59 protein-coding genes and 1 other annotated feature (2 of these 60 cut by a window edge) are annotated in these 54906 nt (G+C 65.7%); of the genes, 30 read left to right on the top strand and 29 right to left on the bottom strand.

Annotated elements, in window-relative coordinates; translation table 11 throughout:
• Window positions 1-1187, top strand: partial view of an acetyl-CoA hydrolase/transferase family protein gene (locus C2R25_RS19430; protein WP_103730758.1) — the 3' portion only. The gene continues 82 nt to the left of window position 1, outside the view; only the last 1187 of its 1269 coding nucleotides appear in the window; its start codon lies off the left edge, out of view; its stop codon occupies window positions 1185-1187.
• Between the two features lies 1 nt (window position 1188).
• A complete protein-coding gene (locus C2R25_RS19425) occupies window positions 1189-1956 on the top strand; it encodes an enoyl-CoA hydratase/isomerase family protein (protein WP_103730757.1) in 768 nt (255 codons plus the stop codon).
• A 9-nt stretch (window positions 1957-1965) separates the two neighbouring features.
• Here the strand turns inward: C2R25_RS19425 and C2R25_RS19420 are convergent, their stop codons facing one another.
• Window positions 1966-2526, bottom strand: a complete 561-nt coding sequence (locus tag C2R25_RS19420) for a thiamine phosphate synthase (RefSeq protein ID WP_103730756.1) — start codon at window positions 2524-2526, stop codon at window positions 1966-1968.
• Here C2R25_RS19420 and C2R25_RS19415 point away from each other — a divergent pair.
• Window positions 2525-3184 carry a YggS family pyridoxal phosphate-dependent enzyme gene (locus C2R25_RS19415; protein WP_103730755.1) on the top strand — a complete coding sequence of 220 codons (660 nt, stop codon included), beginning with the start codon at window positions 2525-2527 and terminating at the stop codon, window positions 3182-3184. The genes C2R25_RS19420 and C2R25_RS19415 overlap by 2 nt on opposite strands.
• A 76-nt stretch (window positions 3185-3260) precedes the next feature.
• Here C2R25_RS19415 and pyk read toward each other — a convergent pair whose 3' ends face one another.
• Complete coding sequence (gene pyk / locus C2R25_RS19410) at window positions 3261-4733, bottom strand: pyruvate kinase (RefSeq protein ID WP_103730787.1); 1473 nt, start codon at window positions 4731-4733, stop codon at window positions 3261-3263.
• A 101-nt stretch (window positions 4734-4834) separates the two neighbouring features.
• Between pyk and C2R25_RS19405 the strand changes: the two genes are divergently transcribed.
• A complete protein-coding gene (locus C2R25_RS19405) occupies window positions 4835-5146 on the top strand; it encodes a DUF1244 domain-containing protein (RefSeq protein WP_103730754.1) in 312 nt (103 codons plus the stop codon).
• Between the two features lie 30 nt (window positions 5147-5176).
• Here C2R25_RS19405 and sugE read toward each other — a convergent pair whose 3' ends face one another.
• Window positions 5177-5491 (bottom strand): quaternary ammonium compound efflux SMR transporter SugE, encoded by a 315-nt coding sequence (gene sugE / locus C2R25_RS19400; protein ID WP_103730753.1) that lies wholly within the window; start codon window positions 5489-5491, stop codon window positions 5177-5179.
• Window positions 5492-5730: 239 nt separating this feature from the next.
• Between sugE and C2R25_RS19395 the strand changes: the two genes are divergently transcribed.
• Window positions 5731-5967 (top strand): DUF2312 domain-containing protein, encoded by a 237-nt coding sequence (locus C2R25_RS19395; RefSeq protein WP_103730752.1) that lies wholly within the window; start codon window positions 5731-5733, stop codon window positions 5965-5967.
• Window positions 5968-6010: 43 nt separating this feature from the next.
• On the opposite strand, the gene C2R25_RS19390 is transcribed toward C2R25_RS19395, so the two are convergent.
• Window positions 6011-6733: a type II CAAX prenyl endopeptidase Rce1 family protein gene (locus tag C2R25_RS19390; RefSeq protein WP_103730751.1), complete on the bottom strand. Its 723-nt coding sequence runs from the start codon at window positions 6731-6733 to the stop codon at window positions 6011-6013.
• Window positions 6734-6921: 188 nt separating this feature from the next.
• Between C2R25_RS19390 and C2R25_RS19385 the strand changes: the two genes are divergently transcribed.
• Both C2R25_RS19385 and ruvC read left to right on the top strand, forming a co-directional pair.
• Window positions 6922-7665: a YebC/PmpR family DNA-binding transcriptional regulator gene (locus C2R25_RS19385; RefSeq protein ID WP_103730750.1), complete on the top strand. Its 744-nt coding sequence runs from the start codon at window positions 6922-6924 to the stop codon at window positions 7663-7665.
• Window positions 7666-7721: 56 nt separating this feature from the next.
• A complete protein-coding gene (gene ruvC, locus C2R25_RS19380; protein ID WP_103730749.1) occupies window positions 7722-8198 on the top strand; it encodes a crossover junction endodeoxyribonuclease RuvC in 477 nt (158 codons plus the stop codon).
• Between the two features lie 16 nt (window positions 8199-8214).
• Here the strand turns inward: ruvC and C2R25_RS19375 are convergent, their stop codons facing one another.
• Window positions 8215-9738, bottom strand: coding sequence for a hypothetical protein (locus C2R25_RS19375; protein ID WP_233204153.1), 1524 nt, complete (start codon window positions 9736-9738; stop codon window positions 8215-8217).
• Window positions 9739-9813: 75 nt separating this feature from the next.
• Between C2R25_RS19375 and ruvA the strand changes: the two genes are divergently transcribed.
• Both ruvA and ruvB read left to right on the top strand, forming a co-directional pair.
• Window positions 9814-10419: a Holliday junction branch migration protein RuvA gene (ruvA, locus tag C2R25_RS19370; protein ID WP_103730748.1), complete on the top strand. Its 606-nt coding sequence runs from the start codon at window positions 9814-9816 to the stop codon at window positions 10417-10419.
• A gap of 12 nt (window positions 10420-10431) precedes the next feature.
• Complete coding sequence (ruvB, locus tag C2R25_RS19365) at window positions 10432-11463, top strand: Holliday junction branch migration DNA helicase RuvB (protein WP_103730747.1); 1032 nt, start codon at window positions 10432-10434, stop codon at window positions 11461-11463.
• A 535-nt stretch (window positions 11464-11998) separates the two neighbouring features.
• Here ruvB and C2R25_RS20760 read toward each other — a convergent pair.
• The 5 genes from C2R25_RS20760 to C2R25_RS19340 all read right to left on the bottom strand — a co-directional run bounded on the left by C2R25_RS20760 (window position 11999) and on the right by C2R25_RS19340 (window position 17001).
• On the bottom strand, window positions 11999-12607 hold the full coding sequence (locus C2R25_RS20760) for a hypothetical protein (protein ID WP_199183880.1): 609 nt from the start codon (window positions 12605-12607) through the stop codon (window positions 11999-12001).
• A gap of 67 nt (window positions 12608-12674) precedes the next feature.
• A complete protein-coding gene (locus C2R25_RS19355) occupies window positions 12675-13910 on the bottom strand; it encodes a DUF1214 domain-containing protein (RefSeq protein WP_103730746.1) in 1236 nt (411 codons plus the stop codon).
• Between the two features lie 2 nt (window positions 13911-13912).
• The gene (locus C2R25_RS19350) at window positions 13913-14710 is read right to left on the bottom strand and encodes a sugar phosphate isomerase/epimerase (RefSeq protein WP_103730745.1); all 798 of its coding nucleotides are present in this window, start codon (window positions 14708-14710) and stop codon (window positions 13913-13915) included.
• 2 nt (window positions 14711-14712) lie between these two features.
• A complete protein-coding gene (locus tag C2R25_RS19345) occupies window positions 14713-15879 on the bottom strand; it encodes a sulfotransferase (protein WP_103730744.1) in 1167 nt (388 codons plus the stop codon).
• A gap of 3 nt (window positions 15880-15882) precedes the next feature.
• Window positions 15883-17001, bottom strand: a complete 1119-nt coding sequence (locus tag C2R25_RS19340) for an LLM class flavin-dependent oxidoreductase (RefSeq protein ID WP_103730743.1) — start codon at window positions 16999-17001, stop codon at window positions 15883-15885.
• 127 nt (window positions 17002-17128) lie between these two features.
• Here C2R25_RS19340 and C2R25_RS19335 point away from each other — a divergent pair, with 127 nt between their 5' ends.
• From C2R25_RS19335 to C2R25_RS19325, 3 genes are all read left to right on the top strand, one after another.
• Window positions 17129-18229, top strand: a complete 1101-nt coding sequence (locus C2R25_RS19335; RefSeq protein ID WP_103730742.1) for a chemotaxis protein CheY — start codon at window positions 17129-17131, stop codon at window positions 18227-18229.
• Between the two features lie 147 nt (window positions 18230-18376).
• Window positions 18377-19129 (top strand): SDR family oxidoreductase, encoded by a 753-nt coding sequence (locus C2R25_RS19330; RefSeq protein WP_346770670.1) that lies wholly within the window; start codon window positions 18377-18379, stop codon window positions 19127-19129.
• A gap of 28 nt (window positions 19130-19157) precedes the next feature.
• Window positions 19158-19967 carry an SDR family NAD(P)-dependent oxidoreductase gene (locus C2R25_RS19325; RefSeq protein ID WP_103730740.1) on the top strand — a complete coding sequence of 270 codons (810 nt, stop codon included), beginning with the start codon at window positions 19158-19160 and terminating at the stop codon, window positions 19965-19967.
• Here C2R25_RS19325 and C2R25_RS19320 read toward each other — a convergent pair.
• Window positions 19964-20488 (bottom strand): VOC family protein, encoded by a 525-nt coding sequence (locus C2R25_RS19320; RefSeq protein ID WP_103730739.1) that lies wholly within the window; start codon window positions 20486-20488, stop codon window positions 19964-19966. The two genes, C2R25_RS19325 and C2R25_RS19320, sit on opposite strands and share 4 nt — an antisense overlap.
• Window positions 20485-21636, bottom strand: a complete 1152-nt coding sequence (locus C2R25_RS19315) for a sulfotransferase (RefSeq protein ID WP_103730738.1) — start codon at window positions 21634-21636, stop codon at window positions 20485-20487. Before C2R25_RS19315 ends, C2R25_RS19320 begins: the two co-directional genes overlap by 4 nt.
• Before the next feature lie 61 nt (window positions 21637-21697).
• On the opposite strand from C2R25_RS19315, the gene C2R25_RS19310 reads away from it, so the two are divergent.
• Together C2R25_RS19310 and C2R25_RS19305 are read left to right on the top strand one after the other, a co-directional pair.
• The gene (locus C2R25_RS19310; protein WP_233204149.1) at window positions 21698-22573 is read left to right on the top strand and encodes an SDR family oxidoreductase; all 876 of its coding nucleotides are present in this window, start codon (window positions 21698-21700) and stop codon (window positions 22571-22573) included.
• A complete protein-coding gene (locus C2R25_RS19305) occupies window positions 22566-22988 on the top strand; it encodes a nuclear transport factor 2 family protein (protein WP_103730736.1) in 423 nt (140 codons plus the stop codon). The genes C2R25_RS19310 and C2R25_RS19305 overlap by 8 nt, the downstream gene beginning before the upstream one ends.
• Here C2R25_RS19305 and C2R25_RS19300 read toward each other — a convergent pair.
• Window positions 22979-24055 (bottom strand): aldo/keto reductase, encoded by a 1077-nt coding sequence (locus C2R25_RS19300; protein WP_103730735.1) that lies wholly within the window; start codon window positions 24053-24055, stop codon window positions 22979-22981. The genes C2R25_RS19305 and C2R25_RS19300 overlap by 10 nt on opposite strands.
• A 132-nt stretch (window positions 24056-24187) precedes the next feature.
• Here C2R25_RS19300 and C2R25_RS19295 point away from each other — a divergent pair, with 132 nt between their 5' ends.
• The 3 genes from C2R25_RS19295 to C2R25_RS19285 all read left to right on the top strand — a co-directional run bounded on the left by C2R25_RS19295 (window position 24188) and on the right by C2R25_RS19285 (window position 26878).
• Window positions 24188-25336 carry a pyridoxal phosphate-dependent aminotransferase gene (locus C2R25_RS19295; protein ID WP_103730734.1) on the top strand — a complete coding sequence of 383 codons (1149 nt, stop codon included), beginning with the start codon at window positions 24188-24190 and terminating at the stop codon, window positions 25334-25336.
• An 81-nt stretch (window positions 25337-25417) separates the two neighbouring features.
• Window positions 25418-26134 carry an alpha/beta fold hydrolase gene (locus C2R25_RS19290; RefSeq protein WP_103730733.1) on the top strand — a complete coding sequence of 239 codons (717 nt, stop codon included), beginning with the start codon at window positions 25418-25420 and terminating at the stop codon, window positions 26132-26134.
• A gap of 285 nt (window positions 26135-26419) precedes the next feature.
• Complete coding sequence (locus C2R25_RS19285; protein WP_233204148.1) at window positions 26420-26878, top strand: hypothetical protein; 459 nt, start codon at window positions 26420-26422, stop codon at window positions 26876-26878.
• A 22-nt stretch (window positions 26879-26900) separates the two neighbouring features.
• On the opposite strand, the gene C2R25_RS19280 is transcribed toward C2R25_RS19285, so the two are convergent.
• The 6 genes from C2R25_RS19280 to C2R25_RS19255 form a co-directional block, all read right to left on the bottom strand.
• Window positions 26901-27503 carry a response regulator transcription factor gene (locus tag C2R25_RS19280; protein ID WP_103730732.1) on the bottom strand — a complete coding sequence of 201 codons (603 nt, stop codon included), beginning with the start codon at window positions 27501-27503 and terminating at the stop codon, window positions 26901-26903.
• A gap of 206 nt (window positions 27504-27709) precedes the next feature.
• The gene (locus tag C2R25_RS19275; RefSeq protein WP_158250723.1) at window positions 27710-27964 is read right to left on the bottom strand and encodes a nuclear transport factor 2 family protein; all 255 of its coding nucleotides are present in this window, start codon (window positions 27962-27964) and stop codon (window positions 27710-27712) included.
• Window positions 27943-28101: a nuclear transport factor 2 family protein gene (locus tag C2R25_RS20590; protein WP_158250722.1), complete on the bottom strand. Its 159-nt coding sequence runs from the start codon at window positions 28099-28101 to the stop codon at window positions 27943-27945. The genes C2R25_RS19275 and C2R25_RS20590 overlap by 22 nt, the downstream gene beginning before the upstream one ends.
• Window positions 28098-28508 (bottom strand): nuclear transport factor 2 family protein, encoded by a 411-nt coding sequence (locus C2R25_RS19265; RefSeq protein ID WP_103730730.1) that lies wholly within the window; start codon window positions 28506-28508, stop codon window positions 28098-28100. Before C2R25_RS19265 ends, C2R25_RS20590 begins: the two co-directional genes overlap by 4 nt.
• 144 nt (window positions 28509-28652) lie before the next feature.
• The gene (locus C2R25_RS19260; RefSeq protein ID WP_103730729.1) at window positions 28653-30404 is read right to left on the bottom strand and encodes a bifunctional UDP-sugar hydrolase/5'-nucleotidase; all 1752 of its coding nucleotides are present in this window, start codon (window positions 30402-30404) and stop codon (window positions 28653-28655) included.
• 56 nt (window positions 30405-30460) lie between these two features.
• Complete coding sequence (locus tag C2R25_RS19255; protein WP_103730728.1) at window positions 30461-30862, bottom strand: metallopeptidase family protein; 402 nt, start codon at window positions 30860-30862, stop codon at window positions 30461-30463.
• Window positions 30863-30989: 127 nt separating this feature from the next.
• Between C2R25_RS19255 and nagZ the strand changes: the two genes are divergently transcribed.
• The 6 genes from nagZ to tatC all read left to right on the top strand — a co-directional run bounded on the left by nagZ (window position 30990) and on the right by tatC (window position 35071).
• A complete protein-coding gene (gene nagZ / locus C2R25_RS19250; protein ID WP_103730727.1) occupies window positions 30990-32000 on the top strand; it encodes a beta-N-acetylhexosaminidase in 1011 nt (336 codons plus the stop codon).
• 47 nt (window positions 32001-32047) lie between these two features.
• Window positions 32048-32812 (top strand): ScpA family protein, encoded by a 765-nt coding sequence (locus C2R25_RS19245; protein ID WP_103730726.1) that lies wholly within the window; start codon window positions 32048-32050, stop codon window positions 32810-32812.
• A gap of 1 nt (window position 32813) precedes the next feature.
• Window positions 32814-33443 carry an SMC-Scp complex subunit ScpB gene (scpB, locus tag C2R25_RS19240; protein WP_103730725.1) on the top strand — a complete coding sequence of 210 codons (630 nt, stop codon included), beginning with the start codon at window positions 32814-32816 and terminating at the stop codon, window positions 33441-33443.
• A 112-nt stretch (window positions 33444-33555) separates the two neighbouring features.
• Window positions 33556-33807, top strand: a complete 252-nt coding sequence (locus C2R25_RS19235; RefSeq protein WP_103730724.1) for a twin-arginine translocase TatA/TatE family subunit — start codon at window positions 33556-33558, stop codon at window positions 33805-33807.
• A 20-nt stretch (window positions 33808-33827) separates the two neighbouring features.
• Entirely contained in the window at window positions 33828-34220 is a 393-nt protein-coding gene (tatB, locus tag C2R25_RS19230; protein WP_103730723.1) for a Sec-independent protein translocase protein TatB, read from the top strand.
• A gap of 20 nt (window positions 34221-34240) precedes the next feature.
• Window positions 34241-35071, top strand: a complete 831-nt coding sequence (gene tatC, locus C2R25_RS19225; RefSeq protein WP_103730722.1) for a twin-arginine translocase subunit TatC — start codon at window positions 34241-34243, stop codon at window positions 35069-35071.
• A gap of 60 nt (window positions 35072-35131) precedes the next feature.
• Here tatC and C2R25_RS19220 read toward each other — a convergent pair whose 3' ends face one another.
• Both C2R25_RS19220 and C2R25_RS19215 read right to left on the bottom strand, forming a co-directional pair.
• Window positions 35132-36835, bottom strand: coding sequence for an amidohydrolase (locus C2R25_RS19220; protein WP_199183879.1), 1704 nt, complete (start codon window positions 36833-36835; stop codon window positions 35132-35134).
• A complete protein-coding gene (locus tag C2R25_RS19215) occupies window positions 36832-37752 on the bottom strand; it encodes an NAD(P)-dependent oxidoreductase (RefSeq protein WP_103730721.1) in 921 nt (306 codons plus the stop codon). The genes C2R25_RS19220 and C2R25_RS19215 overlap by 4 nt, the downstream gene beginning before the upstream one ends.
• 161 nt (window positions 37753-37913) lie before the next feature.
• Between C2R25_RS19215 and C2R25_RS19210 the strand changes: the two genes are divergently transcribed.
• From C2R25_RS19210 to C2R25_RS19190, 4 genes are all read left to right on the top strand, one after another.
• Complete coding sequence (locus tag C2R25_RS19210; protein ID WP_103730720.1) at window positions 37914-39170, top strand: threonine ammonia-lyase; 1257 nt, start codon at window positions 37914-37916, stop codon at window positions 39168-39170.
• A gap of 210 nt (window positions 39171-39380) precedes the next feature.
• Complete coding sequence (locus tag C2R25_RS19205; protein WP_103730719.1) at window positions 39381-40214, top strand: arginyltransferase; 834 nt, start codon at window positions 39381-39383, stop codon at window positions 40212-40214.
• A gap of 304 nt (window positions 40215-40518) precedes the next feature.
• Window positions 40519-41016, top strand: a complete 498-nt coding sequence (locus tag C2R25_RS19200) for a GNAT family N-acetyltransferase (protein WP_103730718.1) — start codon at window positions 40519-40521, stop codon at window positions 41014-41016.
• A gap of 1027 nt (window positions 41017-42043) precedes the next feature.
• Window positions 42044-42100, top strand: a sequence feature (sul1 is cis-regulatory element that is thought to sense ions involved in sulfur or methionine metabolism; They are found in Alphaproteobacteria).
• Window positions 42101-42173: 73 nt separating this feature from the next.
• On the top strand, window positions 42174-43664 hold the full coding sequence (locus tag C2R25_RS19190) for a SulP family inorganic anion transporter (RefSeq protein WP_103730716.1): 1491 nt from the start codon (window positions 42174-42176) through the stop codon (window positions 43662-43664).
• A 48-nt stretch (window positions 43665-43712) separates the two neighbouring features.
• Here C2R25_RS19190 and C2R25_RS19185 read toward each other — a convergent pair whose 3' ends face one another.
• The 6 genes from C2R25_RS19185 to C2R25_RS19160 all read right to left on the bottom strand — a co-directional run bounded on the left by C2R25_RS19185 (window position 43713) and on the right by C2R25_RS19160 (window position 49542).
• Window positions 43713-44297, bottom strand: coding sequence for a lysozyme (locus C2R25_RS19185; RefSeq protein ID WP_103730715.1), 585 nt, complete (start codon window positions 44295-44297; stop codon window positions 43713-43715).
• A 231-nt stretch (window positions 44298-44528) separates the two neighbouring features.
• Window positions 44529-45938: a type I glutamate--ammonia ligase gene (glnA, locus tag C2R25_RS19180; protein WP_103730714.1), complete on the bottom strand. Its 1410-nt coding sequence runs from the start codon at window positions 45936-45938 to the stop codon at window positions 44529-44531.
• Between the two features lie 115 nt (window positions 45939-46053).
• The gene (locus tag C2R25_RS19175; RefSeq protein WP_021233466.1) at window positions 46054-46392 is read right to left on the bottom strand and encodes a P-II family nitrogen regulator; all 339 of its coding nucleotides are present in this window, start codon (window positions 46390-46392) and stop codon (window positions 46054-46056) included.
• A gap of 390 nt (window positions 46393-46782) precedes the next feature.
• Complete coding sequence (gene argC, locus C2R25_RS19170) at window positions 46783-47706, bottom strand: N-acetyl-gamma-glutamyl-phosphate reductase (protein ID WP_103730713.1); 924 nt, start codon at window positions 47704-47706, stop codon at window positions 46783-46785.
• A complete protein-coding gene (locus C2R25_RS19165; RefSeq protein ID WP_369825724.1) occupies window positions 47703-48065 on the bottom strand; it encodes an SH3 domain-containing protein in 363 nt (120 codons plus the stop codon). Before C2R25_RS19165 ends, argC begins: the two co-directional genes overlap by 4 nt.
• A gap of 94 nt (window positions 48066-48159) precedes the next feature.
• Window positions 48160-49542 carry a M17 family metallopeptidase gene (locus C2R25_RS19160; protein ID WP_103730712.1) on the bottom strand — a complete coding sequence of 461 codons (1383 nt, stop codon included), beginning with the start codon at window positions 49540-49542 and terminating at the stop codon, window positions 48160-48162.
• A 49-nt stretch (window positions 49543-49591) separates the two neighbouring features.
• Here C2R25_RS19160 and C2R25_RS19155 point away from each other — a divergent pair, with 49 nt between their 5' ends.
• The 3 genes from C2R25_RS19155 (at window position 49592) to C2R25_RS19145 (ending at window position 52434) form a co-directional block, all read left to right on the top strand.
• Entirely contained in the window at window positions 49592-50434 is an 843-nt protein-coding gene (locus C2R25_RS19155) for a DUF4163 domain-containing protein (protein ID WP_103730711.1), read from the top strand.
• A 38-nt stretch (window positions 50435-50472) separates the two neighbouring features.
• Window positions 50473-51303: a type I methionyl aminopeptidase gene (map, locus tag C2R25_RS19150; protein ID WP_103730710.1), complete on the top strand. Its 831-nt coding sequence runs from the start codon at window positions 50473-50475 to the stop codon at window positions 51301-51303.
• A gap of 93 nt (window positions 51304-51396) precedes the next feature.
• Window positions 51397-52434, top strand: a complete 1038-nt coding sequence (locus C2R25_RS19145) for a hypothetical protein (RefSeq protein ID WP_103730709.1) — start codon at window positions 51397-51399, stop codon at window positions 52432-52434.
• 48 nt (window positions 52435-52482) lie between these two features.
• Here the strand turns inward: C2R25_RS19145 and C2R25_RS19140 are convergent, their stop codons facing one another.
• Window positions 52483-54612 carry a TonB-dependent siderophore receptor gene (locus C2R25_RS19140; RefSeq protein ID WP_103730708.1) on the bottom strand — a complete coding sequence of 710 codons (2130 nt, stop codon included), beginning with the start codon at window positions 54610-54612 and terminating at the stop codon, window positions 52483-52485.
• A gap of 167 nt (window positions 54613-54779) precedes the next feature.
• Window positions 54780-54906, bottom strand: partial view of an adenosylmethionine--8-amino-7-oxononanoate transaminase gene (locus C2R25_RS19135; RefSeq protein ID WP_103730707.1) — the 3' portion only. 1151 nt of this gene lie beyond the right edge of the window; only the last 127 of its 1278 coding nucleotides appear in the window; its start codon lies beyond the right edge, outside the window; its stop codon occupies window positions 54780-54782.

Here is a 54906-nt window from a genome sequence, read left to right as displayed (position 1 = left end):
GAGAGCCGACCGCGCTGGTGGAGGCGCTTGTCGCGCAGGGAGCCGGGATCGGAGGGCTTCACGCCTTTATCGCCACCAGCTTCTCCGGTCTCTTCACGCCCGGAACAGCCTCTGCCTTCCGCCTGTCCTCCATGGGCGCGATCGGAGCCCTGCGGGCCATGACCAAGGCCAACGCGCTTGACGTGATCCCGGTGCATGTCAGCCAGGTCGCGCCGTTGATCACGGCCGGTGTCCTTCCCTGTGACGTCGCGATGATCCAGGTGAGCCCCGCCGACAGCGCCGGCAATTACTCCTGCGGGCTCATCTCGGACTATGTGCGCGCCGCAGTGGACAAGGCGCGCGTCGTCATCGCCGAAGTCAATGACCAGGTTCCTTGCGTTGCAGGCGAGATGATTCCCGCCAGCGCCATCGACGTCGCTGTGGAGGTATCGCGCCCTCCCGTCGAGGTGGCCCCCGCGACGATCGGCCCCGCCGACGAGGCGATTGCCCGGCTTTGCGCCGGGTTCATCGAAGACGGATCGGTGATCCAGACCGGGGTTGGCGCGGTGCCGGACGCCATCCTGCGCCTGCTGCACGACCGCCGTGACCTGGGCGTGCACTCGGGGATGTTAGGCGACGGTCTGGTGGACCTGGCGGAGGCCGGCGTGCTCACCAACGCGCGCAAGGAGATTGACCGCGGCATCTCCATCAACGGCGCGCTGATCGGGACACGGCGCTTGTACGATTGGGCGAACGGCAACCCCGCCATCCGCATGACGCCGACGAGCTACACGCACGATGCGGGCGTGCTCGGGCAATTGTCGCGCCTCGTCACCATCAACTCGGCGCTCGAGGTGGACCTCACCGGGCAGGTCAACGCCGAGCAGTCCGGCTCGGCGTACCTGGGCGGAACGGGCGGGCAGGTGGACTTCGTCCGCGCGGGCGCACGTTCACCGGGCGGCGCCTCGCTCATGGTGCTGTCCGCGACCGCGAAGGGCGGAACGATCAGCAAGATCGTGCCGTCGCTTTCCGGCCCGGTCACCAGCGCGCGCAGCGAGGTCGATGTCGTGGTTACGGAGTTCGGAGCCGCACAGCTCAAGGGGCAGGCCCTCGCCGAGCGCGCCCGGCGCCTCGTCGCCATCGCGCATCCGGACTTTCGAGAGGAGCTGGACCGGACCGCTTTCGAAATCGCCAGGAGAGGGTTCTGACATGCAAGACGCGGTCCTGTTCGACGCGCGTGAGGATGGCATCGCCGTCATCACCATCAACCGCCCCGACCAGCGCAACGCTCTCACCCGCGAAGTGCGGGAGGGTCTGCGCGAGGCGTGGGCGCGCTTCGAAGGCGACGATGGCTTGCGGATCGCGATCCTTACCGGAAGTGGCGAAAGGGCGTTCTGTGCGGGCGGCGATCTGAAGGAGATGGTCGAAACCGGCATGGCCGTTCCTCCGCGCGATATGTACGCGCTCCCGTACGACACCATGGAACTGTCGAAGCCGACCATTGCGGCGGTGAACGGCGTGGCCTTCGCGGGCGGCTGGATGATCGCGCAGGCTTGTGATCTGTGCGTCGCATCGACCACAGCCAAGTTCGCGATCACCGAGGTCAAGGTGGGGCGCGGCAGTCCCTGGGCGGCGCCGCTCATTCACATGATCCCGCAGCGCATCTTCATGGAAATCGTGCTGACCGGAAAGCCGATCAACGCCGAGCGCGCTTACGAGATCGGGTTGGTGAACCGGCTTGCCGAACCGGGTGCGGTCCTCGACGAGGCGATTACGCTGGCGCAGGACGTTCTGGAAGGCGCGCCGCTTTCGGTGAAGGCTGCACGCGAGACGGTGATGCTCTCGACTGAGATGGGCCGCAGCGCTGCCCTTGCCGCAGCCCGTGCGGCGCATGAACACGCCTACAACTCGCACGACGCGCAGGAGGGGCCGCGCGCCTTTGCGGAGAAGCGCAGGCCCGTGTGGCAGGGCCGCTGAACCAGAGGTTCAGGAAAGCCCGTCGATCGCGGCCCAGCGGCTGATGTTGTAGCCGCGCGCCTTGCGGCGGGTCATGCCGCCAAGCGCGATAGGCTTCGCCCTCGCCCGGGCGGCCAGCAAGCGCAGTCGCACCGGCCCCAGCGTCGGTGCGCCGGGGTGCGAGGCGGTCGGGAACGCAGGTGAGATCAAGACGGCGTCCACGCCGGCGCGGTGGGCCTCTCCGAGTTCTCGGAGCGAGTGAACCGTTGCCAGCCGCAGCAGGTTCGGCGCCGAGCCGAGCCGGGCCGGCGACGCGTAGGCGCCATCGGCTTTCCAGCGCCGGGCCTGAGATGTGTCACCGGCGAGGATCACGGCATGGCCATGACGCCGGGCGGTTCGACATAGGCGAAGGTAGCGCGCGCGGCGTCGGTCTGCCGGAAGGTGATAGTGGCGGAAGATGAAGCCCGACCCGCGCGGCAGACGGCTCAGGGCCCGCTCCAGCACCGCATCGTTGCGGGCATCGCTGATGAGCCAAACGTGAGGAAGGGATGACTGGCGGTTCTTCACCGGGACGCTATAGCAGCGCGCCATGGATCAGCTAGAAGACATCCGTTCCCGCATTGCGAAGTCCGCCGCGATCGCCGGGCGCGACCCGGCGGGAATCGAACTCGTCGCCGTTTCGAAGACTCACGACGCCGACGCCATCGTGCCGCTCCTGGAGGCCGGGCACCGCGTCTTCGGGGAGAATCGCGTTCAGGAAGCCGCGGCCAAGTGGCCGGCCCTGCGCAAGGCATTCCCGGATGTGAAGCTGCACCTTGTAGGGCAATTGCAGTCCAACAAGGCCGAAGAGGCGGTCGAACTGTTCGACTGCATCCATGGGCTCGATCGGCCCTCGCTGGTCACGGCGCTGGCCAAGGCGATGGAGAAGGCCGGGCGCAAGGTGCCGTGCTTCATCCAGGTGAATATCGGGGACGAGGAACAGAAGGGCGGCTGCGCCATTGCGGAAGTGCCGGCGCTCCTCGCCTCAGCGCGGGAGGCGGGCATTCCCGTCATCGGCCTGATGTGCGTCCCCCCCGCCGGAATCGAAGCAGCCCCGTTCTTCGCCTTGCTTGCCGAAATCGCGGCGGACAACGGGCTGGATCAGCTCAGCATGGGCATGAGCGACGACTTCGAAACGGCGGTGCTGCTCGGGGCCACGCACGTGCGCGTGGGCAGCGCACTGTTCGGCGCGCGCAAAAAAGCCGCCTGAACTCTCCCGCACGGGGCGCAGGTTTCACGTGCAACAGGCGGCGCGTGCAGGGATGCTCCCCCGCACGCGCCGGCTCTCACCTCGGGGTGTCGAGTTCGTTGCCGGTAAGCGTCACGATGTGCAGCAGGTTGGTCGAGCCTGGTACGCCGAACGGGACGCCCGCCAGCGTGATCAGGCGAGACCCGGCCGCGCCGAAGCCATGGCGCAGGGCCATGCGCTTGCCCTTGCCGATCATTTCCTCGAAGCTGCCGATGTCCTTGGTGATGACGGTGTGCGCGCCCCACAGAAGCGCGAGGCGGCGGGCCGTCTTGCGCGAGGGAGTGAGCACCAGCATCGGGGCGGCGGGACGTTCCCGCGCCACCCGGCGGGCCGAGATACCCGAACCCGTGAAGACGATGATGCCTTCAATCGTCAGCGTGTCCGAAATCTGGGCGCAAGCCTCGGACAGGGCGTCCGCGCTGGTCGCGTCGGGCGGTGTGTTCGTGATGTGGATACGCTCGCGGTAGGTCGTGTCGGCTTCGACCTTCATGGCGATGCGGTCCATGATGGTCACCGCCTCGACGGGCCACTGCCCCGCCGCCGTCTCGGCCGAGAGCATGACGGCGTCGGCACCGTCGTAGACGGCGTTGGCGACGTCGGACACTTCGGCGCGCGTGGGCGAGGGGCTCGTGATCATCGATTCCAGCATCTGCGTGGCGACGACCACCGGCTTGCCGAGACGGCGTGTCTTTTCGATGATGTGCTTCTGGATCGGGGGCACTTCTTCGGGCAGCAGTTCGACGCCAAGGTCACCGCGCGCCACCATTATGCCGTCCGATAGCTCGATGATCTCGTCGAGGCTTTCGACGGCCGCCGGCTTTTCGATCTTCGCCATGATGGCACTCTGCCCGCCCGAAAGGCGGCGTGCTTCGGCCACGTCCTCCGGGCGCTGCACGAAGGAGAGGCCGATCCAGTCGGCGTTCTGCTCCACCGCGAAGGCGAGGTCCCGCCGGTCCTTCTCAGTAAGCGCCGGGACGGGGACGATCGCGTCCGGAATGTTCACGCCCTTGCGGTCGGAAATGGGGCCGCCCACTTCCGCGCTGCACAGGATGGCGTCCTCGCTGGCGCGGATGACGACCAGACGCAGCTTGCCGTCGTCGATCAGCAGGCGCTGGCCCTTCTGCAGGATACCGAAGAGTTCCGGGTGCGGCAGGCAGACGCGCTCGTCGTTGCCGGGCGCCGGGTCGCGGTCGAGGGTGAAGTGCGAGCCGTGGCGGATGAACGCCTTGCCGCCTTCAAACTGGCCGACGCGCAGCTTGGGGCCCTGAAGATCGCACAGGATCGCGATCGGCCGCTCCAGATCCTTTTCCACCGCGCGAATATTGGCGATCGTTTCGCGGTGCGTTTCGTGGTCGCCGTGGCTCATGTTGACGCGAAAGGCATCCGCGCCGGCCTTGAGCAGTTTGGCTATGGTCTCGCGGTCCCGGCTGGCGGGGCCAAGGGTTGCGAGTATCTTTACCTTGCGCTGGCGCTTGATGCCGCGATGATGGGGGGACCGACGATAGGGCATCGCGCCCGAGGGAATGCTGCTGACCAAGTTTGCTGCCTCTTCCGGAAACCGCGCCTCATATGGCAAAGGCCTTATTACAAACCAAGGACGATTGGCGGATTATGAACGGGCAAAATGACATTGATGCAATTGACGATGCCGTGGCCGCGGCGGCTTTCCGCCGGCTGGTGCGCCATCTGCAGCACCGCCACGATGCACAGAACATCGATCTGATGGGCCTGGCGGGCTTCTGCCGCAACTGCCTGGCGGACTGGATCCGCGATGCGGGCTATGCCGGCGACAAGGCACAGGCACGCGCGGTCATCCACGGTATGCCGTTCGACGAGTGGAAGGACAGGTATCAGAGCGAGGCGACGCCCGAGCAGATTGCGCGCATGGAGGAGAGCCTTGCGAAAAACGGCGGCGCGCACTGATCGGCTCCCGGCCCGCGCGGCGGCCTGCCGTCAGGAAGAAGCCTTCATGAGCATGATCCCTCCCAGGATCAGGGCCGCCGCCAGCAGCCGTGTCGCATTGGCGGATTCGCCCAGGAACGCGATGCCCACAACGAACGCACCAAGCGCGCCGATCCCGGTCCAGACCGCATAAGCGGTTCCCAACGGCAGCGAGCGCATCGCGGCGGCAAGAAGGCCAAAGCTCGCAAGCATCGCGATCAGCGTGATGAGGCTGGGCCAAAGGCGGGTGAAACCCTGCGATTGCTTCATGGAGAAGGCCCAGACCACTTCCAGAGCGCCTGCAATCGACAGTAGAATCCAAGGCACGACGACAATCTCCTTTCTCGCGAGGGGGATCGCCGGGCCGTCCCGGTCTTGACACTGCCCGTCCGGGCAGACGCACGAACGTGGTCGGCGCCGGGGCGGAATAGGGGCGGCGGAATGGGAAGGCAACCTCGGCGCGTCCTCCACATGATTTCCACAGGGCAGCGCTTTGCCCGAATCCGCACGCGTGGCTATCAGCCGCCACCAACCGATTCACCAGCCTTCACCGGAGCATTCAACCCATGGCCGAAACCACCGACGATCGCCTGCGCCTGCTGATCGAACGCGTCGAGCGTCTCGAGGAAGAGAAGAAGGGCATCTCGGACGACATCCGCGACGTCTACAATGAGGCGAAGGCGGTCGGCTACGACGTGAAGATCATGCGTGCTATCGTGCGTCTGCGCAAGATGAAGCCGGACGATCGCCGCGAAATGGACATGCTGCTCGATACCTACAAGACGGCTCTGGGCATCGACTGAGGCAGCCGCTACCCCCATCCGGTGCCGGATGGGGACAGTGGCCTCAGTTCCCCGCGAGGGCCAGCGCCATGCTGGCCGCGTTTGCCGCGCCGTGCTGGAGCATGGCGGCGACAAGGCCCACGCGCTGGCGGGTAAAGCCCAGCAGCAGCGCGGCCCAGAGCTGGGGCAGGACCATCGGCAACGACAGGAGCGATGCCGACGGATAGTTCATGAGGTGGACGGCGGCGAAAGCGAGCGCCACTACCCAGAACACGATAGGGTAGGCCGCGCGATAGACCTTCGGCGCATCCTTGCGCTTGCGCAGGCGGAACCAGCCCACGCCCGCCGCTGCCGCCATCACCCCGATTGCGGCAATCAGCACGATTGGGTCGAGCCCAGGCGCCAATGCGGCTATGGCGACAAGAGCCGCGAAGCAGCCGAGCAACCACAGCGCGCGGGGGCGGCCCGTCTGCCATCCGCGAAAGATGGATTCCTCCAGTACCGGCGCGGCAAGGATCGTCAGCGGCAGGAGCCAGTGTGACGGCACTTTGCCGAAGGCGTCGGGCAGGGGCAAGTCCTGCGTCTTCTGCCACAGGGTCAGCAGCGGCAGTATCAGCAGCAGCATCCCCGCGAGGTGAAGCGCGGTCACTGAGGCCAGTATCCTCCACCCGCTGCCCGAGCGCAGTCCGATCGGGGTGAGCACCTGCGGCCGCGCCAGGAAGCGGGCCAGCTGTGGCAGAACCGCCGGTGCGGTCCGGGGTGAAGGGTCGCTTTGTGTCGTCGTCATGGGGCCTTGTACCTTGGAAAGCCTTGCGGGTTCCTTGCCCGCAATGCGGATGGGGCTCCACCGGCACGGCTGCCGGTCTCCGGTTGCCCTTTGGTGCACGCCTGTTGTAAGGCCCGCGCCACTTCATTCATCGGACCCGCGGAACGGCCTTGCAGAAGGAGGATCGCGGGCAGTCAGCGAGCGGACCCATGGCAGGCCATTCCAAATTCAAGAACATCATGCATCGCAAGGGTGCGCAGGATAAGAAGCGCTCGGCGATGTTCTCCAAGCTGTCGCGCGAAATCACCGTCGCCGCGAAGATGGGCATGCCCGATCCGGACATGAACCCGCGCCTGCGTGCCGCCGTGAACGCGGCCAAGGCGCAGTCCATGCCCAAGGACAACATCCAGCGCGCCATCGAGAAGGCGAGCAAGGGCGACGGCGAGAACTACGAGGAAGTGCGCTACGAGGGTTACGGCCCGAGCGGCGTCGCCATCATCGTCGAAGCGCTGACCGACAACCGCAACCGCACCGCCACCAACGTGCGCACCGCCTTCGCCAAGAACGGCGGAAACCTGGGCGCTTCGGGCGCGGTCAGCCATGGCTTCGAGCGTCTGGGTCTCATCGAGTACCCCGGCACCGTGGGTGACGAGGACAAGGTTCTTGAAGCCGCTATCGAAGCGGGTGCCGACGACGTCGAAAGCGACGGCGACAGCCACGCGGTCTGGACTTCCGTCGAGAACCTGCACGAAGTCGCGCGCGAGCTCGAGAAGGTGCTGGGCGAGGCCGAGGGCGTGAAGCTGGCCTGGAAGCCGAGCCTCAAGGTCGATGTCGATCTGGACACCGCGAGCACCCTCATGAAGCTCGTCGACACGCTCGAGGACGATGACGACGTCCAGACCGTCTGGGGCAATTACGAGATCTCGGACGAGGTCATGGAGAAGCTGGGCTGACAAGCCGGAAGCCGGGGCTTCGGCTCCGGCATGCTGGCTGACGGCCTCTTAGCGCGATGATCCTCATCGGTATCGATCCCGGTCTCACCTGCACTGGCTGGGGCATCGTCGCGAAGAGCGGCAGCCGCCTCAGCCATGTGGCGAACGGGCAGATCCGCACCAACGCCAAGGCCGGGATGGCCGAGCGGCTGGTGGAACTGGACGCGGCGCTGACCGACGTGATCCTTCACCACCGCCCGGATGCGGGCGCGGTGGAGGAAGTCTTCGTTAACGTGAATCCTCAGTCGACGCTGAAGCTGGGGCAGGCGCGCGGCGTGGCCATGCTGTCGGTCGCCCGTGCCGGGCTTCCCGTGGCGGAATACTCCACCCGCCTCATCAAGAAGGCGATCGTCGGCACAGGCGCGGCCGAGAAGGCGCAAGTCCAGGCCATGCTCAAGATCCTGCTGCCTGGCGTGAAGCTCGCCGGCGAAGACGCGGCCGATGCTCTCGCCGTCGCCATCACTCACGCCAACATGCTCGGCAGCCACCGCTGACCGCCCGCCGGCCGGATTAGAGCCCGGCCCGTTCGAGCGCCGCCTGCACATCGTAGACGGGATCTGCCGTGCAGGTGCCCGGCCGGACATAGAGGCAGGGCTTTTCCTCCGGCAGCACGGTGCAGGCCACGCGCCGGTAGCCGTCTGCGCCTTTCGGCAGGCTGTGCCCCATGAGCAGGGCGTTTGATGAGCGGCTGATGGAAGCGGGGAGTGGCACCCGCCCTTCCAAGACGCCCTCTGGCACGACCGAGAGCGGGAGCGGTCGCGGCAGGATGGAGGGCGCGGCGTAGAGGTAGTATGCCTGCGCCACCGCCAGGCGGCACACCTCCGGGCGCTTCGCCGCAGTTATGGCCAATTCGCTCAGTCCGCCACCGCCCCGCAAGGACCGGTAGCCGCCCGTCGCTGAGGCGGAGGCGAAGCTGAGCAGGCACCAGATCGATGCCGTCGCCAGCAGCGGCTGGAACGGGCTGCGCGCCGCGCCCTGGCGGAACGCGCGCTGCACCAGCGAGAGCGCTCCCACGCTGGCGACTATCATTACCGACTGGGTGGCCACCCACACGAAGCGATACTCCTTGTGCGCCAGAAGGCTGTGCGCAAGGATGGTCGCCGCTGCGGCGAAGAGAAGCGGAGCGTAGCGTCTGGCTGCCGGGACGATGGCAAGGACCGTGAACAGGAGCGCGGCGGCGCCGAAGTGTCGGTAGTATTCGACAAGGTACTCGAACGGACCGCTCGTTCCGAACCGCGCCGCCCGTCCTTCCCCGATGTTGTGCGCGAAGTTGGCGAAGATCCATGCGAACGGCAACGTGCCGGCGAGAAGATCACTGGCGGCCCCTGCAGCCGCCGCGGCAAGCCCGCCTGCGAGAAGCGGTCTCCATCGCCGAGGCTCCAACCGCAGCGTATGAATGGCCAGAACCGCGGCGAAAGGGGCGAACTGAAATCGCAGCAGCACACCCAGCCCCAGAAGGCACGCGCTCGCAGCGATGCGGCGGTGCGTCGCTCCTTCATCCAGCAGCGGCGCGGCGGCCAGCAGGAGTATCGCGGCGGCGAGGCTTTCCGAGAGCAGCAGATCGGAGAACAGAATGCTCTGCCACCACACGGCCACGACGAGCATCGCGATCCAGGCGTGCGCGCGCGAGGTCAGTGCGCCCAGCTGCCAGGCCGCAGGCAGTGCCAGCAGGGTGAGCGCGGCATAGGTGCCGCGCGCCAGGTAGAGCGGGGCCATCGTACCGGGGGCAAGCCATCGGCCCAGCGCGATCGGCATGGCAAGCAGCTGCGGGATCAGCGAGTTGCGGATGCCGAACCGCGCCTCCCACGGAACGATGCCGCTGCCGGTGACGATGCGGTGTGCCTGCTCGAAGTACTGCGTCAGCTCGTCGGCGTGATGCTGGTCGAGCGGCGAGAAGGCGATCGCGCGCAGGAGCACGGCCACCACGGCCGTGCCCACGGCGAGCAGTCGCCACACCGACGGCGTGAAAAGTGCCTCGTCGCCCGATCGGAAATCGTCCTGCCCCTTTCGCCCCATCGCTGCCTGATACGGCAAGCCGCGCGGCAAGTCACCGCCGTGCGCGCAATTCGCTCTTTCGTGGCCATTCCCGGTATGCCATAGGAACAAACCATGATCGCCAAGCTCACCGGACTGTTAGACGACACTGGCCCCGACTGGGCGATCATCGACGTCAACGGCGTCGGCTACCTTGTCCATTGCTCGGCCCGGACTCTGAGCCATCTGGGCATCCGGGGAGACCGCGTCGTCATCCACACCGAAATGCAGGTGTCGGAAACCGACCAGCGGCTCATCGGCTTCGCCTCAGCGGCGGAGCGGAACTGGTTTCGCATGCTGACCGCCATTCAGGGCGTCGGGTCCAAGGTGGCGCTGGCCATCCTGTCGGCATTAACGACGGAGGAACTGCAACGAGCCTGCGCGGGCGGGGACAGCGCCATGGTCGCCCGTGCCAATGGCGTGGGTCCGAAGCTGGCGAGCCGCATCGTCAATGAACTGAAGGACAAGGCAGGCGGCCTGCCGGTCGCGCCCGGTGCGCCTGGCGGTAGCGCGGCCTTGCCGCAGGGCTCGTTCAGCGCAGATGCCGTTTCGGCGCTCCAGAACCTGGGCTTCAAGCCCGTCGTCGCCGCTAACGCCGTCGGCAAGGCGGTGGATGAACTCGGGGAGAATGCCGGGCTTAACGATCTTGTGCGCGTGGCGCTCAAGCTGGCGGCCGGGTAAGCGGCCGGTCGCATGACGGACAATCCGATTCTCTCCCCCAGCCGCCAGACCGAGGATGTGGACGCTGCCCTGCGACCCAAGAGCCTTGCGGAATTCGTCGGGCAGGCCGCCGCCAAGGACAACCTGCAGGTCTTCATCGAATCCGCCAAGTCGCGGCGCGAAGCGATGGACCACGTGCTTTTCTTCGGCCCGCCGGGGCTGGGCAAGACGACGCTGGCCCAGATCGTCGCGCGGGAACTGGGTGTCGGCTTCCGTGCGACCTCTGGGCCGGTCATTGCCAAGGCGGGCGACCTCGCCGCGTTGCTCACCAATCTTGAGCAGGGCGACGTCCTTTTCATCGATGAGATCCATCGCCTCAATCCCGTGGTGGAGGAAGTGCTCTATCCCGCGATGGAGGATCGTGCCCTCGATCTCATTATCGGCGAAGGGCCCTCGGCCCGTTCGGTGCGGATCGACCTTCCGCCCTTCACCCTGATCGGGGCCACCACCCGGCAGGGTCTGCTGCAGACGCCGCTGCGCGATCGCTTCGGGATACCCGTGCGGCTGCAGTTCTACACGGTCGAGGAACTGGAGAAAGTCGTGACGCGCGGGGCCGGGTTGCTCGGCATCGGCATGGACCGGGGCGGGGCGACTGAAATCGCCCGCCGATCGCGTGGCACGCCGCGCGTGGCGGGCCGCCTGATGCGCCGCGTCCGTGACTTCGCGCACGTTGCGGGCTCCGATGTCATCACCCGTGGCATAGCCGACAACGCCCTGACGCGGCTTGAGGTGGATTCCATCGGGCTCGACGCGCAGGACCGCCGCTATCTCCGGATGATCGCGGAGATCTACAAGGGCGGCCCGGTGGGCGTCGAGACGCTGGCCGCCGGACTGTCCGAGCCGCGTGATACGATCGAGGAGGTTATCGAACCCTACCTCATCCAGCTCGGCCTGATCGCCCGTACCGCCAGGGGGCGCTGCCTGAACGACCGTGGCTGGCAGCACCTCGGGATGACGCCGCCTGTGGGGCCGCAAGGCGGGCTCTTCGATTCGTCGGACGGCTGATTTCTCTCCGGGCCAAGCGGCCCTCTCCCGACGGCCTGCGCCGGGCGGCTGCTGCCAGACAGTGCCGTTTCGGCACAACCCGTGCCACAGTGCCGAATATTAACCAGGATTTTGCTTTTTAGACGCGGTTTTGCTTGAAATCGCGTTGCCGCATCGGGCGCTCTCTGCGTTTGCTTTTCTCAACCTGGCGAGGCGGCTTCCTTGGCGAGCCGCAGCCGCCATGCGCAAAAAGAGGGCAATGGTTTATGTCGGTTAGGATGGCCCTGGCGAAATTGTCCGCCTGCGCGGCGGGCTGCGCTATCATCGGCGGTGGCGCCGTTCACGTTGCCGAGAAGCAGGCCGCCAAAACCGAATACCGCAAGGTGAAGGTCGCCAAAGTCGCCAAGCCCCCGAAGCGGCCGGCCAAGCGTATCATCCGCAAGGAGCCCGCGCCCGAACTCAAGCGCGCCCGCAGGATCGACAGGCCAGATGAACCTGCAGCCGTGGCCATGGTCCCTGCGCCCGCCCCTTACGCGCCGGTATCGGCGCCCCCGTCCTACGTCGGTGGCAGCGGCGGCGCTCCGACGGTGATCGGCGGTGGAGGCGGCTTCGGTGGCTTCGGCGGCGGCTTTTTCGGCGGTTTCTTCGGCGGTGGTGGCGGCGGTGGCGGGGGCAACGTGGTCATCACGTCGACGACCACCGGCGGTGTCACCTCGACCACCGGCGGTGTCACCTCGACCACGAGCTCCAGCTCCAGCACCGGCGGCATGACGTCGACCACGACGACCGGCGGCATCACGTCCACTACGTCCACCAGCTCCGGAAACGTCTCCACATCGAGCAGTTCCTCCTCGTCCTCGTCGTCCTCCTCCAGCTCGTCGTCCTCCTCCAGCTCGTCGTCCTCCAGTTCGTCGGGTGGCGACGACGAGAACACCTCGGGTGGAACGACGTCTGGCGGCTCGTCGACGAGTTCCTCCTCCGGTTCGTCCACGTCCAGCTCTTCGTCCAGCTCGTTCGGGGGCACCAGTTCGTCGTCCTCCTCGACAAGCTCGGGTTCCTCATCGTCCTCGACCTCGTCGGGCGGGTCCACCTCGACAAGCTCCGGCGGTACGCCCGTTCCCGCGCCGCCGATGCTGCTGCTGTTCGGTGCGGCGGCCGCGGCCATCTTCGGCCGGCGCCGGCTGGCGCGGGTGAAAGCCTGAAGCTATCCCACTGGGCGCCGTCCCTTCAGGTCAGATGCCGTAGCGCCGCTTGACGGCCCGATACCGTTCCAGCCGCATGTCCTCGCGTTCGGCCTTGCTGACCATCGCGGTATCGGCAGGCAGATGCGCGAGAATCCTGTCACGTGGCACCACTTGCGTGCGGAAGTTGGCTGCGTCCTGCGTCAGCAGATTGCGATAGGTGAGATTACCGGCGCGGAAGCCCTGCGTGTCGAGCCAGTTGTGAACGCCCGGGTCGTTATGTGCGAGCACCAGCCGCACGACTCCGTCGCGATCGATGCGCGTTCGGGCGGGCGTGTAGCTGACCGGGCGATGGAGGAAATCCATCGAGCCCACGAAAGCTCCCCCCATTCCGAAGATCCAGAATCCGGGATGGGCATCCATCTCGACGATGAGCGCCTCCTCGGGAGCCAGCTGCCAGACCATGTGCGCCGCCATGCGACCCCGGTGGAGGTCGGAGGCATCGTTGGCGGTCTTGTCGGCAGGGAAGGTGTTGAGCGCGTGAGGATCACAGACCCCGCGCGAGATGCGCCAGGAATGCTCCGGCCAGTCCCGCATCAGCCCGGTCACGAAGTTCCCGGCCCAATCCATCGCCTGCGTCATGGTGGCCGGTGTCGGGAGCGGGCGCGGGCTGTCCATCCCGACGCGTTCGATCGTCATCGTCGTCGGTGTCTCCTCCCACGCGTCGAAGGCTTCGCGAATGAACAGCTTGCGGCTTTCGGACGTGGTTGGAAGCCAGTTGCCCTTTCGCTCCGGCCCGCCGATGAACAGCTCGAAAGTGCCGTCGCTGTCGGCTTCAATCCGGGTGCCGAGAATGTTGCACTCAGGGATGTCGCCGAAGGGCTCGTGCAGCGAAGGCCAGTCCGTGCCGGGGATGGTCGGGGGACGCGGCCCCTGCACGGTGATGTTGAGCCAGCGCGCCGTGCCTTTCCGCCCTGTGATCCGGTAGGTGTGGTTGCCGTCAATCCAGGCCTGTCGGTACGTGAAGTCCGCAACGTCGCCGCCGAGCTTGCGTGTAGGGGTGACGAAGGGGTGGATCTGAGGAAACGCCGGATCCTTCGTCTCCAGCGCCAGATCGAACGCCTGTCCGAGGTTCTGGGTGAGGAAGCGGAAGGCGTCCGCGCGTTGCAGTGGGCTCGCCGGACTGGCGTCCTTGAAGGCTGCGAGCCCCGCATCCTTGAGGCTGTCGCAGAAGCTCTCCCACGCGGCGCGCAGGCGGGCATCGTCGGAACCGTCACCATAGGCCATCGTCAGGCTCCCAGCCGGTAGAGGAGATCGGAAAGGTAGTGTGCGGCGCGTCTGCACGCCTGGCGCGGGCCTTCCGCCTCGATGCGCGGGCCGATAAGTTCAAGGTCGAAGAGGCCGGCGTAGCCAAGGTCCAGAACGTCGCGAAGGATGCGTTCGATGGGCATGGCCCCATCGCCGGGAACGGCGCGGCACGGGGTGCTGCGGTCTCCCAGCACATAGTCGCTCACTTGTACCAGACCCGTCAGCGGCAAGGCCTCTGCGAGGTTGGAGCGTAGATTGGCTTCCGGCCAGCAGGCATGGAGCTCCACGCACACGCCTATTCCCGCTGTGCGGGCCAGTTGCGTGGTGTCCGGCAGGGTGTGGGCGATATGGATGTCAGCGTTCAGGGCGGACGCGTTCTCGACCAGCAGGGCAATGCCCGCACGCTCGGCTCTGTCGCGACAAGGCGCGAGCAGGTCGGTGAAGCGGGACGCCGCTTCTTCCCAGGACAGGCGGCCCCGTCCGCCCGTGAGCAGATAAATAGACGGCACACTCAGTTCGGCGGCAAGGTCGATGGCCGCGAGCAGCACCTTGGCGGCATCCCCCTTGTCCCGCTCCAGGTCGGGGTAGAGCGCGAAGGGGTGGTTGATGCAGCCGATACGGACCGGGCTTTCGCGCGCGGCCTTGCGATCGGCCTCGTGCCGCAGACGCGGAGTGACGAGCGTGCAATGTTGGATGTCCTCGTCATGGCAGAATTGGAGGAACTCCGCCGTGGGCTCCTGGGCAAGGGCTACCTGGTGCAGGCTGACGCGCGGGTGCATGGTCAGCGGCGGACCTCGATCGGTACGCCGAACCGTTCACGGAAAGGCGCGAATTCGGCGTTAAGCTCGTCGATATTGTATCCCGCATCGACGAGCACCTGTGTGGAATAGTGGAACTTCCCGTGCCGGTCGCCCCGGTTGTTGGCGAGATAGTCGCGCATGGCGGTTTCCTGCCGCTCACCGAAATTGCGACCGGCGAACGCGTAGTAGCCCCGTACCGTCTCCACCGGATCGGCTACGAAGTCGTGGTAGAGGACGTGGTGGATGCGCGGGTCGTTCACCAGGGGATTGCTCATGGTGTTGCCGATCGACCAGCGCACCCGTTCCAGATGAGCGCGCGCCTCCTGCCTGAGGTCGATCTTGCCGACGATCCCCTCCATGATGTCCGACATCATCATCGTGGAACTGGCCGCCACCATCACCGGGTCCCGGTGCAACCACACGAGCGTAGCGTCCGGATAGGTGTCGAAGAACGCTTCAAGTCGGGTCGTGTGAAACCCCTTCAGCACCCAGTAGCCGGGCGGGCGCTTGTACTGAAAGGCCTGCAGCATCGCCTTGTGGATGCGGTACTGCGCCGCCGGATCGGTGGGAAGTCCCATCGAGAGGTTCTGCATCGGCACACGCCACCAGGCGGTAGGAGTCATGACGCGGAAGTCGAAAGCCCAGGTCCGCTCATCCTCCGGCAGGCCGTTGCCCAGCATATCGTTGTAAGGATGGCAGTGTAGCCACTTGGCCATCTTCGTGTTGATTTCGCGCCATTCCGTGTCGGCCTGCGCGTAGCGGGGGTCATCGCCTTCCACGGCGCCGGGCGGCGGCGAGGGATGCATGACCTCGGCAAAGCGCAAGGCTCGTGCATCCGGGTCGACCGACATGAGCGCGTGCATCAGGGTGGTGCCGGAACGGGGCTCGCCGCTGGCGAACATGGGGCGCTCGATCACCTCGTCGGCAAGCGGATAGTCCTTGCGGTCCTGAAAGAAGCGGAGCCGGTCCGTAAGCAGCCACTGGCTGTTCCGCGCGGCGGCCTGCCGACCGTTGTCATCCATCGGGATGGAGTTGATGTGCGCCACGGCCAGACCGAACCGTTCCACAAAGCCGTCGTCCGACCAGTCCGACAGGCCGGTGGCTGCCATGGCCTCCTGAAGTAGCTCCTCGGCGTCGAGTTCCGCCACGCCTCAGCCCTCCACCAGCTTCTGGATCTCGTCCTCGGTCTCGCGCACCTTGGCGGCGGATGTGGCCGAGAATTTCATGCCGCCCATGCCGCCATATTCCATCAGCTTGTAGACGCGCATTCCGGCATCGGCGAAGCCCTTGATCTTGCGGGCGACCTCCTTGGGCGTGCCGACAGGGAAAATGTCGCGGATCGCCTGCGGGTTCATCTCGGCGCAGAACTTCAGCATGGCGTCCCGGCTCAGCTTGACCGGATCGAAATCCATGATGCCGCGCCAGTCCGGGCCCATCGGGTGCTCATAGCCGAACTGGGCAAGATCCCTGGCGGTGAGCATCAGGATGATCGACTTGACCATAGGGGCCTGCAGCATCTCGTCGATCTCGTCCGGCTCGCCGATCAGGCAGATCTGAGTGATCGCAGGCGTGAAGTGGCTCATGTCGCGGCCCACCGCGTCGCCTGCATCAAGGATGGTCTTGAGCTTCGCGGCGTAATCTTCGGGCGTGTAGGAGCCCGCGGGCCACCAGCCGTCCGCCTCGCGCCCGGTGATGCCGAGCATGCGGGGGCCGGCGGCGCCTAGCCAGATCGGGGGCGCCTTTCCATCGTAGAACTCGGTGTCCAAGCGGGCGTGTTCGAGGTGGAAGAACTCTCCTTCGAAGTCGACCGGGCCGTCGGCGTGCCAGAGCCGCTTGATCACCTTGATCGCCTCTTCAAGGCGGCCGACCGGCTTGGCGAAGTCAAAGCCGTAAGGAACCGTGTTCTCCAGCTCACCGGAGCCGAGGCCCAGAATGAAGCGCCCCTTGGACAGGTGGCTGATCGTCAGGGCCGTCTGCGCCAGGAGGGACGGATGGCGGCGCACGGTATCGACGACGGTCGTGGCGAGCGGCGTTTTCCGCGTCAGCACCGCGGCGGCGGCGGCCACGGCCATTCCGTCGAGGTGACGGTGGGGGCTTGGCGAGGCCTTGGCGAGATCAGTGAACTCCGGCGTCCAGATCGAATCGGGCCAAAAGCTGACCATATGGTCTGGCAACCAGATTGAGTGGTAGCGGCCCGAATCGTAGTCCGCGACCATGTCGATGCCCAGCGGCAGGGTGGTGCGCAGAAAGGCTGCCGGCTGCACGTTCATTGGCCTTTTCCCCTCCGGTTATCGGGGGCGCATCGCGGGAACGATGCCTGCGGCGCCGCCTCTTTGTCGGTGCCCGGTAGGTGGTCTAGGCATGGAGGAAAGCAAATTCCCATTTGGGGATGAAACGATGCCGGGAGAATCGTTGATCGTTCCTCTGATCGAGGGGCTTCTGCAGGACCCGCCCTGGGGGCGCTTCCTCGATGCGCTGCGCGCAAGCGTTGGCGGCGACTACGCGAGCCTCGTCTTCCGGCCGCTGCCGCTGGGCACGCCTGAAGCGCGTGTGATCCACCTGTATTCGGGGCAGCCTTCGCCGCCGCCCGTGACGCGCCATTACCGTGAGAGCTTCTATCTGCGCGATCCGGTGCCTTACCACGAAATGGAGGAAGGCCGTTCGTACCGGCTGGAGCAGCTGCTTCAGCACGGCGGAGCCGATCACGACGCCTACCTCACCCAACTGCTGCTTCCTTCGGGCATGAACCACCTTCGCATGATCCGCATGAGCGACAACGCGGGCGTAAGCGGGTGGATAACCGTCACGCGCCGCAAGGGCGAATTCGGCACGGAGGTGGACCGGCTGCTTGAACAGCTGGCGCCGTACATGCGCGCGGCGCTCGGCAGCTTTGTGACGCTGGAACGGGAGCGCATGACGGCGGCCGTCGCGTGCGAGGCGGTGCGGCGAATGAATTTTGGCTGGATCACACTGGACGGCGAAGGACGCGTGCTGGACGCCGATCCGCATGGCGCCCGCATTCTGCAGGCGGGTGACAGCATCGCGCGGGCAAAGGACGGCAGGCTGACCGCCAGGGATGCCTCGTTGCGGCGACAACTCGTGAGCGCGGTTCGGGATCTGGCGATCAGTCCGCAGGCCAGGCCGCGCGCGGTGGTGCTGGGCCGCGAACCCTGGCTCGACCTGCTGCTCGTTCCGTCCGGTCAGCGCATGGGCACGACGCAGGCGGCGCCGGCCATCGTCGGCTATCTTCATGCGGACAACTGGTCGTCGGCCGATCGCTGTGACCAGCTCGCCCAACTTTTCGACCTCGCGCCCAGCGAGGCGCGGCTTGCGCTCGCCCTGAGCCGCGGCATGTCGATCAGCGAGGCGGCGCCGGAACTTGGACTGACAGTCGAATCGGCACGAACGTACTCCAAGCGTATCTACGCCAAGACCGGCGCACGCGGGCAGGCTGATCTGGTGCGCTTCATCCACCGCAGCGTCCTCGTGATCGCCTAGGACGTTTCGGATACATCCGGGTGCCTCGCCGGAGCGATTAGAACGGGTGTTCAGCATTCCCGGTTGACCTTACCGTCTTGGGGGATCAGCAAATGCATACGATCGGCCCACAAGGAGGGCCGCACAAGCATCGGGAGAATGCCGCAGATGACCAAGCCTCTAGCCGGAAAAGTCGCGCTCGTGACAGGGGCCTCGTCAGGCATCGGGGAAGCCGCAGCGCTGTGCCTTGCCGAAGCCGGGGCGACGGTCGCGCTCTCGGCTCGCCGGGTCGAGCGCCTGTCCGGCCTGGTCACGCGGATCGAGGCCGAGGGCGGAAAGGCTCTTGCGATCCCCGGCGACATGACGGTGGAGGATGATGCGCGGCGTGCGGTGGCGGAAACGGTCGCGCAGCTTGGAAGCATCGACATCCTCATCAACTCCGCCGGCATCATGGAAGCGGGCGGCATTGAGAACTGCGACACCGCCATCTACCGCAAGGTCATCGACATCAACCTGATGGGCACCGTCTATACCTGCGCGGCGGCCGTGCCGCACATGCTGGAGCAGGGCGGCGGAGACATCATCACCATCTCCTCCCTGGCAGGGCGCAAGGGCGGCCCGATGACGAGCGCCTATTCGGCCAGCAAGCACGCGGTCAACTTCATGACGGACGGCATGCGCCAGGAGCTCGGCGGCAAGAACATCCGCGTCACCACCCTGATGCCCGGCGCCACCGAAACGGAGGTGGGAGACAGCATTTCCGACCCCAACTGGCGGGCCGCAATTCAGGCCCATGTCAGCAAGGAAGGGGCGGTGAAGCCGCGCGATATCGGCGAGGCCATCGTCTTCATCCTGTCCCTGCCGCGCCGCACGAACATCTCGGAAATCGCGATCCGACCGACGATCGACACGTCGGCGTAAGCGGCCTCTAATCCAAGGGAGAAGGGCTATGGCCGGAAGGCTTCAGGACAAGGTCTGCATCATCACCGGCGCGGGTTCCGGCATGGGCCGTGCGATGGCGAAGTTGTTTCATGCCGAAGGGGCGCGGCTGGTGCTCGCGGATATTTCGGGCAACCAGGATGAAGTGGCGTCGGAACTGGGCGGCGAAACCGTCGCCGTCCATTGTGACGTATCGGACGAAGGGCAGATCAAGGCGATGATCGCCACCGCCGAGGAGCGCTTCGGCCGATTGGACGTGCTGTGCAACAACGCCGGGTTCGGCGGGGGCATGGCGCCCCTCCACACGCAGCCGGTGGAACTGTGGGACAAGGTCCACGCCACCAACATTCGGGGCGTGTTCCTCGGCATGAAGTACGGAATCGAGTCGATGCTCAAGACGGGCGGCGGCGCCATCGTCAATACAAGCTCCGCCTCGGCGGTGGTCGGGTGGAAGCACCACAGCGTGTACAGTTCCGCCAAGGCAGGCGTGCACCAGCTGACCAAGGTGGCAGCGCTGGACTATTCGGACAGAAACATCCGCGTGAACGCCGTCGCGCCCGGCACTATGTGGACGGGGCTTGTGGAAGCTTCGAAGACGCACGATGCGCCGCCTGAAGGCTTCCCGACGCTCGCGGGCATCCCCCTGGGGCGCTGGGGCAGGGCCGAAGACGTCGCCGCCGCCGCGCTGTTCCTGGCCAGTGACGAGGCGGCCTATGTCACAGGCGTCATCCTGCCGGTGGACGGAGGCTATTCGATAGGATTTTCGGGCATGGGAGCCGAGCGGCCCGGCATCGTCAGCGTCAACGCGGACGACAGCTAGAGCCAGGGCGCCACGGGTATTCCCGCAAGCGACGGATCGGCCCACAGATATTCCGTGAAATGGCCGATCCGCCTTCGCGTGTCGACATAACAGAAGCACAGGCCCGCTTCGGGCGAAGGCACGGCAGGAAAGAGCAGCGCCATGGCGTCCCCGCTTGCGTGCACCTCGTCCAGCAGCGTTTCCCACGCGGCGTAAGGGCCCGGGACGGCGATCGCGACGTGATGGAAGGCGAGGAGGTGGGCCGAGAGGTCCACCGCTCCGCTGTAGATCTCCGTCACGCCGGACACCGGCTCGATGATCTCGAACTGGCGCGCGGCGCCCGGCTCACCCATGTTGGCGATCGCGGATTTCACGCCCAGCCGCCGGTGCTCTCCATAGGATAGGACCTCGATATCGGACTCGTTGCGGCGCAGCCCGGTGATCCCCAGTTCCGCCCCCGCGTGCGCCACCGCCGCGTCCATGTCGCGGGTGGCGTAGCTCACCTGGACAAGCTGGCCGTAGCGGCGGCCGAGGTGCGTCATGCGCCCTGTTTAACGGGGATGCGATACCGCTCGATGTAGTCCGCGAACGTGGAGTGCACGGCGTCGCGGGTAAGGCCGTAGCGCTCCAGAGAATATTCGTGCTTGCCGTGCTTGCCCTTGGGATTGGCGGCCATGTAGCCTTCCATCGCGGCCTTGGCCTCAGGCGTGAAAGGCTCGCCGAAGTGCTCGTAAATGCCGCGGCAGGCGCCGATCGGGTCTTTCATGACATCGACGTACTGCACATCCAGGATCGCGTCCTGCCCGTGCTTGGCGCGGAAGGCGTCCTGCCGCTCGATCATGATTGCGAAGGTGTCCATGAAGGAGCGGCCGATCCCTTCGAGATCGACCTCGTCCGAGTAGATCCGCCGCACGTTTTCGATGAGGCTGCCGACCGAGCCGAGCACATCGGCGGGGTCACGGTGCGTCATCACCAGCTGCGCGTCCGGGTAAACGTCCGTCAGCGCATCCAGGAACAAGGGGTGCCACGGGTTCTTGAGCGTCCACCGTCCGCCGGCCTCGGCCTGCAGCGTCTGGAGCAGGCGCTTGTGGAAGCGGAAGGCGGGGCCGTAATCGGCTTTGTGCAGCAGCCAGTCGCGATAGCTCGGTATGTCCGCCTGCGCTTCGAAGACCTGCGCGCAGAACGAGTACGTCATCGCGAACTGGCACTCGGTCGGGCTATGCGCATCCTCGTAATGGATGGCGGCGATCTGCGGCATGTGCTGCAGCGAGGCCAGCGTCTGGTCCTGCATCTTCTGCCAGCGGGGGCCGGCGGTCAGCTCCTCCGGGCGTGGCGGCGGCACCGGGTCGTGCGATTCCCAGCGCAGAAATGCCCTGCGCGCCGGGTCCGAAGCGAGGAGGTTGATCACCAGCGTAGTGCCCGTGCGCGGCAGGCCGAACACGAAGAGGGGCTTTTCGACCGGTCGCTCGAGCAGTTCGGGGTGACGGGACAGCCAATCCTCGATCCGCATCCTTCCCGAGAGGTACTTCACCAGATCGCGGTGAGCGAGCTGCTCGCCGCGTTCGCTGAAGCCGGCTTCCTGTGCGTACGAGCGAAGCAACAGGTCCAGGCCCTCCGTCACCGCTGGATCGCCGATTCCAGTCAGTCCGGTTTCGGCCCGCGCGGCCGCGATCACCTCGTCCAGGATCATCCCTGTATCCTCCATCCCGTTGTCTTATCGTCCCTGCGGTGATGCGCAGAGGCTCTGGCGATTGCAAGATAGTGATTACTTCGACACTCTGCAGGAGGAAGCGGCAGGGTGCCGGGTGGAGAGGTCAAAAGCCATGGATTTGAGTACGGCACGGCATGCGTTCGTCACAGGTGGTGCCAGCGGGATCGGTCTAGGTATCGTCGATGCGATGGTCGGGCGCGGCGTGCGCGTTACCATCGCGGACATCGATGAGGACAGCCTCCGCTCCGTCGTCGCGGAACGCGGCCCGGCCGTGCGCGGCGCCGTTCTTGACACGCGCGATCGAGAGGGTTGGGCGCGCGCGAAAACCGAAGCCGAAGCAGCGTTCGGCCCCGTCGACCTTCTCGTCAACAACGCCGGCATCGCGCCGAACGGTCGCGAATTCGCGGACATGGATCCGGCAAGCTTCGACCGTATCGTCGCGATCAACCTCACTGGTGTTGCCAACGGCGTGTTCACCTTCGCCGCCGATATGCGCGCACGCGGCAAGGGGCATGTCGTCAACACCTCATCCCAGGCGGGACTGGTCGCAAGTGTACCGGGAGTGGGCGCTTACGCCGTGGCCAAGTTCGGCGTCACAGCGCTGACAGAGGCGCTGCGACAGGAACTGGCGCCGCATGGCGTGGGCGTTTCGTTGCTGTGCCCCGGCTACATCGCGACGAACCTTGCCGAGAGCACCCGCAAGGTGGGAGGCGAGATCCGCGACGCGGCCGGTCGGATGCCGCCTTCCCGGATCACGGTGGAGGACGTGGGGCTGATGGTGGTGGAAGGAATTGAGAACGACGAGCCCTGCATCGTCACGCACCCGCGGGTCTGGAGCAGCGTCGAGCCGCGCTTCGCCGCCATCCGCGCCGCCTGCGAGCATCGGGACAGCCAGGCGACGCCGCCGCATGGATGAGGAACGGCTTGCCCGGATCGAGGCGCAGCTGGCCGTGGCGGACCTTGTTCACGACTATGCCCGTGCCATCCGGCGCGAGGCGCATGAGGATATCCCCGCGTTGTTCGCCCCTGACGGCACCTTCGAGGTGCGCTCAGGCTGGCCAGATCGGAGCGACTTCGCGGTGCGGCAGCGCTTCGAGACACCGGACGCGCTTGCCGCCTTCCTGATGGAAGGCAGGGGGAAGCCTCATCCCGTGCCGTTGATCCATAACCTCATGATCGAGGTGGACGGCGATACCGCCACCGCCAACGCCATGATGTCCGCCGCGATACCGGGGACCGACCGCACCGTGACGGGCGAATACCTGGACAGCTTCGTTCGTCAGGAGGGGCGTTGGGTGTTTTCGTCCCGGATCTACACCGTCTATCCCTGACGCGCCCCTCGGCGCTCCACGCTGACCCCGCCGAACATCATTCCTTCGGCGGGGCCGGTGAGCACATCCATGGGAAACACCTTGGGCACGGCACTCACCGCGTCCAGCCGTGCAAGATGGCTGTCGTCCAGCGTCAGGGAGAGCGCGCCCAGATTGTCGTCAAGCTGTAACAGCGTGCGGGCACCGACGACCGGCGAGCACGTCGCCGGGTTCGCCAGCGTCCAGGCGAGCGCCACTTGCGCTGCGGTGCATCCGAGTTCCCCGGCGATTTCCACCACGGCGTCCGCAACATCAAGGTTGCGCGCGGAAAGCTTGCCGGTGAGCGCGTTGATCGCCTTGCGCGAACCGCCAGCCTCAAGGCTTTCGCCCTCAGCCAGGTCGGCCCGGGTATACTTTCCGGTGAGAATGCCCTGGCCGAGCGGTGCCCATGGTGAAAGGCCCATGCCCATCTCGACAGCCATCGGGATGAGTTCGCGCTCCACCGTGCGCTCGATCAGGCTATACTGGATCTGCAAGGCGCAAAACGGCGTCCAACCCCGCAGTTCGGCGATCGCCTGCATGCGGCTGGCCTGCCACGCCGGAACGTCCGAAAGCCCGATGTAAAGAACCTTGCCGCTGCGCACGAGGTCATCGAAAGCGCGCAGGATCTCGTCGACGGGCGTGCGGAAGTCCCACATGTGGAGATAGAGCAAGTCGATGTAATCGGTCTGCATACGCCGGAGGGAGTCCTCCACGGCCCGCACCATCGTCTTGCGCTGGTTTCCCGCTGCGTTGGGATCGCCGGGGCGTGTGGTCAGGGAATACTTGGTCGAGATCACCAGCGGGTGCCGCCGACCCTGGACGATGCGTCCGAGCCATTCCTCCGAGCGCCCCATCCGGCCGTAGAAATTGGCGGTGTCGATGAAGTTGCCGCCGCCGTCGATGAAGCGGTCGACCATGGCCCGAGCCTCATCCTCGGTGCTGCCCCAGCCGCCATCGGCGCCGAACGTCATCGTTCCAAGGGCGAGGGGGGAAACCCTCAAGCCCGAACGGCCGAGCAGGCGGTAGTGATCCAGGCTTGTCGCCATGTCGTGTTCTCCTCCAATCCTTCTTGCGGGCCTGCCGCGCCGCTGGCCATGGGGAGATGCCGCGCTGCCGTCTGGATCAAGCGACCCTTCCGTCGCATTGCGTCGCCTGCGCGCTGGGCGTAGCAGGCGAACATGATCGCGCATGTCGAACCCTTTCACGCCACCACCATCGGCCGCCTCGCCTACGAACTCGCCGCCCAGGGACGCGACGTGATTCACATGGAATACGGCCAGCCATCCACCGGCGCACCGGCGGCGGCCATCGCAGCGGCTCACGCGGTGCTCGATAGCGAGGCTGGCGGCTACTGGGAGAGCCCCGCCCTATGCGACCGGATCGTGCGGCACTACCGCGAGGCTTACGGCGCCGCGGTTTCGCCTGAGCAGGTGTTCCTGACCTGCGGCGCCTCACCTGCTTTCGTGCTGGCCCTTTCGTGCCTCTTCCGGCCGGGGTCACAGGTCGCCGTGGCACGGCCCGGATACGTGGCATACCGCAATGCGATGCGCACCCTCTATATTGAGCCGGTGGAGCTGCCCTGCGGTCCGGCGGAGCGTTACCAAGTGACGGCAGCGGCGCTCGACGCGCTTGATCCGGCGCCGGAGGGGCTGATCCTCGCCAGCCCGGCGAACCCGACCGGTACCGTCATCGCGCGCGAGGAACTGGCGGCGATCGCAGAGGTGTGCAGGCGCAAGGGCATCGCCGTCATCTCGGACGAGATTTACCACGGCCTCACCTATGACGTGGAAGCGGACTCCATGCTGCAGCACATGCCGGACGCGCTGGTGGTGAACAGCTTCTCGAAATGGTTCTCCATGGCGGGGTGGCGGCTGGGCTGGCTGGTCGTTCCGCCCCACCTGATCGAGGCTGCGCGCGCGCGGATCGCCAACCTTTTCCTCACGCCTCCCGTACTGTCCCAGCATGCGGGGCTGGTCGCCTTCGACTGCGTGGAGGAACTGGAAGGGCATCACGCCAGCTACGCGCGCAACCGCGAACTGCTGCTTTCCGCCCTGCCGCGGCTGGGCCTCCAGAAGATCGCCCCGCCTGACGGGGCCTTCTACATCTGGGCCGACATCGGCCATCTCACCAAGGACAGCCTCGCGTTCTGCCGCCGGCTTCTTGCGGATACCGGGGTGGCGACGGCGCCCGGTATCGATTTCGATCCGGTGGAGGGCAACCGCTTCATCCGCTTCAGCTTCGCCGTTTCCACGCCGGAGATCGAGGACGCCATCGAACGCATGGTGCCGTGGTTCGCGGCGCAGGGGGAGATGGCGTCGCCTGCCTGATCCCTCTCGCGCCCGGGCAGATGCGTTGACACGCACTTATCTCGGAGGAATGCTCGCACCCTGAGGAACGGGGAGGGTCGGATGGCGATATTCGTGCTGGTTCATGGCGGCGGCCATGGCGGCTGGTGCTACAAGTTCGTGGCGCAGAGGCTGCGCCGCATGGGCCACGAGGTCCATGCCCCTTCGCTTACCGGGCTTGGCGACCGGGCCCATGTGATGAGCGCGGACATAGACCTCGACACGCACATCAGGGATATCGTGCAGCTCATCGCGTTCGAGGATCTTACCCGGGTGATCCTCGTCGGCCACAGCTATGGCGGAATGGTCATCACCGGTGTGGCCGACCGCGTGCCCGAGCGCATTGGTCATCGCGTCTATCTCGATGCCGCTTATCCGACGGACGGAGAATCGCTCCACGATCATGCTCACGATGCCATCGAAGGCGCGCGTCGGGGGCTTCATGAGGTGGACGGCGTGCCCCTCGTCATGGCGCCTCATGCGGGAATGGCGGCTTTCTTCGGCGTGACGGATCCGGAACTCGGCGCCTGGACGGATGCGCGGCTGACAGCGCACCCGTGGAAATGCTTTGAACAGAAGCTCACCTTGAGGAACGAAGCGGCGATGAGGGCGACGCCTGAATCGCACCTCATCTGCACCTCGACGATTCCGGGGCGAGCGATGGAGCAGCTTCGCACGCGCGCGCAGGGACGGGTTTGGGACATCGACACCGGTCACGACCTCATGTTGACCGAACCGGACTGGGTGGCGGACAAGCTGGATCATATCGCTTCACGCTAGAAGCGATTCGCCCGAATGGGGGAAAGCGGCGGATCTGGTGGATCGGCGCACAGGTTTTCGCCGCTCCTAGAAATCCGGAATGGTTCTCGGTTTTTGGTTAGGCCGCTTCGGCTTAGGATGGTGGCCCCGGCGCTGGGCGGTCCGGTTTCGCGTACTGGTATTCCACCTTCATTACACAAGTTGTAATGCGACAAGGATGGCGGCTAACCCCTAGAGTTGGTCGTAGCACCGCGCACCTCTTTTGGGGGACAAAGACGCGCCCTTCGGAACGCGAAAGACGATACAATGATGACGACAATCCTGGAGAAGATGGGCGGCAGCCGCGCCCATGCGGCGCGGCTGCGGGACTTCCTGCATGACGTTGCGGGCAGTACCGCTTGTGAAGAGGCCGATCGTGTCCGGGAGGCATTGATCCTTCTGCCGGGCGGCGGATCGGATGGCGCTTCCGGGCTCGACTATCCGCGTATCGAAGCCATGCTGGAATGTGGCGCTACGCTGAACGCCGTGCTCGAAATCGTAGGGCCGGACGCAGCCCTCATGCTCTCGCGCGGCAGCAATGCCGTCTGCCTGGCGACGGTGGTGCCTGCGGGCGCACCCGAGGAAGCGATCACCGACGGCCCGACGCTGGCGCTTGCGGTGCTTGCCGGGCATGTCTCGGGCGTGGTCGCGCATCTGGAACGCGGTGACGTGGAGCCGGAAACCCCTGAGATGCCGGCCATTCCGCTTTCCATGCGGCTGCACTGACGACGCATGGCGGGGGCGCGGGTCAGTTTACCAGCGCGGCCTCGATGGCGATGCGGATCGCATCGGAGGTGTGATTTGCGCCGAGCTTGGTAAGCATGTTCGCACGGTGGATTTCCACGGTGCGGGGGCTGATAGCCAGTTTTTCGCCGATCAGGCGGTTGGACAGACCGCTTGCAACGCCGCCCAGCACTTCCCGCTCGCGCCGGGTGAGCCGTTCCACGCGGGCGCGGGCCATCACTTCGCGCAGCTTGGCGTTGCCGAGGCTTTCCGCGCGTGCGATGGCCGTGCCAAGACTGGTCGCCAAATCTTCGGGGGAGATGGGCCAGGCGATGTAGTCGATCGCGCCATCAAGAATGGCCCGGACGATACGTTGCGCATCGGGTTCCTCGCTGAAGGCGATGATCGGGAACCAGTCTCCCTGGCTGGCCATGCTGGCGACCAGCGTGTCGATCGCGCCGGCGTGATCGTGGACCATCACCACGCCGGCACGGGGCCAGGCGGCTGTCAGCTCCTCGATCGTCTCGAAAGGTTCCACGTGGATGCCGCCGCCGGAAAGTACGTGACTGATAGTGGCCCGTCGGCGCATGTCTGCGTCGACGAGGATGAGATTGGAAATAAGTTCCACGGCCCGTCTCCCAATGGATATGTCCCTAGGGAGTTATTCGCAGCATCGCTGCCGCGTCTCGCTTCACCTCATCCAAATTCGAGAGAAAGCCGGCCGTTCCGCCAGCAAGGCCACTTTTGCAAAGAGTAAGGATCACCGAAACGGCGCTGTTTCAAGCAGCAGCATGGCCGGTCTATCGGAACTGAAAGTAGGGGAGCCTGACGACCCTACTCGGCAATGTTCATCACGTAGGTCCGCCGGGCGAAGCGCCAGCGGCCGTCATGGCGCACCAGATCGTCGTCGTAGCGAGCGGCGAACTTCATCACCTTGCCCCCGATCCGGGCGATTTCGCGCACATGGCAGCGCGCTGTCGCCGTATCCCCCGCCACCTGGATCGCGCCCGGCATGGCGAAGAAGATCATCGCGTCCATGTCGGTGAAAAGGTCGTCCCAGGTGCGGCCTAGCTCGTCATGACCGCGCACCTGGTGATCCACTCCGCATCGGGAGCCCAGCAGTCCAGCCACGGCGCCTTGTCGATGCGCGAGGCGGCATCGGCATACGTCTCGAGCAGTTCGCGAATGGCGGCGCGGTCCTCCGGCGGACCGGAAAAAGCGCTCATTCCGGGAATTCGCCGATGGTCATTGTGTAGGCGCGGTGCGTGAACTTCCATTCGCCGCCCAACCTTGCGAGCGCATCGGTGTAATGGCCGCAAAGCTTGAACACTGTGCCCGCTTGGGTCTGTACCACCTCCCGGGCGTAGGAGCGGGCGGCGGCCATGTCGCCGTCGATCGCCATCGCTCCGATTTCACCCAGGAACGCGACCGAGGCCCAGTCCTTCCAGAGGCTGTCCCACGTCGCGGCAAGGGCATCGTGCCCGGTCGCGTCAAACAGGTGGCTGCTCCACCGTCCGTCCGCAGCGAACGTACTCAGCCACAGTTCACGGTCGCCGCGCCAGCTTGCATCGGCATAGGTGCCGTAGAGTTCCCGAATGGCGAGACGGTCTTCGAGCGGACCGGTGAATGGCATCGCGTTCTCTCCCCTGTTTTGCAGGTGAGTGTGCGCAAGACGATGCCATGTGCAAGCGCCCTTCGATCGTCCCGGCAGTGAATGTGCGTGGATGGGCGACCGGCAGGCTACGAAAGGGCGGAGCTTGCTCCTCCGCCCGTTTTCTCACGAGTCGAGCCGGACCGCGCGTTCTTCCCGGGGGACCTGGCGCACCGGCACGGCTGCCAGCCATTCCTGGAACGCCTCGTTGTCCACCATGCCGCGCACCACGTCCGTCCCCTTCCTGAAGGTCGCGAAACCGTCGCCCCCTTCGGCAAGGAAGTTTACGGCTGTGACACGGTACTTCGCCGAAGGGTCGATCGGCCGGCCATTCAGCGTCAGCGACACCACCCGCTGCCCGGACGGGCGACGCATGTCGTAGGTGAACTTCAGGCCCGCAGACGCGGCAAGAACCTGCTTGTCGCCCTCGTCGTCGAGGCCGTCCTCGATCACTTCGCGCACTTGCGCGCCGGTGAGGGTCATGGTCACCAGTTCGTTGCTGAAGGGCTGAACCGCGTAGACCTGCCCGAAGTTGACCGAGCCGTCAGGCGCGGGATCAATGGGCGCGCGGAGGCCGAAGGGGTTTGTGAAGGCGATCTGCGCGCCGGCGGAACGGCTTCCGGCGAGCTGCGAGTCGGCAACGAGGTTGCCGAGCGGGCCGCCGGTGCCGCTGGTGCCGCCCTTGGCCACCGGTTCCGACAGTTTGCCCACCGGCCGCGCAATCAGGTCCGCAGCGGCGTGGACGTAGGACGCCACGTACTGCGCGACATCGGCGCGAGGCTGGAACTGCGGGAACAGCGGCGTATTGGGTGCGTCGCCACGGCCGCTGCTGTAACCTTCCGACTGGACGATGACGTTGTGCGCCTTCTTGGCGATGACCTTGTTCGCGACCGGATCGATGGTGAGGGTGATGTCGGTCACGACCTTGCCATAGACGCCCGCGCTCGTCAGCAGGATCGGCGAAGCGGCGCCGTCCTTCGCCGGGTACTCGCAGACGTACTGCTCGTGCGTGTGGCCCGAGACGACGAGGTCCACCCCGGGGTTCAGCGCATCGAGGATGGGCCGGATGCCGCCGGTGAGGTCGGTGCAGCCGTTCGGATCCTGGCCGAAGGTCTTGCCGCCCTGGTGGATCAGCACGACGACTGCATCCGCCCCTTGCGCCTTCAGGGCCGGAACGGCGCGGTTGATCGCTTCGGCCTCGTCGCCGAAGGTCAGGCCCTTCAGCTGGTTGGGAGAAACGAGCGTCGGCACCGACTTCAGGGAAAGGCCAACAAAGCCGACCGTCACCCGTGAAGCGCCTTCGCCAAAGGTCTTGATGCCGGTCGCCGGGAACAGGGTGGAACCGTCTTCGCGGAAGGTGCTGGCGGAAAGATACCGGTAGCGGGCACCGCCGAATTGCTCGACCTTGCAGGGATCGAGGCGCGTATTCTTCTCACAGCCGCCGTTCTGCAGGCGCTGGAGCTCCTTGGGGCCGCGGTCGAACTCGTGATTGCCGACCGCGTTGAACTCCAGTCCGATGCGGTTCATCACGCCGACCGCCGGCTCGTCGAGGTGCAGCGAGGAGGCGAGCTGGGATGCGCTGGTCAGGTCACCGGCAGCCACAACGACGTTGTTCGCGTGGCGCGCCTTCAGCGAATCGACGGCGGAGGCAAGCCAGGCCGCGCCGCCCGCGGGAACCGACACCGTGCGGCCGTCCCCGGTCGGCGCCGGGATCGAAGCCTTGGGCGGCTCAAGGGCGCCGTGGAAGTCGTTAAGGGCGATGATGCCCACTTCGACAGGTCCGGCCGCAGAGGACTGGCGAATGGCCTGGGGTGTGGCGCAGGCCGCGATGAGCGGAAGAGCGAGGAGCGGAATTGCTCTGAGGCTTGGGGAGGTCATGGCCGCGCTCTATCGCAGGTGATCGTGACGAACCAAGGACGAATTTGGCCCCCAGATCAGTTCGCCTGGCCCTCCAGCGCGTGCATCTGCTCGTCCGTCAGGCCGAAGTGATGACCTACCTCGTGAACGACCACGTGTGCCAGGAGATCCTCCAGCGCGACGTCCGTTTCGCACCATTCGGCAAGGAGGGGCTGGCGGTAAAGAGTGATGCGCGGCGGAAGCTCACCCGAAAGCCAGACCGAATCCTCGTCCATCGGGCGGCCGTGGTAGAGACCGGTCAGTTCCCATGCGTCTGCGATGCCCATGTCGCGCAGGGTGTCCTCGTCCGCGAATTCCTCGACGTGAACGGTGATGCCCTCGAGGTGTCGGGAAAATGGCTCCGGAATACGGGCGAAGGCCGCATGAGCCAGAGCTTCGAATTCGGCGGGCGAGGGGGGAGATCCGAAACTGCGCGTCATAACCCCAGGTGTGACAGCATCGAGGGGGCGGCGTAAAGCCCGGCGGGTGCAGGGCCGATTGCGCCATCCACATCCTGTCGTGGGGGCTTCCTTGCGATCGGTGCAGGATTCTGCGACGAAACCGGGCATGACTCCCGCGATATTCGGCCTTTCCGGCCTGACCCTGACGGACGATGAACGCGCCTTCTTCCGCGATGCCGACCCCGCAGGCTACATCCTGTTCGGCCGCAATGTGGAAAGCCGCGAGCAGGTCCGGGCGCTGACCGACGAGTTGCGCGCCCTCCTTGGTCGGGACCGCCTGTTCATCTGCATCGATCAGGAAGGCGGCCGTGTCGCCCGCATGAAGCCGCCGGTGTGGGACGCCTATCCCGCCGGTGAGGCGTTCGACCGCCTGTTCGACCAGGCGCCTGCCAGCGCCATCGAGGCCGCACGGGTGAATGCGCAGGTCCTCGGCATGGATCTGGCCGAAGTCGGCATCAGCGTCGACTGTCACCCGTCGCTCGACGTCCGCCAGCCGGGCGCCCACGATGTGATCGGCGATCGCGCCCTCGGCTCGGACCCCGTGCGTGTCTCCGCTTTGGGCCGCGCGATCCTGGATGGTCTGGGGCGAGCCGGGGTCGCGGGCTGTATCAAGCATATTCCGGGGCACGGGCGGGCCACGGCGGATAGCCACAAGGAATTGCCGACCGTCACCGCCTCGGCCGAGGAACTGGAAACCGACCTCGCGCCGTTCCGGACTCTGGCTGCGGCGTCCATCGGAATGACGGCGCATGTGCGCTACACCGCCTGGGACGCGGAGAACCCCGCCACCCTTTCCCCCTTCGTGGTGAACGAGGTGATCCGCCGGGGCATCGGCTTCGACGGCCTGCTCCTGACCGATGATCTCGACATGGAGGCGCTCTGTGGCTCCGTGCCCGAGCGGGCGGCGCGCGCGATCGCGGCCGGGTGCGACATCGCCCTCAACTGCTGGGCGAAGATGGATGACATGGCCGGCATCGCCGAGGCCTTGCCCTCGATGAGCGAGGCGACCGCCGCGCGGCTTCAGCGGGCACTCGAAGGGGTGTCCGTGCCCGAAGCTGCCGACAGGCGTGCGCTGCTGGCGAAGCGCGATGCGCTGCTGGCGCTGCGGGCAGCCTGAAGGTGGCGAGTTCCCCCACTCTCTTCGCTGACTGGGACGCGCAAGGGATGGACGCCGGCACGCCTGGTGCCGGGGCGGACAAGCTGTACCTCGAGATCGAGGGATGGGAAGGCCCGCTCGACCTTCTGCTCGACCTTGCGCGGCGGCAGAAGGTCGATCTGTTGCGCATCTCGCTGCTCGAACTGGTCGATGCATACCTGACCTACATCGAAGAGGCCGAAGCCTTGCAGCTCGAGCTTGCGGCGGACTACCTGGTGATGGCGGCATGGCTGGCATACCTCAAGTCCGCGCTTCTGCTGCCGCGCGAGGAGCAGGAAAGCCCCGGGCCGGAGGAACTGGCGCTGCGCCTGCAGATGCGTCTGCAGCGCCTGAACGCGATGCGCGAAGCCGCAGCCCGCCTCATGGCGCGCGACCGGCTGGGGCGGGACGTGTTCCCGCGCGGTGCGCCGGAAGGCTTGCGGGTGGACCGCAAGTCCCGCTGGCAGTGCGACTGGTATGATCTGGTCCGTGCCTACGGCGGCGTGAAGGTCCGCTCCCAGCCTGTCGTTCACATGGTGCGCGAACGCATGGTGATGACGCTGGACAGCGCGATCCAGCGCGTGTCCTCCATGCTTGGGGTGGCGATCGACTGGATGGACCTGCGCGACTTCGTTCCCGCCGCCCAGGACAGCTGGGCGGATCCGCAGTTGCGGCGTTCGGCGCTGGCATCCAGTTTCGTCGCGGCGCTGGAACTGGCCCGCACCGGCAAGGCGGAACTGGCACAGGAAGAGACGTACGGGCCCCTGCGCCTGCGCGCGCTGAAAGGCAGCTGAAGTGACGGAGATCGAAAACGGCGTGCCCGATGACATCATCCGGGCCGTGGAGGCGACCCTGTTCGCTGCGGAAGAACCCCTGACCGTCGACCAGGTGGCGACGCATCTGGGCCTCGCGGGGAAGGCGGCGGACGTGGCGCCGGCGTTTACTCGTCTGCAGCGGCATTACGAAGGTCGCGGCATCCAGCTGGTCAGGCGCGGCGAGCGCTGGCACTTCGAAACGGCGCCTGACCTTGCTCACCTTCTTCGCCGGGAGAAGGAGGAGCTTCGCCGTCTCAGCCGCGCCGCCACCGAGGTTCTGGCCATCGTCGCCTACCATGAGCCCGTCAGCCGGGCCGAGATCGAGGCGATTCGCGGCGTGCAGACAGCCAAAGGTACGCTCGACGTGCTGATGGAAGCGGGATGGGTGCGCGTCGCCGGGCGGCGCGAGGTGCCCGGGCGGCCGGTCATCTACGCCACGACACCAGCGTTCCTGGAGCATTTCGGCCTTGAGTCGCTGCGGGAACTGCCGGGGTTGGAGGAACTGCGCGCCGCCGGCCTGCTCGACCCTGTGGACGAGGACATGATCGGGGCCGCCCTCGACCTCGAAAACGCCCGCAGCCCGCAGACCGTGCGGAACGGCGACGATTGAGCCTGGGCGGCAGCCACACAGGTGCCATACTCGACTGGTAACTTGCCGCCAAAGGGCTTACATGCCCATTGTAAACCGGTCGGTATCGACCGGCTGATTTGGAGTTGAGGTTATGGGTAGCTTCTCGATCTGGCACTGGCTGATCGTTCTCGTGATCGTGCTCGTGCTGTTCGGACGCGGCCGGGTGTCTGAAATCATGGGTGACTTCGGCAAGGGCATCAAAAGCTTCAAGGACGGCATGAACGAGGAGGAGGCCAGGAAGGCTTCGCCCACTCCGCCTGCTGCCCAGATCGGCACGCAGAAAGCCGATCCGGCACCGGATGCCGCAGCGACGCCGGTCGAAAACAGGAACGAGCAGGTCTGATCGCCCGGGACTGATCGGGAATGTTCGATATCGGCGCATCCGAAGTGCTGATGGTCGCCATCGTGGCGATTGTCGTCATCGGCCCGAAAGACATGCCGGCGGCGTTGCGCACGGCTGGCCGCTGGATCGGCAAGATGCGCCGGATGTCGAACCATTTCCGGTCCGGCATCGACGCGATGGTGCGCGAAGCCGAGCTTGAGGAGATGGAGCGCAAGTGGCGTGAGCAGAACGAAGCGATCATGAAGGCGAGCCCGCAGCTTCCTTCCATGGAGGCTTTTCCGGACCGGATCGCGCATCCCGGAGCCGAGGACATGCAGGCGCCCTCCGGAGCGGCAGTTGCCCCGGAAGCCGGTGACGAAGGCGAAGCACCGGTCCGGCAGACCGAACTGCAGCTGCCGCCGCCCCCGCCCTGACCCTCGTCCAGAGTTCCATCATGCCGCCCTTTCGCATTTCCGACATCGACGACACGCAGGCGCCGCTGCTCGACCACCTGATCGAACTCAGGGGCCGCCTCGTCCGCGCCGTCCTCGCCTTCCTCGTCGCCTTCGCCGTGTGCTTCTACTTCGCGAGCGACATTTTCTCGTTCCTGGTGCGGCCGCTCACCCAGGCCTTCCCGCCGGGCGAGGGCAAGCTGATCTACACCAAGCTCTACGAAGCCTTCTTCGTGGAAGTGAAAGTCGCCATGTTCGCGGCGTTCTTCGTGAGCTTCCCGGTCATCGCCAACCAGATCTGGCTGTTCGTCGCACCGGGCCTCTACGCGAAGGAAAAGAAGGCGTTCCTGCCGTTCCTCATCGCAACCCCTGTCCTTTTCACAATGGGCGCCGCGCTCGCCTACTACGTGGTGATGCCTACGGCCTTTCACTTCTTCCTCGGCTTTGAAGGGCAGAAAGGTGGTCTCAAGCTGGAGGCGCTGCCGGGCACCGGCGATTATCTCTCGCTCGTGATGCAGTTCATCCTCGCGTTCGGCGTCAGCTTCCTGCTGCCGGTTCTGCTTATGCTGCTGAATCGCGCGGGCATCGTCACCCGCCAGCAATGCGTGGCGGCACGGCGTTACGCGATCGTCGTCGCCTTCATCATCGCCGCCGTCGCGACCCCGCCGGACGTCATCTCGCAGCTGCTTCTGGCAATCCCGCTGCTGCTGCTGTTCGAAGGCACGCTGGTCGTCATGTGGTTCACCGAGCGCAAGGACGCTCAGCAACGCGCGGCTGAGGAAAAGGCGATCGAGGAGAACGCCAAGGCCGCAGGACACGCCGCCGCCGAGTGACCCCGGCTCGCGGCGGTCGGGAGGCTGGAGGAGGAGGGGCGTTCCTTCCTCCGTGGCGGATCAGCGCCGGACGCCGGCCTTGCCGCCATCCTGCGCGGCGGACCACGCCAGCTTGCCGCCGATCCACGTTTCCAGAACGCGCGTCGCGCGAAGCTGCTCCGGGCTGGCCGTCATCGGATCGGCATCCACGAACAGGAAGTCCGCGCGCATGCCCTTCGCAATCCGGCCCAGCCGGTCTTCCGCGAACAGCGAGTAGGCCGCGCCTGTCGTGTAGGCGCCAAGCGCTGCCTCGCGGGAGAGGGCTTCCTGCGGCTGCCAGCCGCCCGTTGGCTGGCCATCCGGGCCGGTGCGGCTGATCGCCACGGCTATCCCCTCGAACGGGCGCGCCGGTTCGACCGGAGTGTCCGAACCGAACGCGAGCCGCGCCCCGGCATTGGCGATAGACTTCCACGCGTAGGCACCCGCAAGCCGTTGCGGACCCAGCCGCGCTTCCGCCATGACGCGGTCCGACGCCTGGTGTTGCGGCTGCATCGACGCGACCACGCCGTTGCGGCTGAAGCGGGGAATGTCGGCAGGATCAACGATCTGCGCATGCTCGAGGCGCCAGCGCCGGTCGCCCTTGTAGGTCTGGGACAGTTCCTCGATCGAATCGAGCACGGTCGCGTTCGCCTGGTCCCCGATGGCGTGAACGGCGACCTGGAAACCGTCCATCGCGGCCCGGCTCATGAGGTTGCTCAGCTGAGTGCCGCTCATCTGCGGCAGGCCCCGCGTCTTCGCGTCGTCCGCGTAGGGCGCCTTGAGCCATGCCCCGCGGGAACCAAGGGCGCCATCGAGGTAAAGCTTCACGCCGTTCAGGCGCAGCCGGTCGTCGTAAAGCCAGGGTGTAGGGCCGGGGCCACCGATCAGGGTCATGGCGTCGATCCCGCCCGCATAGGCGACGATGCGCATACGCATCTCCCCACGGTCGGCCGAACGGCGGAAGGTCTGCCAGTCCTCCATCGTGGTGCCCATGTCGGCGATCGTGGTCACGCCTGCTGCAAGGAACTGCAGCTGCGCTTCGCCAAAGGCGGTGTCGCTGTCCTCGGCCCGGGGCTTGGGGCGACGCTTGTCGACGAGATCCGTCGCCGCATCGACCAGCACGCCGGCTGGCGCCGTCGAGCCTTCGACGCGCACGATCTGCCCGCCCGCCGGATCCGGTGTTGCGGCGTTCACGCCTGCGGCCGCCAGCGCGGCGCTGTTGGCCCAGCCCGCGTGGCCGTCGACACGGGTGAGCCATGCCGGCTTGCCACCTGTCACCTGGTCGAGCTCGGCTGCGGTGGGCATACGGTCCAGCCCCCACTGCGCCTGGTTCCAGCCATGGCCGAGGATCCACGGTGCGTCCGGGTGCGCCGCGCTCCAGGCAGCGACACGCGACAGCGCCTCGTCAAGGGTCCGCGCCGCCGAGAGATCCAGCGTCATGCGAGCGAAACCCGTGGCCATCACGTGGCCATGCGCGTCGATCATGCCGGGAACGAGCGTGCGGCCCTTGCCGTCGACCTGGTATTCCACCTTCTTGGGCCTCTTCTCGCCCTTGTGGAACACCTGCTTGATGCGGCCGTCGGTGCCGACCAGGAATCCTTCGAAGCGCTCCACTCCGCCGGCTCCGTCCGGGGTGATGCCCACCACGTTATCCACCAGCACGTCAGCCAGAGCCGTGTTCGGGCTCGTCAGTACCAATGCCGCGCCGCAAAGCAGAAGGCGGGCGGCCGTATTCGATTGCTTCACTTGTTACCCTTCTTCGGGAGCCGCTTGATGATCGCGCTCGTGTCGAGACGCCCGCCGCCCTGGCTCTGCACTTCGGAAAAGAACTGATCGACGAGCGCGGCGATCGGCAGCGATACGCCAAGGCCCCGGCCTTCCTCGAGGCTGAGGCCCAGATCCTTGCGCATCCAGTCGATCGCGAGGCCGAAGTCGAATTCGTCGGCGTCCATGGTCTTCCAGCGGTTGTCCATCTGCCAGGACTGCGCGGCGCCGCCGGAGATCGCGTCGTAGACCTTGTCCATGTCGAGGTGCGATGCCTGGGCGAAGCGCACCGCTTCGGCAAGGGCGGCGACGTTGCCGGCGATGCAGATCTGGTTGGCCATCTTGGCGATCTGGCCGGAGCCGGCCTTGCCCACGTGAACGATACGGCTGGAGTAGGCCTCCATGATCGGGCGCGCCGCCTCGATCGCATCGTCGCGGCCACCGCACATGAGGGTGAGGGTGCCGTTCTCCGCACCGATCTGCGAGCCGGTCATCGGCGCATCGACGCAGTGGATCTTGAGATCGCGGGCCTCGACCGAGATCTGGCGCGCGATGCGGGCCGAGACCGTCGTATGATCGATGAAGGTGCCGCCCTTTTTCAGCATGCGGAACACGCCGTTCGGGCCGAGCACCACGTCGGCAAGGTCGTCGTCATTGCCGACGCAAGTGATGACGACGTCGGCGTCCTGCGCGGCGTGAGCAGGGTTTGCGGCGATGCGATGCGCAAGACCGGGATTGTCCTGCGTCCACTTGCGCGCGCGTTCGGGCGTGCGGTTGTAGATCGTCAATTCGTGCCCGGCCCTGGCGATGTGGCGTGCTATCGCGCCGCCCATCGTGCCAAGGCCGATCATGGAGACTTTCCGGGGCGTGACGGGGGAAGGGGCGGTCTGCTCGGTCATACGGCGCTTTCTAGCGGGTTTTCCAGGAAAGCAAACCGCCAGCCTTCAAGACGTTGCGCCTTGTGGTCTGTGCCCCGGCACAGAGGCGGCCGACGCTGCGCCTTCACCCCTGTCCGGACGCGCTTTCCATCGGGCGCCAATTCCGGTACTCGCCCGCAGCTATGGACCAGACTCTGCTCAACATCGCTCCCGCGGCCGTCGACGACGCCCCGCTGACCGCAGCCGACGTACGCGCGGCGGCCGAGCGAATTTCGGGCAAGGTCGTGCGCACGCCCACCGCGTACAGCGCCACTCTCAGCGCGATCACGGGCGCAGAGGTGTGGCTGAAGTTTGAGAACCTGCAGTTCACCGCCGCCTACAAGGAGCGCGGCGCGCTCAACGCCCTGATGCAGCTGCCGGAGGAGCGCAAGGCGCGTGGCGTCATCGCGGCGTCGGCGGGCAACCACGCACAGGGCCTGAGCTACCACGGCACGCGCCTGGGCGTTCCGGTGACGATCGTCATGCCCAAGACCACGCCGACGGTGAAGGTCATGCAGACTGAGAGCGTGGGCGGGAATGTCGTGCTGGAGGGCGAGAGCTTCGATGAGGCTTACGCCCACGCCCGCAAGCTCGAAACGGAGCTGGGCCTCACCTTCATCCATCCCTTCGACGATCCGCATGTCGCCGCGGGTCAGGGAACCGTCGCTCTGGAAATGCTGGAGGACGTGCCGGATCTCGACACGCTGGTCCTGCCGGTCGGCGGCGGCGGCCTCGCCTCGGGCATGGGCACGATCGCGCGGGACATCAACCCCGCTATCCGGCTGATCGGCGTTGAGGCGCAGCTTTATCCCTCGATGTATAACCTGCTCAAGGGCACGAACCTGCCTATCGGCGGCGATACGCTGGCGGAAGGCATCGCCGTGATCGCGCCCGGCCTGTTCACCTCGAAGGTGCTGCGCCCGCTGCTGGACGAATTCCTGCTCGTCAGCGAATCGCAGATCGAAAGTGCGCTGGCGCTGCTCCTGCAGATCGAGAAGACACTGGTCGAAGGCGCCGGCGCTACCGGTCTGGCCGCTGTCATCAACAACCGCGAACTCTTCGCCGGCCGCAGGATCGGCATGGTGCTGTCTGGGGGCAACATCGACACCCGGCTGCTGGCCAATGTCCTCCTGCGCGATCTTGCGCGATCCGGCCGCCTCGCCCGCTTGCGCATCGGCCTGCAGGATCGCGCCGGTGCCCTGTTCAAGGTGGCCAAGGTGTTCCACGAGCACAACGTGAACATCATCGAGGTCTTTCACCAGCGCATCTTCACGCACCTGCCTGCCAAGGGCCTTGTCACCGAAATCGAGTGCGAGGCCCGGGACAAGCAGCAACTCGAAGCGCTCGTCTCCGCCTTGCGGCGCGAGGGCTACGAGGTGAAGCTGGTCGAGACGGAGTAAGTACGACCAGAAGACCCGTGCCCATGCCGGCCGGGATTCCGATGCCCCGAAATGGCACGGCTGCGCCGGATAGGGCCGTAGCGGTGGGAATCAGGCGTCGGATGGTCGGTTTTTGTTGCTAAAGGACTCGCATGACGCTGATCGGGGATGCATATTTACCCGACGAGACGGACACTGCGCCGGCCCCAAGCTAAAGGATGACACAGTTCGGTGACGGCACCCGTTCGATTCCCGCGCTTTTTCGTGACGAGCCCGGCGCCGTGCCCGTATCTGCCGGGGCGTAGCGAACGCAAGGTCTTCACGGAACTGAAGGGGCCGCACGCCGATTCGCTGAACGACGCGCTCGGCCGCATCGGGTTCCGGCGCAGCCAGACGGTTGCGTACCGGCCCTCCTGCATCGACTGCAGTGCCTGCGTCTCCGTCCGCGTCGTGGCCAACGAATTCCAGCCGTCCCGCACCCAGAAACGGACGCTGCAGGAGCACGCGGATCTGGTGACGACCGTCTGCCGTCCGTGGTCGACCAGCGAACAGTTCGATCTGTTGCAGCGCTACCTTGCCGTGCGCCACCCGGAAGGTGGTATGACCAGCATGGACGAGGTCGATTTTGCCGACATGGTGGAGCACACGCCGGTCACCACCTACGTCATCGAATACCGCGAACCCTCGATCGACGGCACCACGCCCGGGCGTCTGGTCGGCGCGTGCCTGACCGACCGGCAGTGCGACGGCCTCTCGATGATCTACTCCTTCTACGATCCGCACAGCGCGCGGCAGGGCCTCGGCAACTACATCATCCTCGACCACATCCAGCGGGCGGAGGATATGGGCCTCAGCTATGTCTATCTGGGCTATTGGGTCGAAGGCTCGGCGCGGATGCAGTACAAGGTACGTTATCGCCCGATGGAGAAGCTGGGGCGCGCGGGATGGGAACGGATCGATGCCGCTCAACATAGCCGCCTGATCGCGGCAGCCGCCGCCGGCCAGGACTCCCGGGAGAACGTCACCGGGTCCAAGGACGGGATGCCTGCTGTGGCCAAGAGGTAGGTCGCGGCACGAGCGTCGCCTGCAAGCGGAAAACTAGCTGCCCGTCGGCAAACGGCCTCGTTCGGACACTCCGCCCTTAGCTCAAGGCGAACTCATCAGGTATCGCCATGACACGGGGTCCGACAGCAGATGTCTTCTGCTTTACCCCGCGAGGGCCATGGCCTGTCAGACTGTACGCTGGCTGTTTTCAGCAAGCTGGCACGCGGGCGGCTGACCGAGTCCACATCATGCAGCCCTACCGCGTTCGTATTTCGACCGGTGCTCCCTGCACGCGCAGCTAGACAATTGCCAAGGAAGTTCGATCATGATGATACGACAAGAACAAGAGCAGGATCGCGACGCGATCAAACAGGTTACCGCTGACGCTTTTGCCTTGGTGGAACATAGCAATCAAACGGAGCCGGCCATCATTGCAGCCTTGCGTGATGCAGGGGCGTTAACGATTTCGCTGGTTGCCGCGGAAGGGGATGAGATCATCGGCCACGTGGCATTCTCGCCGGTCACGATCGACGGCGAAAATCGCAAATGGTTCGGGCTGGGGCCGGTATCGGTCCGGCCAGACCTGCAGGGCCGTGGCATTGGGGGTGCCCTGATCCGGCAAGGTCTCGACGAACTGCGCGCGCAAGGTGCAGCAGGGTGCGTACTCCTCGGAAATCCCGGCTATTATCGTCGCTTTGGGTTCGAGAATGATCCCGGTCTGCGATATCCGGACGCGCCACCAGAATATTTCATGCGACTCACTTTTGGCGGCAGTGATCCAACGGGCGAGATCGCGTACCACGCGGCTTTTGGCGCTTGCTAACATTCAGGAGGCGGGCCACCGTGTAACCCGCCTCCACCGACATCAATTTTCACCGCGCCTCTGCGCGCCTGCGGACTGACTGCTAATCACCCTCTCACGCCAATATCCGAACGGACTTCAAGCGCCCAATTGCTGACGCTCCGGACGCACATTCCTGCGCAGGATTGCGCTCTTCCAATGGAAGCAGCAATTCGATAGCAAGGACATAATATTGGGGGAAGTTTATGCTTCGAAAACTTTTGATAGTGGTAGTTTTCCTGCCCTCGACGCAGGCGTGGGCTAATAGTTTTTGCGGTCGCGGAGACGCTGTTAGCGGAAATACCAAGGTCAGCGCCATGCTGTTCCAAACTGACGACAAGTCCATACCTCCAACCTACTTTCCGATGGTTACCACTAGCGAAGACGGAAGCACCGAGTTCAGTGTCGGATATGAGTTCTATGAGGGAGGTTTTCGACCTGCTGGCCTCACAATCCGGTCACAGTACCTTATCGCAGAGGCGTCCCCGGACACAGTCCAACGTCTTCGTTGGCGCGTTACTGGCGGGGCTTGGACGACCAGTACTTATCGTTTGCATCCCCAACGATCTGACTACCCGCAGATGCACGCAAGCATCGAGTATCGAGCGGCTCAATGGGTGAAGGACAAGCCCAACTTCACTTATCATGATGATCAGCTAATGCTGCTTCAAAGTGGAGGACGGTATGAAATTCAGCGTCAGAGCGAAGCTGGCGAGGTTCTTTCGACGAGCTTTCTAAATTACCCATCAGGCGAGACTGTTAATACTATGTTCGGACAAGCTCAGCGTATCGCGGAAACACAAATGGAGCCTTGCGAGATGAACACTGTCACGCCCCCGAGGTCGCCGCTCAGAAATTAAGTCCAACATCATTGCGTTTATCGCTGATGTCCGCTTTCCACCCGTCTCGGTCATCGTGAACGCCGACTTATCCACGCGCTGATGAGAGGGCGTTGCGGATACTCCCACTTGCGCAGGTCCCGCAGCTTCCGCTAAGAGGCCGCCATTCGCAAGGATCCCGGTGCAAATCCGGGTGGCTATTCCGGCCGCCGATCCGCCGGACAACACAGGCATGATCTGCAGCGCAGCACGCAGCTGTGCCGTTCATGCCGGCGACACGCCTTCTTGTCGGAAAATTCTATGTCAGACACTCTCACCCGCTACCGGCGGCAGTGGTTCAGCGATGCTGCGGCCGCGCGCGCCGACTTTCTGGCCGGCATCGTTGTTGCCCTGGCCCTGATTCCCGAAGCGATCGGGTTTTCGATCATCGCCGGCGTCGATCCCCGGGTCGGTCTCTATGCCTCGGTCGCCATCGCGATGACCATCTCGCTGATCGGCGGGCGCCCCGGCATGATATCCGCCGCCACCGCCGCAGTGGCGGTGCTGATCGGGCCGCTCGTTCGTGACCACGGCGTCGAGTATCTCTTCGCCGCCACCATCCTCATGGGCCTGTTCCAGATCCTGGCGGGGCTGGCGCGGCTCCACCTCGTGATGCAGTTCGTGTCGCGCTCAGTCATTACCGGGTTCGTTAACGCTCTGGCCATCCTCATCTTCATGGCCCAGATCCCCCAGCTCACCGACGTCAGCTGGCACACGTACGCCATGGTGGCCGGGGGCCTGGCCGTGATCTACCTCTTCCCGCGTGTTACCAAGGCCGTGCCGTCGCCGCTCGTGGCTATCGTCCTCCTCACCGCGATCAGCCTGAGCCTGGGACTGCCGGTGAACACCGTGGGCGACATGGGCAAGCTGCCGGAAGGCCTGCCGAGCCTGGCGCTTCCGCAGGTGCCGCTGACGTTTGAAACCTTGCGGATCATCGCGCCGTACTCCCTGACGATGGCTGCGGTCGGCCTGCTGGAATCGCTCCTGACCGCGCAGATCGTGGACGACATGACCGACACCGACAGCGACAAGCAGCGTGAGTGCATGGGGCAGGGCGGCGCCAACGTCGTTTCGGCGCTGTTCGGCGGCATGGGTGGCTGCGCCATGATCGGCCAGTCCGTCATCAACGTGACCTCCGGGGGGCGCGGGCGTCTTTCCACCTTTGTAGCGGGCGCGTTCCTGCTGTTCCTGCTTGCGGTGCTCGGTCCTTTCGTGGGGCGGGTGCCGATGCCGGCGCTGGTGGCGGTGATGGTGATGGTCTCCATCGGTACCTTCAGTTGGGCGTCTATCGCCAACTTGCGCCGCCACCCACCGACCTCGTCCATCGTCATGATCGTGACCGTGGCCGTCGTGGTCGCCACGCGCGATCTGTCGCTGGGGGTCCTCGCGGGCGTGCTGCTCTCCGGGATCTTTTTCGCCGGGAAGGTACAGCGCATGTTCTCGGTCGAGCGCATCGCCGAGGGAGACACCGCAATCTACCGCGTGAGCGGGCAGATCTTCTTCGCCTCGGTCGAGCGTTTCACCCGCGCCTTTCAGGCGGAGGACAGCGCCCACCATGTCCGCATCGATGTCTCCGGCGCGCATTTCTGGGATATTTCGGGCGTCGGCGCGCTGGACCGCATCGTCGATCGTCTGCGGCGCGAAGGTCGCAGCGTGGACGTGATCGGCTACAACCGCGCGAGCGCGGACATCGTCGACCGCTTCGCGCTTCATGACAAGACCGGCGTGGAAACCGGTGCGGTGCCGCACTGACAAGGCCGTGATCGCGCTGTGCCGGCAGCGTGATCGCTTGCGGGAAGGTCAGGCTGTTCCGTAGAGTTCCGCCTCTTCCCGGCGGCGGTTCTGAAGGCCTTTCATGGGTTTGCTGTTGTTGTGAATCCACCGGCCGAACTCCGCGCGGGCCTCCGCGAAGCGGCCGGCCTTGTGCAGCGCGCCCAGTGTCGAGCGGCGGATGGCGCGCGTGTTGTAATGAAACGAGACGAGCGCGTCGAACTGGTTGGCGCTGGTGGGGGAGGCGCTCAGGAACTCCGCCACCTCGCGCACGTAGGCGGCGATGTCGCGTTCGAACCGGGCATCGCATTGCGCCTGTGTCCAGATCAGGCCAGGCCGGATGTCCGGGCCTGTCGAGCCCCAGCCGATCGTCCAGGGGCGACCATCCGCGCTGCCGGGGTCGGGGTAAGCCTCGAAGGTGCCGTCCTTCAGCCGCTTCTCGCAACCTTCCCAGGTCTTGATCAGCGCCGTGCCGGCTGGGCCCAGCGCTCGCAGCGAGGGCGTGCCTTCTTCGATGGCGGCGTCGATCGCCGCGTCGAGAGCGTCGACCTCGGGTTGAGAGAAGGCGCGGCCCAGCGTGCTGCGGACCTGGTCGAAAATGGGTTTGCGATCCATGGCTGTTCCTTTCGCTGCAGCCGGGCGCGCGCGATGGCGCGCAGAGGGCCTGCGTGACGTGTATTCGGGCTTTGGAAACGAGGCGGCGTGCGTGCCGCAGGGCCGCCACGGGGGGAAACAACAGATACCCCCGCCGGGATCGTGTAGGAAAGTGAAAACGTCAAACGAAAGGGGCGCCCGGATCGCTCCGGACGCCGCCTCTCGGCGAACAGGTCGCCGCCTGTCCGTGGATCAGGCGCTGTAGTACATGTCGAACTCGACCGCCGACGGCGTGGTTTCCCAGCGCAGCACTTCGGGCCACTTGAGTTCGAGGTACGCTTCGATCTGGTCTTCGGTGAACACGCCGCCTTCAAGGAGGAAGGCGTGATCGGCCTGAAGGCTGTCCAGAGCTTCACGCAGTGAACCGCAGACGGTCGGCACTTCGGCCAGTTCGGCCGGCGGCAGGTCGTACAGGTTCTTGTCCATCGCTTCGCCCGGATGGATCTTGTTCTTGATGCCGTCGAGGCCGGCCATCAGGATCGAGGCGTAGCACAGGTACGGGTTGGCCATAGCGTCGGGGAAGCGGAATTCCACGCGCTTCGCCTTCTCGCCGGCGCCGTACGGAATACGGCAGGAGGCCGAGCGGTTGCGGGCCGAGTAAGCCAGCAGAACCGGTGCTTCGTAGCCCGGCACCAGGCGCTTGTAGCTGTTGGTGGTCGGGTTGGTGAAGGCGTTGAGGGCCTTGGCGTGCTTGATGACGCCGCCGATGAAGTACAGGCAGGTGTCCGACAGGCCGGCATATCCGTTACCGGCGAAGAGCGGCTTGCCGCCTTCCCAGATCGAGATGTGCGTGTGCATGCCCGAACCGTTGTCCTTCATGATCGGCTTGGGCATGAAGGTTGCGGTCTTGCCGTATGCCTGTGCGACCATGTGCACGACATACTTGTAGATCTGCATGCGGTCGGCGGTCTGCACCAGCGTACCGAAGGTCAGGCCGAGCTCGTGCTGGGCCGCGGCGACTTCGTGGTGGTGCTTGTCGCAGGGCAGGCCCATTTCAAGCATGGTCGACACCATTTCGCCACGGATGTCGACGGCCGAGTCCACCGGAGCGACGGGGAAGTAGCCGCCCTTGGCGCGCGGGCGGTGGCCCAGGTTGCCCGTGTCGTACGACTTATCGGAGTTGCCCGGCAGCTCGATGTCGTCGATCTTGAAGCCGTTGCCGTCGTAGCCGTCGTAGAACTTCACGTCGTCGAACATGAAGAATTCGGCTTCGGGGCCGACGTAGACGGTGTCGCCGAAGCCGGCCGACTTCACGAAGGCTTCCGCGCGCTTCGCGGTCGAACGCGGGTCGCGGGCGTAGAGTTCGCCGGTCGAGGGTTCGACGACGTCGCAGAACAGGATCAGCATCGGGGTGGCCGAGAACGGATCGGTGTAGACGGCGCCGAGGTCGGGCTTGAGGATCATGTCCGATTCGTTGATGGCCTTCCAGCCCTCGATCGACGAACCGTCGAACATGAGGCCGTCTTCCAGCTCATCTTCGCCGAGAACCGACGAGACCATGGTCAGGTGCTGCCACTTGCCCTTGGGGTCCGTGAAGCGAAGATCGACCCATTCGATCTCCTCGTCCTTGATCTTCTTCAGGACGTCCTTTGCACTAGCCATTTTCTTCGTTCTCCAGCGTTACTCTTCCGATCCCGAAAGAGGATTAGGTTGATCGTGTTGCAGGAATGCGGCCGGCACCCCTGCCAGCGCGCGTCCTCATCGGCTGTGGCCGGCGTTACAGTGCGTCGTCGTCCCGCTCACCCGTGCGGATGCGCACGGCGGTTTCGATGGGAACGACGAAAATCTTGCCGTCGCCGATGCGGCCGGTCTGCGCCGCGTCCGCGATCGCTTCGACGACGCGTTCGGCCAAGGCATCGGGGACGACAACTTCCAGCTTCACCTTCGGCAGGAAGTCGACGACGTATTCTGCGCCACGATAAAGTTCTGTGTGGCCCTTCTGGCGTCCGAAGCCCTTCGCCTCGGTGACGGTGATGCCTGACACGCCCACTTCGTGGAGCGCTTCCTTAACTTCATCGAGTTTGAACGGCTTGATGATGGCTTCGATCTTCTTCACGCCTGCCTGGACCCCTGCACTTGCACCCGGACTTTCCTTGTAGAGGTCACCGGTCCGGGAACCAGAAGCCTCGCGCGCGATTCCCATCAAGAATCGTGCCAATGCGGTCGCGCTACTGATAGGACGAGTGGGAGGCCGCGGAAAGACCGGAATTGGGCGATTTGCCCGGTCAACGAACAATCTGTCGCATTCGATGCGGTGGGTTCGTGGAAGGTTGTGTCCAGAAAATAGGCAAGTAGTGCCTTATAATTGTGCAAGCGGTCTTTTCTGCCGTCAAACCAAGCAGGGCCGGCACCCGCCGCGGGCAGCGAAGCGGGGCCGCGGCTGCAGCGCGCACGTCTGCCTTCCCGTTCCTCGGGATAGGAAGGCGAGCGGTATTCGGGACTAGGCCTAGAGGCGCAGACCGGCCGTTTCGTCGAGATCGGCCATGATGTTGAGGTTCTGGACGGCCGCACCGCTGGCGCCTTTGCCGAGGTTGTCGAGCATCGCGACAAGGCGAGCCTGGCTGCCGTCTGCGGCGCCAAGGACGCGAAGCGTGAGCGTGTCGACCGGCTCCATGGAGGCGCGCAGCAGCAGTTCGTCCGGGCGATCGTCCTCGACCTTGACGACCATGCTGCCGGCGTAGAAGTCGGCCAGAGCGCGGCGCAGGGCGTCGGGCGCTCCCGCCCCGCTCATCATCGAAAGATGGAGCGGCACTTCAACCAGCATGCCGCGATGCGCAGGCACCACAGCAGGGGCGAAGAGCGGATCGTGCGCCAGCCCGGCGAGAGCCTTCATTTCCGGCACATGCTTGTGCCCGAGCGCGAGGCCATAGGCACGAAACGCAATGTCGCGATCGGCTTCGAAGCGGCTGATCAGCGCCTTGCCGCCGCCTGAGTAGCCCGACACCGCATGGCAGACATAGGGCCATTCGGCTGGCAGCAGTCCGGCGCGTACGAGCGGCGCGACGAGACCGATGAAACCGGTGGGATAGCAGCCCGGGTTGCTGACGAAACGCGCCGCGGCGACGGCGTCGCGGCCGACGATCTCCGGGAACCCGTACGTCCAGCCGGAAGCAACGCGGTGAGCGGAGGAGGCATCGATCACCCGTGTCCGCTCGTTGCGGATCATGCCGACGGCGGCTTTCGCGGCATCGTCCGGCAGGCACAGGATGACGAAATCGGCGTCGTTCAATGCTTCGGCGCGTGCATCGTCATCCTTGCGGCGCTCGTCGTCGAGGATGACGAGGTCGAACTCGGCCCGGCCCGCCAGGCGTTCGGCGATTTCGAGGCCGGTGGTGCCGGCGGCGCCGTCAATGAAGACGCTGACGCTCATCCGGCGTGCTCCTGTGCGGGGATGTCTTCGAGGTCCGACAGGGCGACATAGCCCACCGGGCCATCTTCGCCGAGCTGGCCCCACGACCAGTCGCCTGCGATGTCGAGGACGTTGAAGCGCTCACCTGCGGCAGGCGCGGCAACCTCTTGCGCGTCGGTCCGGCCAAGCGTGCGCAGGACCGCTCCCGCGCGCAGGGTTCGCGCCATGGGCACGGCGTAATGGGGCACGAAGTAGCGGCCCGCCAGCTTGATGTGGGCAAGGTCGCCCCGGACGGGAAGGCAGCCGGGATCCGCGCTCACGCTCGGCCCGGTCATGGCGAGCATGCCTTCCGGCACCAGGGGGCGGTCAAACGAATCCACAGTGGCCAACGCGGGTACTTCTCCAAGGGCAAAGAGGGGCGCGCCTAGCCGAGGAACGCGGTTTTCGCAAGTTCGGCCGCAGCCGTGCTCCCCCTCATCCGTAGCGCTGCCGGAGCATGTGCCAGGCGGCGCGCAGGCCCAGGGCGTCGCCCCCCTTGGGCCGTCCCGGCTTCGCAGCCGGCCGCCATGCGAAAGTGTCGAAGTGAGCCCACTCTATGTCCTTGGGCACGAAGCGGTCGAGGAACAGCGCTGCCGTGCTGGCGCCTGCGAAGCCGCTGGAACCCGCGTTGTTGATGTCCGCGATGTCGGACTTGAGGTATTCCCGATATCCTTCGAAAAGGGGCAGGCGCCAGCAGGGATCGTCCACAGCGCGACCGGCGGAAAGCAGGGCTTCTGCTGTCGCGTCCTCGCGCGTGAACAGGGCGGGCAGGTCCGGACCGACGGCCACGCGCGCGGCGCCCGTGAGCGTCGCGAAGTCGATCACCAGTTCAGGCTTGTCCTCGCCGGCGCGGGTGAGGGCATCGGCAAGGATCAGCCGCCCCTCCGCATCGGTGTTGCCGATCTCCACTGAAAGCCCGGCGCGGCTGCGCAGGACGTCGCCGGGGCGAAAGGCGTTACCGGCGATGGCGTTCTCCACCGCCGGGACCAGCAGGTGGAGGCGCACGGGCAGGTTCGCGGCCATGATCAGCCGCGCCAGCGCCAGGGCATGAGCGGCACCGCCCATGTCTTTCTTCATCAGGAGCATCCCCGCGCCCGGCTTGATGTCCAGACCGCCCGAATCAAAGCAGACCCCCTTGCCCACGATCGCGATGCGCGGATGGCTGGCATCGCCCCATTCGAGCTCGATGAGCCGGGGCGCGTGGGACCGTGCGGCCGCGCGCCCGACGGCGTGGACCATCGGGAAGTCGCGCTCCAGAACGTCGCCGCGCGTGACGCGGATTTCGGCGCGGAAGGAACGGTGGAGGTTTTCCGCCTCGGCTTCGAGCTGGGCGGGGCCCATGTCCTCGGCCGGGGTGTTGACGAGGTCGCGCACCAGCATCACGGCTTCGGCTTCGCCGGTGAGCGCATCGATCTGGGCGGGTTCACCGGTCAGGAGGATGCGCGGGCCTTCCTCTTCCGGTTCGCTCTTGTAGCGGTCGAAGCTGTACTGCCCGGTGATCCAGCCGAATGCGGCCGGTCCCGGTTCGCCTCCGACGCGGCGGTAGGTGCCCGCCGGAAGCTTCTCCGCGAGCTTGGCCATGCACCAGCTGCTGAGTGCGTTGGTGTCTGCGACTCCGGCAACCACGGCCCAGCCATCCCCATCCGGCATGATCGCGAATTCATAGCCGCTGCCGTCGAAGCGGCTGGCTTCGAGCGCCGCGCGTTGGCCGGCGCTCAGGCCCTTGAGGAAATCCTCCAGCCCCTGCTTGTCGACGAGGTGGATGGCGATGGCCTTTTCGCCGCGGTCGGGCTGGATCAATGCGTTCTTGTCGCTCATGGCGTGATTCTCTAGCCTTTGCCGGCGGGTGAGAGCGAGAGGAAATTTGATGCGTGACAGGTCTTGGGTCGCAGGTCTGGCCCTGCTGGTGGCTGCGTGCGGTGGCCCGGGCCCCGCTGACGCTCCGCCGGGCGGTTCGACCATCCCTGCGGCAGAGGGCCCCGGGGCGGCTGCAACCGAGCCGGTCGCGAGTGCCGCGCCTTCGGCCCCGGCACCGGCCAAGGGGCGCACGGTGAAGGAGGAGAACGAGATGTACACGTTCTCCTACGCCTACCCGGACGCGGCGGCCGCCATACCCGACCTTCGCGCCCTGTTCGACCGCAGGCTGGAGGAGGAGAAGGCCGATCTCGTCTCCGCCACCCGTAGCGAGAAGGCCGACGCGGAGAAGGAAGGCTTCCCCTTCCGGCCGCACGCGCGCGAGATCGAGTGGAAGGTGGTGGCCGATGTTCCCGGCTGGCTCTCTCTTTCTTCCACCCAGTACGGCTATACGGGCGGAGCCCATGGCATGACCGTGTCCGATTCGCTGCTGTGGGATCGAAGCGCGGGCATCTCACGCAAGCCGAAGGATCTTTTCACCAGCGCCGAAGCGCTGCGTTCGGCGGTGCAAAAGCCCTTCTGCGACGCCCTCGACAAGGAACGCGCAAAGCGCCGGGGCGAGCCGGTGCGTCGCGACAGCGGCGCGATGTTCGACGAGTGCATCAACCCGGCCGAGCAGACGCTGATCCTGGGATCCTCGAACAGGCGGACGTTCGATCGCATCGGCCTGCTCGTCGGCCCCTACGAGGCGGGACCCTACGCGGAGGGCAGCTACGAGGTGACCTTGCCGGTGACACGGACGGTGCTGGCCGCGGTGAAGCCGCAATTCCGCAGCGCGTTTTCCGTGGCGCCGTGATCTCGCAATTCCGGCCGGGATACGCTATGTAAGGCGGCATGACCGAATACCAGATCGTAGAGCCCGGCCAGGAAGCCCTCCTGCGCGACGGTACCATCAAGCTGCACGGCCCCGACGGCTTCGAGGGGATGCGCCGCGCGGGCGCGCTCGCCGCGAAGATCCTCGACGAGATCGCACCCATGGTGCAGCCGGGCGTCACCACCGCCGCTATCGACGACCGGGTGCGGGAAATGACCCTCGCCGGCGGCGCCGTCCCTGCCACGCTCGGCTACCGCGGCTACGCACATTCGTGCTGCATCTCGATCAATCACGTCGTGTGTCACGGCATTCCTTCGGAGAAGACGCTGAAGGACGGGGACATCGTCAACATCGATGTGACCCCGCTGCTGGACGGATGGCACGGCGATTCGAGCCGCATGTACCTCGTGGGCGACGTGCCCCTGAAGGCGCGCCGCCTGGTCGACGTGACGTACGAATGCCTGATGATCGGCATAGAGCAGGCCAGACCCGGCAACCGTGTGGGTGACATCGGGGCGGCCATTCAGGCTTATGCCGAATCGCACCGTTATGGCGTTGTCCGTGAATTCTGCGGACACGGGCTCGGTCGTCTGTTCCATGACGCGCCGGAAGTGGTCCACGCCGGGCGCCCCGGAACCGGGCCGCTCCTCAAGCCGGGCATGTTCTTCACGATCGAACCGATGATCAATCTCGGCAAGCCGCCCGTGAAGCTGCTCAACGACGGCTGGACGGCGGTGACGCGCGACAAGTCGCTCTCGGCGCAGTTCGAACACTCGATCGGCATTACCGAGGATGGCTGCGAGATCTTCACGCTGAGCCCGGGCGGCCTGCACAAGCCTCCTTACGCCTGACAGCCGTCACTAATCGCCCGGGCGCACGCCTCCGCGCGTGACCCGGGCCTGCCGTCATGACAGCCTCGCCTCTCCAGAAGAGGAGGGAGAGCTATGGCGCAGGACTTGTCCGGCGGCCTTTCGGCTGGCCGCGAACACGTGGTGGCGGAAAAACCTGACGACGGTATCCGCGATGCGGTGAACGTGTGGATCGAGGAGGAGAACGGCCTCTTCGGCATGCGCGTCGGCATCGAAGCGGTGGGCGCGCAGTGGGACCGGCATGAGCTGTGGCTGGATATCGCCTTTGCGGACGGTCGGCTCTGGTCTTCGCGGGCCGCCGGTCAAACCCATCCTGCCTACGGCCCCGACGGCCAGCCGACCATTCGCGGCACCGGCCCCGTCCGGTTCGAATGCGTGGAGCCGTTCCGGCGCTGGCAGGTGACCTTCGACGGCCCGGTGGCGCGCACGAGCGCGCAAGAGATCCTCGACAATCCTGACTTCGAGGAAACCGCCTGGAGTGCGGTATCCTTCGACATCGACATGGAGATGGCCGCTGTTCCCTGGGAGCCGGGCACGATCCTGCCTGAGGCGGCTGAAGCGCTGGGCGGCAGGCAGGGCGATTACATGAGTCCGCGCTACGAGCAGCTGTTCCGCTGTACCGGCACTCTCGCGATCGACGGCGAGGAGCGTGCGTTCCGTGGCAACGGACTGCGCATCCGGCGGACCGGCTTCCGGGCCTTCGCTGGCTTCTGGGGGCATTGCTGGCAATCAGCCATCTTCCCCAGCGGCCGCGCCTTCGGCTTCAATTCCTACCCTCCGCGCGAGGGGGAGCCGGCGAGTTACTCGGAGGGCTGGATCATCGAGAATGGCGTGCGCATCGGCGCCAGGCCGCTGGTGATCCCGTGGCTGCAGCGGCTGGCGACCGGTGGTGAGGATGTCTCCTGCATGCTGGAGACGGTCGACGGGCGCCGGATCGCGATTGCCGGGAAAACTTTCGTCAACGTGCGCTCGCGCGGTGGGCACGTGCTCCCGCCGGACTGGCCGAAGGACTGGCCCATCGTGCAGCAGAGCCATGCCTTCTACAGCTGGGGCGGGGAACGCACCACGGGCATGATCGAACGGTCCAGCAAGCCGAGCGTAATGGACCTTTAAGCGACGGGGGACGCCGGGCGCAGCGCCCGCCATCCCCCGCAGGCGCCCTCAGAAGCGGTAGTTCGCCGCTATCGTGAAGTTGCGCGGCGCCCCGTAGCGGTACTGGCTGAACGAACCCGCCTGGCTGTAGTACTTCTTGTCGAGCAGGTTATCGAGGTTGCCCTGGATCTGCAGCGAGTCGGTCACATTGTAGCGCGCCATCAGGCTGACGAGCGCGTAGCCGTCCTGCTGGAAGCGGAAGGCCGCGCCCGTCGTCGGGTTGGTGCCGTCCGAGTAGGCCTTGCTGCGGTAGTTCACGCCGCCGCCGATGGTCAGGCCATCAAGGGTGCCGGTCAAATCGTAAGTGGTGAATATCTTGAGCAGCTTGCGCGGCTGGTCGGTGTTGGCAGCCACGTCGTTCTCGTCCTCGGCCTTGAACTGGCTGTAGCTGGCGTTGACGTTCCAGCCCGGCATCGGCTGGCCGGTGACTTCCACTTCGAAGCCCTTGCTGACGACCCCTTGTGCCGCGCGATAGGGCTGGAAGAGCTGGCCGTCGACGATGATCTCGGGACCGTCCACCTGACCCACGTTGTCTTGCTCGATGCGGAACAGCGCCACCGCAGTCTGCAACGCCTCGTTGAAGAAGCTGCTCTTCAGCCCGATTTCCAGCGCGTCCCCGTCGAGTGGGTCGAGCAGGCGCTGTTCGCGATCGTAATAGTTCTGCGGCTGGAAGATCTTCGTGTAGCTGGCATAGACGCGGTGGTTGGGCGCAAGATCGTAAAGCGCTCCGAGATAGGGGATGAAGACGTTGTCGTCGCCATAGTCGCTCGGCCCGCTCCACGCGAAACCGCGCTGATTCCAGCTGGCCACGCGGCCGCCGACGATGATCTTGAAGGGATCGGCCACGTTCAGGCGCACCGCGCCGTAGTAGCCGGTCTGTTCGATGCGCTCCTGTTCGTTGCGCTTCGGCGTGGTGCCCCACACCGGCTCGGGATAGGGGACGCCCTCCCGGCCGAGCACCGGGATGTCGGTGAGCCAGGGGAGGGGCGCCTCGAAATTGTCGGTGTGGCGCTTGAGCACGCTGTGGAGCACACCGAGCACGATCTCGTGCTCGCGGCCGAACAGGTCGACCTGGCCCTTCAGCTGCGCATCGATGCTGTTCTGGACGCTGTCGCTCTTTGACTTGTACGGGTTTGTCCCGTCCATCGTCCCCGTTGCCTTGTCGACGCCGCCGTAGAGGTAGAGCAACTGCGTGTCGCCGGTGTTGCGCAGGCGGTTGTAGTTGGCCGTCAGATTCCACCTGTCCCCGATATCCTGGCTGAGGGTGGCGTAGATGTTCTGGTTGGTCGAGTTCCAGTACGTCCAATCGGCTGCGGTCGTCTGCGAGCGCGGCAGGTCAGTGAGAGTGCCGTCGGTGTAGAAGGTCGGCAGTGCGCCCCAGGTTGCGCCTTTGGGCTTGGTGTCCTGATGGCTGATTCCGGCGCGCACCAGCGTAGATTCGGTGAGATCCGCCTCCACGACGCCGTACAGGACCCATTTCTTGCGGTCCTGGATGTCCATGAAGTACTCGCCTTCCTCGTATCGGCCGACCACACGGGCGCGCACGCGTCCATCCGAGGTGAGTGCACCGCCGATGTCGGCGGAAAGGCGCCAGGTGTCCCAGCTGCCGATGCTGGCGTTGACGTAGCCGGTCAGATCAGTGGCGTCGGCATGCTTGCGCACGAGGTTGACCGAGGCGGACGGATCGCCCGCACCCGAGAGGAGGCCGGTCGCGCCACGGACGATCTCGACGCGCTCGTAGATCGATACGTCGATGCTCGTCTCGCCGTTGCCTCCCGCCAGCGTCCATGCGGCCGGCACCCCGTCGACCTGGGTGTTGCGGATCTGAAAGCCTCGGGCGTAGAAGTTGTTGCGCACGTCGTCGAACTCGTTGACCGAAACGCCCACCGCGTTCTGGATCACGTCCTTGATGGTGATCAGGTTCTGGTCGACGATGCGCTGAGCGGTCATGATGCTGACCGACTGGGGCGTCTCCTGAATCGAAAGGCCAAGGCCGGTTGCCGTGTCGATCTTGTCCGGCAGGGTATAGCGGCCGGTGACGACGATCGGGTCGCCATTGCCGGTATTCGCGTCCTGTGCCGCAGCCGGAACGGCTACTACGGCCCCTGCGCAACCTGCGAACAGTGCAATCTTCTTCATATCTGGCCCCCAGCCGTCAGCGTTAACTCTATGCGAGCGGGGCTGCTAATAGGAGTGAGAAGCATTCGCAATAAGAAAAGGCGGCGGCACGGACACATTTTCGGGAAAGGGCCGTGAAGCGACGTGCCGGTATGCCGCCACGCCGCCGTCTAGATCGGGGAATGCGTTCAGAAGGTGGTTACAGCTTCCGCTATCGCCTGCCAGACCTGATCGAGTTGCGCCTGCGTGATGCAGTAGGGAGGCATCACGTAGATTGTGTTGCCAAGCGGGCGGAGCAGGACATCGCGCTCCCGG

Source organism: Novosphingobium sp. HII-3, assembly GCF_002916655.1.
Taxonomy (GTDB): domain Bacteria; phylum Pseudomonadota; class Alphaproteobacteria; order Sphingomonadales; family Sphingomonadaceae; genus Novosphingobium; species Novosphingobium panipatense.
The sequence above is the reverse complement of the archived record's forward strand: the minus strand, read 5'-3'. Positions and strand labels throughout refer to the sequence as shown.

Bases quoted from the DNA above. Each gene is read 5' to 3' on its own strand.
- C2R25_RS19425 (WP_103730757.1), top strand. From the start codon at position 1,189: ATGCAAGACGCGGTCCTGTTCGACGCGCGTGAGGATGGCATCGCCGTC.
- C2R25_RS19415 (WP_103730755.1), top strand. From the start codon at position 2,525: ATGGATCAGCTAGAAGACATCCGTTCCCGCATTGCGAAGTCCGCCGCG.
- C2R25_RS19420 (WP_103730756.1), bottom strand. From the start codon at position 2,526: ATGGCGCGCTGCTATAGCGTCCCGGTGAAGAACCGCCAGTCATCCCTT.
- pyk (WP_103730787.1), bottom strand. From the start codon at position 4,733: ATGCCCTATCGTCGGTCCCCCCATCATCGCGGCATCAAGCGCCAGCGC.
- C2R25_RS19405 (WP_103730754.1), top strand. From the start codon at position 4,835: ATGAACGGGCAAAATGACATTGATGCAATTGACGATGCCGTGGCCGCG.
- C2R25_RS19395 (WP_103730752.1), top strand. From the start codon at position 5,731: ATGGCCGAAACCACCGACGATCGCCTGCGCCTGCTGATCGAACGCGTC.
- C2R25_RS19390 (WP_103730751.1), bottom strand. From the start codon at position 6,733: ATGACGACGACACAAAGCGACCCTTCACCCCGGACCGCACCGGCGGTT.
- C2R25_RS19385 (WP_103730750.1), top strand. From the start codon at position 6,922: ATGGCAGGCCATTCCAAATTCAAGAACATCATGCATCGCAAGGGTGCG.
- ruvC (WP_103730749.1), top strand. From the start codon at position 7,722: ATGATCCTCATCGGTATCGATCCCGGTCTCACCTGCACTGGCTGGGGC.
- ruvA (WP_103730748.1), top strand. From the start codon at position 9,814: ATGATCGCCAAGCTCACCGGACTGTTAGACGACACTGGCCCCGACTGG.
- ruvB (WP_103730747.1), top strand. From the start codon at position 10,432: ATGACGGACAATCCGATTCTCTCCCCCAGCCGCCAGACCGAGGATGTG.
- C2R25_RS20760 (WP_199183880.1), bottom strand. From the start codon at position 12,607: ATGGCCGCGGCCGCCGCACCGAACAGCAGCAGCATCGGCGGCGCGGGA.
- C2R25_RS19355 (WP_103730746.1), bottom strand. From the start codon at position 13,910: ATGGCCTATGGTGACGGTTCCGACGATGCCCGCCTGCGCGCCGCGTGG.
- C2R25_RS19350 (WP_103730745.1), bottom strand. From the start codon at position 14,710: ATGCACCCGCGCGTCAGCCTGCACCAGGTAGCCCTTGCCCAGGAGCCC.
- C2R25_RS19340 (WP_103730743.1), bottom strand. From the start codon at position 17,001: ATGAACGTGCAGCCGGCAGCCTTTCTGCGCACCACCCTGCCGCTGGGC.
- C2R25_RS19335 (WP_103730742.1), top strand. From the start codon at position 17,129: ATGCCGGGAGAATCGTTGATCGTTCCTCTGATCGAGGGGCTTCTGCAG.
- C2R25_RS19330 (WP_346770670.1), top strand. From the start codon at position 18,377: ATGACCAAGCCTCTAGCCGGAAAAGTCGCGCTCGTGACAGGGGCCTCG.
- C2R25_RS19325 (WP_103730740.1), top strand. From the start codon at position 19,158: ATGGCCGGAAGGCTTCAGGACAAGGTCTGCATCATCACCGGCGCGGGT.
- C2R25_RS19320 (WP_103730739.1), bottom strand. From the start codon at position 20,488: ATGACGCACCTCGGCCGCCGCTACGGCCAGCTTGTCCAGGTGAGCTAC.
- C2R25_RS19315 (WP_103730738.1), bottom strand. From the start codon at position 21,636: ATGATCCTGGACGAGGTGATCGCGGCCGCGCGGGCCGAAACCGGACTG.
- C2R25_RS19305 (WP_103730736.1), top strand. From the start codon at position 22,566: ATGGATGAGGAACGGCTTGCCCGGATCGAGGCGCAGCTGGCCGTGGCG.
- C2R25_RS19300 (WP_103730735.1), bottom strand. From the start codon at position 24,055: ATGGCGACAAGCCTGGATCACTACCGCCTGCTCGGCCGTTCGGGCTTG.
- C2R25_RS19295 (WP_103730734.1), top strand. From the start codon at position 24,188: ATGATCGCGCATGTCGAACCCTTTCACGCCACCACCATCGGCCGCCTC.
- C2R25_RS19290 (WP_103730733.1), top strand. From the start codon at position 25,418: ATGGCGATATTCGTGCTGGTTCATGGCGGCGGCCATGGCGGCTGGTGC.
- C2R25_RS19285 (WP_233204148.1), top strand. From the start codon at position 26,420: ATGATGACGACAATCCTGGAGAAGATGGGCGGCAGCCGCGCCCATGCG.
- C2R25_RS20590 (WP_158250722.1), bottom strand. From the start codon at position 28,101: ATGAGCGCTTTTTCCGGTCCGCCGGAGGACCGCGCCGCCATTCGCGAA.
- C2R25_RS19265 (WP_103730730.1), bottom strand. From the start codon at position 28,508: ATGCCATTCACCGGTCCGCTCGAAGACCGTCTCGCCATTCGGGAACTC.
- C2R25_RS19260 (WP_103730729.1), bottom strand. From the start codon at position 30,404: ATGACCTCCCCAAGCCTCAGAGCAATTCCGCTCCTCGCTCTTCCGCTC.
- C2R25_RS19255 (WP_103730728.1), bottom strand. From the start codon at position 30,862: ATGACGCGCAGTTTCGGATCTCCCCCCTCGCCCGCCGAATTCGAAGCT.
- nagZ (WP_103730727.1), top strand. From the start codon at position 30,990: ATGACTCCCGCGATATTCGGCCTTTCCGGCCTGACCCTGACGGACGAT.
- C2R25_RS19245 (WP_103730726.1), top strand. From the start codon at position 32,048: ATGGACGCCGGCACGCCTGGTGCCGGGGCGGACAAGCTGTACCTCGAG.
- C2R25_RS19235 (WP_103730724.1), top strand. From the start codon at position 33,556: ATGGGTAGCTTCTCGATCTGGCACTGGCTGATCGTTCTCGTGATCGTG.
- tatB (WP_103730723.1), top strand. From the start codon at position 33,828: ATGTTCGATATCGGCGCATCCGAAGTGCTGATGGTCGCCATCGTGGCG.
- tatC (WP_103730722.1), top strand. From the start codon at position 34,241: ATGCCGCCCTTTCGCATTTCCGACATCGACGACACGCAGGCGCCGCTG.
- C2R25_RS19215 (WP_103730721.1), bottom strand. From the start codon at position 37,752: ATGACCGAGCAGACCGCCCCTTCCCCCGTCACGCCCCGGAAAGTCTCC.
- C2R25_RS19210 (WP_103730720.1), top strand. From the start codon at position 37,914: ATGGACCAGACTCTGCTCAACATCGCTCCCGCGGCCGTCGACGACGCC.
- C2R25_RS19200 (WP_103730718.1), top strand. From the start codon at position 40,519: ATGATGATACGACAAGAACAAGAGCAGGATCGCGACGCGATCAAACAG.
- C2R25_RS19190 (WP_103730716.1), top strand. From the start codon at position 42,174: ATGTCAGACACTCTCACCCGCTACCGGCGGCAGTGGTTCAGCGATGCT.
- C2R25_RS19185 (WP_103730715.1), bottom strand. From the start codon at position 44,297: ATGGATCGCAAACCCATTTTCGACCAGGTCCGCAGCACGCTGGGCCGC.
- glnA (WP_103730714.1), bottom strand. From the start codon at position 45,938: ATGGCTAGTGCAAAGGACGTCCTGAAGAAGATCAAGGACGAGGAGATC.
- argC (WP_103730713.1), bottom strand. From the start codon at position 47,706: ATGAGCGTCAGCGTCTTCATTGACGGCGCCGCCGGCACCACCGGCCTC.
- C2R25_RS19160 (WP_103730712.1), bottom strand. From the start codon at position 49,542: ATGAGCGACAAGAACGCATTGATCCAGCCCGACCGCGGCGAAAAGGCC.
- C2R25_RS19155 (WP_103730711.1), top strand. From the start codon at position 49,592: ATGCGTGACAGGTCTTGGGTCGCAGGTCTGGCCCTGCTGGTGGCTGCG.
- map (WP_103730710.1), top strand. From the start codon at position 50,473: ATGACCGAATACCAGATCGTAGAGCCCGGCCAGGAAGCCCTCCTGCGC.
- C2R25_RS19145 (WP_103730709.1), top strand. From the start codon at position 51,397: ATGGCGCAGGACTTGTCCGGCGGCCTTTCGGCTGGCCGCGAACACGTG.
- C2R25_RS19140 (WP_103730708.1), bottom strand. From the start codon at position 54,612: ATGAAGAAGATTGCACTGTTCGCAGGTTGCGCAGGGGCCGTAGTAGCC.